Source organism: Acetobacterium tundrae (assembly GCF_008086615.1).
Lineage (GTDB): Bacteria > Bacillota > Clostridia > Eubacteriales > Eubacteriaceae > Acetobacterium > Acetobacterium tundrae.
The window spans coordinates 115,343-173,013 of sequence record NZ_RXYB01000005.1; the positions used below are offsets into that span (position 1 = coordinate 115,343).

Below are 57,671 nucleotides of genomic sequence, written 5' to 3' on the forward strand. Positions count from 1 at the left end.
TGAAAAATTGGGTGAAACTGCAGGAAGACTATCAAAGCATTTTTTGTGTGGTCGATCTTCATGCTATCACCATGCCTCAAAACCCGGCGGATTTACGGAGACGTACCTATGAATCCATGGCCTTGCTTTTAGCGCTTGGCATTGATCCGGAAAAGTCAATATTATATGTTCAGTCGATGGTGCCGGAGCATGCTGAACTGACCTGGATTTTAAACTGCTGTACCTATATGGGTGAACTGAGCCGAATGACGCAGTTTAAAGATAAAGCCCAAAAACAGGGAGAAAACATTCGGGTCGGTCTTTTTGATTACCCGGTGCTGATGGCGGCGGACATTCTGCTTTATCAAACGGATTTAGTGCCGGTTGGTAATGATCAGCGCCAGCATGTTGAATTGGCGCGGGATATCGCAACGCGTTTCAATCAACAATATGGGGATGTTTTTAAAATTCCCGAAGCATATTTTGGAGAATCGGGAGCTAGAATTATGAGTCTTCAGGATCCGACAAAAAAGATGTCCAAATCGGACGAAAATTTAAATGGATTTATTTCTTTATTGGATGATCCAAAAACCATTGTGAAGAAATTCAAACGAGCTATAACGGATTCAGAAATGAACGTTCATCACAATCGTGAAGAAAAACCCGGCGTTTCTAATCTGATGGAAATTTACAGCTGTGCCACCGGAAAAAGCCTCGATGCGATTGCGCAGGAATTTGAAGGCAAAGGCTATGGCGATTTTAAACTGGTAGTGGGAGAAGCGGTGGCGGAAACCATCATTCCGGTACAAACGGAATACCAGCGTTTGCTCAAAGAAAAAGATTATCTCAATACCATTATGCACACCCATGCTGAAAAGGCATCCATGATGGCATGGAAAACTTTGGCAAAAGCAAGAAAAAAAGTCGGCTTTGTGACCGTATAAATTTTATTTTGCCGGGGCGATGAATTTTGTGCCATATTGCCGAAACGCTTTTGTTTAGGCCCCGTAGGGGCGATCCTTGATCGCCCGCGGACGTTTGATTGAAAGATATATGTTTTCAGGCGATTGGGAATCGCCCCTACGATATGCCAAAATGCTTTTGTTTAGGCCCCGTAGGGGCGATCCATGATCACCCGCGGACGTTTGATTGAAAGATATATGTTTTCAGGCGATTGGGAATCGCCCCTACGATATGCCAAAATGCTTTTGATTAGGCCCCGTAGGGGCGATCCATGATCGCCCGCGGACGTTTGATTGAAAGATATACGTTTTCAGGCGATTGGGAATCGCCCCTACGATATGCCAAAATGCTTTTGTTTAGGCCCCGTAGGGGCGATCCATGATCGCCCGCCGACGTTTGATTGAAAGATTCGCGTTGTATAAGCGGCGCATCGAGAATAAAAGACTGACTGACCAGCTTTTCACAAGAAGGCTGGTATTTTTTTAAATCGCGTCAAAAGTTCAGAAAGGAAAAAGAAGTGGGAATTACAATCATTACCGGTCGTCGGTCGCAGACTTTGAGCCAAACGGTTTATCATGAAATTGGCAAGGCCCTGGCAGCCGGAAAAGAGAAGCTTTACCTGATCGTTCCGGAACAGTTTACGCTGGGGGCGGAAGAAGCGCTCATCAAAGCCAATAATCTTAACGGTCTGCTGAATGTGGAAGTATTGAGTCCGAACCGGCTTGGTGACCGGGTTTTAAAAGAAACCGGCGGACTGACTAAAACCTATATGGATGAACATGGAAAAAATATGCTGCTTCAAAAAACCCTGGGCGAAATCCAGGAAGAGTTAACCATTTATCGCAGCAGTGTTAAAAAACCGGGTTTTCTTCAAAGTATTTCGGATTTAATCGGTGAATTAAAACAAAATGAGATTTCACCGGAAAATCTGGAAGAAAGCATCAAAAACTTCAGCCATGGGATGATGCCACAGAAAATCGGGGATATTGTAAAAATTTACGGCCATTTCAGAGATCTGCTGGGCGATGACCGAAAAGACGAGGAGGATTTTAAAAGCCTGGTTAGTGAAAAAATTCCTTTGGCAGAGTTTTTGAAAAATTCCGAGCTTTGGCTGGACGGCTTTCAGAACTTCTCAACCCAGGACTATCACATGATCCGGAATTTAGTGGATACGGTCAACGAGTTCCATATTGCCATTCCCTGGGATCCGAATCAGGAGTCCCGAGATCAGGAAGTTTTTCAGTTGACCCAGAATACCTTGAATGCCATCAAGGACATTGGCGCACGGGCCAACGTCGAATTTAAAATGGTCAAGGTACCCAATCAAGATACAAAAAGCCGGGAACTCAATCATTTGGAAGCCAATCTTTTTGCCTATCCCAAAAAAGAATACCCGACTGAAGTTGGGCAAATCACGCTGACTCAATGTGAAAACACCTGGGAAGAAGTGGAAAAAGGTGCTCAAAAAATTCTGGAGCTCATTCGGGAGGAACAATTCTCTTTTCGGGATATTGTGGTGCTCACCGGGGATATTGATGAATACGGAAGCATCATTAAACGGGTCTTTACCCAATATAAAATTCCCTATTTTATGGACGACTTACGGGCTATCGGGGACAACCACCTGGTGGAAGCCGTGATTTCAGCATTGGAAGCCATCCAGAACAATTATCGCTTTGACGATATTTTTGGTTTTGTAAAAACCGGATTTTCACCCATCACGCTGTCGGAATGTGAAGATCTGGAAAATTACGTACTGGAATTTGGAATCAGAGGCAAACAGTGGGAAAAGGCATTTACGAAAATCAGCCAAAATGAAGCCATAGATCTGGAAACGCTCAATGGCCTCCGGGTCAGGCTCATTGAACCGCTGGCGGGTTTACAGGAAGCAATGCGAACGAAAAAAACGTGCGGTGAATACACTCAGGCTCTTTATGAATTTCTGCTGACCATTCAGACGCCTGAAAAAATTGATGCCCTGGTGGAAAGACTTTCCGAAGAAGGCAATTACGAAGCAGCGGGAATCTACCATCAGATCTGGAATATCCTGATGGCGGTATTCGATCAGATTGCTGAAACAATGGGAGCAGATGACGCTGCCAAGGAAGATTATCTGCGTATTTTAAAAAGCGGTTTTCAGGGGTATCGGCTGGGTATTATTCCACCCTACCGGGATTATGTGAGCATCACCGATTTGCGAAGAAGCCGAAGCAGCGCCTTTGAAGTGTTGATTGTTTTTGGATTAAATGAAGGCAAGATACCCGGCACCGGCACCGAGCCCAATCTTTTTTCTGATGTGGAACGCCAAATATTGGGAAGCGTCCAAATCAAGCTTCAGAACAATCGGGGTTTTCAGATGGATCAGGAACGGTTCCTCGTTTACGATCTGTTGACCAAACCGCAATCACGATTGTGCTTATATTGGGCGCTCACGGATATGGAAGGAAATTCTCAGCAGCCCAGCATCCTGCTGAGTCAAATGCTGGGGATCTTTCCTAAAATAGAAATCGCCTTTACGCTTACATCTGGGCGGGAAAGCTTCTGGGATACATTGAGCACCCCGGAAAGCACCCTTTGGCATCTGGTGAGTTATTCAAGAAATAAAAAAGAGCTGACACAAGTGAAAATTACCAAAGCGGATGCGCTCTGGGAAACCGTGAAGGACTGGTATAAAAACAATCCGGAATACCAAAAAGAATATTGGATATTGGAAGCCGCTTTAAATTACCCCGGAATTTCTCCGGAAATGACCCCCAATGAGGCAACCCAGCTTTACGGCAGGAACCTGCGCACCAGTATCAGCCGTTTGGAAAGCCATCGACAATGCCCGTTTTCCCATTATGTCAAATATGGGTTAAGACCGGAGGGACGGCCCATCTATACCATACAGGCACCGGAAATCGGAAATCTGCTTCATGATCTCATCGATGGCTTTTTCAAAAAGGCCCAGGCGGAAAGCTTGGATTTAAGGACGCTTCCGAAAACCGAAAGAGATTTAATCGTGGAAAATGTGATGGCAACCTGCCTGCCGCAAATTAAAACCAATGTATTCAACAGCACCGGACAGAACCAGTATCTGGGAAAGAAACTGGAGCGGGTTGGGAAAAAATCTATCGACGTGCTGATCGAACAATTAAATGCCGGAGATTTTGAACCCACAGCGACCGAGTTCAGTTTTGAACAGGAAATCATGTTGCCGGACGAAAAAATGGGCAACGCCAAAATTTACGGAAAAATAGACCGTCTCGATTTATACGAAAAAGATGGAAATACCTGGGTCAAAGTCATTGACTATAAAACCGGTAACAAAAAATTAGGCTATGACGATATTTATTACGGTTTGTCACTGCAGCTGCTGGTTTATCTCGACGGCGCCATGACCGTGATCAGTGGTGAAGAGATCCAGCCGGGAGGAACCTTCTATTTTTATGTGGACGATCCGATTCCGCGCGTTGATTTAGAAGCAGAAATCCAGGGGGCCATTAATAAAACCTTTAAACTCAATGGGCTGCTGCTGGACGACGATGCCGTTATCGAGGCAATGGATAACAACCGCGATAAAAATGCTTCCGCTATTCTGCCGATTTACGGCTCGGAATCAAAATTGAGCCGATCCGAGTTTGACGCCATTATCAGCTATGTGAGAAAAACCGTCATTCGTCAAATCAAACGGATCTATCAGGGCGATATAAAAATCAAACCCTACCGGAAAGGTTCATCCTATGCCTGCCAGTATTGCGAGTATAAAGGGATCTGTCAATTCGATGATGATATCATACAGAGCGGCTACGATGTATTAAAAAAGACGATGAAAAAGGACGTATTTTTTCAACTCATTCAGGGGGGAGAAACAAATGAAGTGGACCAGTGATCAAAAAAAAGCCATCGAGAACCGACAGACAAACATGCTGGTTTCAGCCGCGGCTGGATCAGGGAAAACAGCGCTTCTGATTGAGCGGGTCATTCGCATTATATTGGAGGAAAAAGTCGGGGTGGACGAACTCCTGATTCTCACCTTCACCCGCGGCGCCGCAGGCGAAATGAAAAACCGCCTGAGTCAGGCGCTGTCAAAAGAACTGGAAAACCCTGCCAATGACCGAAGCTTTTTAATGAAGCAGATGAATAGTTTAGGCGGAGCATCGATATCAACCCTGCACTCCTTTTGTCTCAGCGTTTTACGGCAATACTTTCACAAAGGCGACATCGATCCGGGCTTCGCCATCGGCAACGAAACCGAGATTGCATTGATGCTGAACGAAACCCTGGAAGAAGTATTTGAGGATGAGTATTTACGGGCAAATGAAAAAGAAGCATCCGGGGATCATCCGGAAATTGACTTTCTGGAACTGGTGGAAAAATACAGCGGCAACAAAAATGACCAGGCCCTGAAGGATACGGTTGAAAGCCTGTACCGCTTTCTGGTGACCCAGCCAAACTCAAAAGACTGGTGCGACAAAGCGCTTTCCCGTTTCGAATGCAATGACAAAACGCTTCCGGATTCCGTTTGGGGGCAGTCGCTCATGACCATTATTCAGACGGAGCTTCGCGGTGCCGGGGATTATGCCCAAAAAGCCGCTGCCGCAAGCGCTGCGGAAGGCTTTGAAAAAACGCATGAACAAATGGAAAACGAGGTTCGGGCCATCAGGGATTTGGAAATCCTGATGACCCAGGATTTGAAAAAAGGTCTGGCAGCCCTAAAAACGATTAAATATGAACGGTTTAAAGGGAATGCCAAACAAGATGCCGAGCTAAATAGGATCATTAAAAAATACCGGGACGAAGCAAAGAAAAGCATGGAAAGCCTTAAAAAAAGTTTTGCCATCAGTCTGGATGAAATGGCCAAAGAACTAAATGAGTTGAAAAAGCCGATGGCAGATTTGGTCAAGCTGACGCAAAAGTTCTGGACTGCCTTTAAAAAGAAAAAAGCGCAAAAAAATCTTGTTGATTACAATGACCTGGAACAATTAACCCTTAAGGTTTTATCAGACCCTGAAGTGGCCCAGGAGGTCAAAGGCCGATACCAATATGTCTTCCTGGATGAATATCAGGACACCAACGAAATGCAGGAAACCATCCTCCTGCGCATTGTCAGAGATAATAATTATTTCATGGTTGGCGACGTCAAACAAAGCATTTACCGTTTCCGGCTGGCAGATCCCACCATCTTCATTAACAAATACGAAACCTTCGGTACTGATAGTGAGGCCGAGAACAGTCTGGTTACCCTTAACAAAAACTTCAGAAGTGCCCAGGGGGTGATTAATGGCATCAATTCTATCTTCAGCCGAATCATGACCCCGGGACTCGGGGAAATCGATTATGATGAACAAGCGATGCTGAACAAAGGCCTGCCTCACGATGGTCCCTATGTAAAAACGGAAATCCATCTGATTGAAGAAAAGCCGCAATCAAAAGAAGCGGATGAGTATGACGAAGAAAATCAGGAAGACCAGACCGCGGTGGAAATCGAAGCACGCTTTGTAGCGAGGAAAATCCAGGCCCTGGTGGGCACCAGCTTTTTTGATACCCGTCATAATCTGAAACGCACCATTAACTACGGTGACTTCGGGGTGCTGATGAGAAGTGTGGCCGGAAGAGGGGATGTCTACCTGAAGATTTTCAGCGAGCTGGGAATTCCTACGTATTTTGACGGCGGAACCAATTACTACGAATCTCTGGAAATCACAATGATTCTCAACCTGCTGAATTTAATGGATAATCAGCATCAGGACCTGCCCCTGTTAAGTGTGATGACCTCACCCATCGGGAGTTTTACCACCACGGAATGCACAAAGCTGCGGATTAAACATCCCCAGGGCTTTTTTTACCAGGCGGTTGAGGCTTACCGGGCGGAAGAATGCGATGAGCTTTCAGAAAAACTTACTGTTTTTTATAATCAGCTGAATGACTGGAGGAACGAGTCGAAGCTGATGCCGGTCGAAGATTTTTTATGGAAAATCTATTTGGAATCCGGCTATTATGCTTTTGTCGGAGCGCTGCCCGGCGGAGAACAGCGGCAGTGCAATTTAAGAATTTTGTTGAAACGGGCGGGAGACTATAAAAAATCAACCCTCAAGGGTCTTTATCAATTTATCCGCTTTGTCGAAAATATGAAAAAACATAAACAGGACATCTCACCGCCGGCAATGGTGAGCAGTAACGAATCTGTCGTGCGGCTCATGACTGTCCATAAAAGCAAAGGCCTGGAATTCCCGATTGTTTTTCTCAGTGGGGTGGGGAAAGGCTTTAATAAGCGGAGCAATAACAACCAAATATTATTCCATAAGGATTTGGGGATTTGTCCGGACTATGTGGATTTGAACAAACGATTCAAGCACAATTCGCTGGCCAAAGAGGTCTGCAAGGCTCAAAGCAACATGGAAATGCTTTCCGAGGAAATGCGGCTGCTTTATGTGGGAATGACCAGAGCCGAAGAAAAACTCTACCTTGTCGGGACGGTCAAAAACCCGGAAAAGGCGCTGGAAAAATGGCGGGAAGAACCAGATGAGTACCATTTACTGAAGGCCTCAAGTCTGCTGGACTGGGCAATGCTGGGGGTGATCGGCGGGAAAAATGTTCCTGAAATTTACGACACCCTGGAGTTGGAAGATTTCATTATTTATCGTCATAATGAGGATACCGAAAACAGCGAAACGGCCGGTGAAGAAACAGCTGAAGAGATTGCGCTGGCTGCGGAAGCGGGCCCAGTCGAGCCGGTAACAAAGGAAATCAGTCAGGAAGAGAAGGATGCGATAGCCAAGCGATTGAATTATCGTTACCCGGAAAAAGCGGATAATGATCTCCCCAGCAAGATGAGTGTCACTGAGATAAAGAACGTCCAGAAAGTTAAATTAGAAGAAAATGCGGTCATCAAGAAAAAGTTGCCCGGGCGAAGTGAAGGACCGAAATTTTTAGAGAAAAAACAGGGCCAATTTACACCCGCTCAACGGGGAACGGCGCTCCATTTACTAATGGAAGTTATTGATCTGGCGCCGCTTCACAAACAGCTCAGCAGCCATGGAAAAAATGAACTGCTAGCTTTTCTGGAAAAACAGCTTCCGGAAGAAGTTGAACGGTTGATTCAAAAAGAATTCCTGCCGGAGAAACTGGCAAAAACCATTGATTTTTCCAAACTCATCGACTTTTATACTTCCCCGCTGGGAATCCGGCTTTTATCAGCAGCAAAAGTAAGACGGGAGATCCCCTTCAACTATGGCTACGATCCGGGAAAAGTCCGAAGCGAATGGAGTGGGATCAAAGAAAAAATAACCGTACAGGGGATCATCGACTGTGCCTTTATAGAGGAAGATCAGTGGGTGATCATTGACTACAAAACTGATTTCTACCAAGACACGGTTCAAAGAGACATACTTTTAAAAGGTTATGAGGTCCAGGTGAATCTCTATGCAGAGGCGATGACAGCACTTTCCGGAATTCCGGTCAAAGAAAAAATAATTGCCTTTATTACCATGAAAGAAAATGTTTTCTTAAACAAATTATGATAGAATAAAATAAATGTTCCAGTTTGATTCGTAGGGGCGGGTATTACCCGTCCGGAAACATAAGGGTAAAAGAATGATATTTGCGGGCGATTGATAATCGCCCCTACGATCTTAAAAAAACATGGATGAGTGAAATAAAATTAGAATCAGGAAATGAAAATGAAAGCATTGCAAAAAGACACCTTTAGAGAAATAAAAAAATCGCGGAATCGATTTTTATCGATTGTGGTCATTATCGCATTGGGGATTTGTTTCTTTGTTGGGATCAAGTCAACCGGACCGAGCATGAAATACACCGTTGACCAATACTATAAAAGTCAGCAGCTGATGGACATTCGCCTCGTCTCCACCTATGGTTTTCAAGATGCCGATGTGGAAGCTATTAAAAACACCCCGGGGGTGGATACGGTGATGCCCAGTTATTCAGCCGATGCCATCATTGAGCGAGGCGAGGAACGACCGGTCATAAAACTCCTGGCCTTACAGGATAACCAAGAGCTGAATCAGCCCCTCCTGATTGAAGGACGGATGCCGGAAAATGCTGGTGAAATTGTATTGGAAGAGCCCCGGGACGAAAAAAATGCGATGGTTTCCAATGAAGTTTATCAATTAGGGGATACCATCAAGCTGTCTGCGGAAGCTGGAAATGACCCGTTGTCAGACTCCCTGAAAAATGACAGCTTCACGATTGTGGGCTTTGTAAGGTCACCTCAGTATGTATCCATTGAACGGGGAAGCACAACCATCGGCAGCGGTAAGATTAGCTATTACGGTTTTGTGCCGGCAGCAGACTTCGCTTTTGAACGATACACCGAGGTCTATGTTTTATCGACGGCCTCAGCCAACGGGATATCCGCATTTTCAAGTGAGTATTCGGATGCCGTGAGTGGTCTGAAGGATGCCTTTGCAGCATTGGGGACTCAGCAGCTGGAAATAAATTATGCCGACATCATGGCTAAAGCCCAGGAAAAACTGGCCGAAGGCCGAAATAAATATAATGATGGCGTGACCCAATTTCAGGAAGGCATCGCTCAAGGGGAAACCAGTTTGGAAGATGCCAGAAATCAATTGCTTTCTGGAGAAGCATCATTAAATGCGGGCTGGAATGAGTATCATACTAAAATTGCCGACACTGAAGCCCAGCTGGCCGACGCTCAGAATCAGATTACCCAGGGAGCAGCCGACCTTGACCAGGGAGCGGTTACGTTGCAGCAACAACTGGCGGCCGGTGAAGCCAAACTGGAAGCCGGCCGACAGGGTATCGCGCAATTAAAGGATGCCATCGCCCAAATGGAAGCCCAGGACCCATCCGGACAATTGCCGGCCTTAGAAGCTCAGCTTGCCGCAGTTCAGACTCAGATAGCCCAGGGTGAAACCGGCCTGGCATCATTAGTAAGCGCCAGGTCCGGGGTGGAAGCCCGGATAGCCAGTCTGGATCCGGTCGCACCGGACTATTCAGCGCAGTTAGCCGCGCTGGAAGCCCAGTTGGCAGATATTGACAACCAAATCAGTGCTGTCAAGGAAGGGCTCACAACAGCCTATGCGGCGGAAGCACAAGTTCAAGCTGCCATCAATTCAATTGATGAATTCCAGGGGACCCTGGCCGGATTAAGAAATCAACTGACCCAGGCAGAAAACGAACTGGCATCCGGCGAAGCGGCGCTGTCACAGGGTGAAAATGACGGCTACAATAAACTGAACGCCGGGAAGGCTGCCCTGGAAGACAGCAAACAACAGCTGGCCGACGGCATCGTGGCTTTTGAAGCAGGTAAAGAAGATGGACTGAATACCCTGGCTTCGTCACGAACCCAATTGGATCAAGGCTGGGCATCATTAAATGAGGGGGAAGCCCAGCTGGAAGCACAAAAAGCAGCTGGCGAGACGGAACTTACCAACTCTGCACAAACGCTGGCAAAAGCGGAAGCCGATGTCGGAAATCTTGAGTTTGGGAAATGGTATGTTTTCAACCGTGACGACAATCCCGGCTATACCAGTTATGGAGAAGATGCCCAGCGAATCGACAATATGTCCGGTGTCTTTCCGCTATTCTTCTTACTCGTAGCGGCATTGGTTTCTTTTACAACCATGACACGAATGGTGGAAGAGCAGCGGACTCAAATCGGAACTTTGAAAGCCCTGGGATATAAACATAGTCAAATTGCCTCGAAATTTATCATTTATGCCCTGCTGGCCGCTGTCATAGGCTCAGCAATCGGTTTGGTAGCCGGAATTAATACCCTGCCGTATCTAATCGCCGGTGCCTATGGACTCCTTTATCAAGTTCCAAGTTTGGTGATATCGCCGCCCTGGATTCCCATTATTATCAGTTGTTTAGTGGCTATTTTATGCACGGTTTCAGCGGCGCTGATAGTTAGCTATATTGAACTGAAAGAACAGCCGTCCGAATTGATGCGGCCGAAAGCACCAAAAATCGGAAAACGCATTTTCCTGGAGAAAATTCCCATTATTTGGAAACGCATGGGCTTTATTGAAAAAGTCACGGCTAGAAATTTAATGCGCTACAAGGGCCGCTTTTTTATGACCGTTATCGGCATTGCGGGATGCACCGCCCTGATTCTTGCCGGCTTTGGGCTTCATGATGCCATTTTTTCCATGATTCCACGGCAGTTTAACAACATCTCGGTCTATGATGGCTATATTGCTTTAAAAAATGAAGAAACACTGGCAGATAAGGCAGCATTCAAAGAACTGCTCAACAATGACAGCCGTTTCAGTGAAAACATGCTGGCGTATCAATCTAAAATGAAAATTGAAAAAGTCGGCGGTGATAACATTGAAAAGGCCGCTTATCTATTTGTGCCTGAAACATCGGAAGCCATTAAAGACTTTATTCATCTTCAGAACCGACAATCAGGAGCAGCGATTGATCTAAATAAGGCCGGAGCCGTTATATCGGAAAAAATCGCCAGTGATCTGGGACTTTCAGTGGGCGATACCATCCGGATTTACAATGATGATCAAAGCCATGAGGTGGTCCTGGGGGCCATCACCGAAAACTATCTGGAAAACTATATCTATCTATCACCGGAAGTCTATCAAGAGGTGTATGGTGAGCCCTTAAAAGTCAACATTGCTTATGTTAATATCCCTAACACATCGACTGATCTTGAAAATGCCATTGCCAAAGATTGGCTGGAAAAAGACGGGGTGGTGAATGTCAATTTCACCGGCAGTATTGTCAAATCAACGAATGACAGCATGAGCAGCCTCAGCATTGTGGTGGTGGTGATGATTCTTTCAGCCGGGGCCTTAGCAACAGTGGTACTCTACAACCTCACCAACATTAACATTTCGGAACGGGTCAGGGAAATTGCCACCATCCGTGTGTTGGGATTTTACGATAGCGAGGTATACACCTACATCTTCCGGGAAAATATCGTGCTTTCATGCATTGGAATTTTTGTTGGATTGTTTCTGGGGGTGCTGCTTAACACCTTTATCATCAATACCGTGGAAACCGACATTGCCATGTTTGGGCGAGGCATCAACTGGACGAGTTATCTGTATTCCATCCTATTTACCCTGGCGTTTACATTTATTGTTAATATTGTCATGACACCGATGATTAAACGCATCAGTATGGTGGAATCCCTGAAATCAATCGAATAAATTGGATAAAAACGATGATGGCTGTTTGACAGCCAGAGGTGGGAAATTAAATTTTCTCGCCTTTTTTTTGTTTGTCTGCCAGGTGTTTGATAAAAAAAGAAAATTTATTGCCGAAAAAGCCGTTAGCAATCGAGAAATATTTAAAAATTCCTTGAATTTAGTCACTTCAGTAGGTATAATAAAAAGAAATAATAAATTTACAAATAATATACAAAAATAATACGATTAATTTAAAATAGATGTCTGTAAAAAATAAAAGCAGGAGGTTGAAATGATAGACTGGTTTTCTAAAAGGTTGGGTTGTTGTATTGTACTGCTCCTAGCGCTGGCAATTTTTCCGGTTGGGGTATTAGCCAATGATAATATTGTGACCCGAGAAATGCTGCCCGGGGATGTAGCTTCAGGAAATGTCAATATAAACGCTTTAGACGAAGAAAACGTGACGACTTCAAATAGTATCGAAGCGTCATCTTCATTTACGCCACGGTTTACCGCACCGACTAGAGATAATGTCGATTATTATGAAAATAATCTTTATTATCAGAATGGTTACGGAATGCCGAACTGCACCGCCTATGCTTGGGGACGAGCCTATGAGCTATTGGGAAGGGTTCCGAATTTAAGCAAATATAATGCGAATCAATGGTGGGATTATAATTTGGATAATAGCATCTATGCCTATGGAAGCACGCCCAAGCTGGGGGCAATCGCCTGCTGGGGTGGCAGTGAGTGTGGACATGTTGCCGTTGTCGAGGCAATTTCAGGAAATAAAGTCACCATTTCAGAATCAAGCTGGAGTGGCTGTTTATTTGATAATGACACCTATACAGTCGGTTCAGAAAACGCCACATCGGTAGGAAATTTCCAGGGATATATCTATCTTGACGACTTCTATACGGATACAACTCCGCCGACCATAGCCAATGCGCAGATTACCGATGTTGATGCTGAAGGCTTTACAGTAACCTGTAATGTTTCGGACAATGAGTCGGGCATTGATTATGTGATGTTTCCGACCTGGACAGATGCGAATGGACAGGATGATATAACTTGGAATAAAGGAACAATTGATGGTGATACCGCTAAATGCCGAATATTATATAGCGATCATCATTATGAAAGTGGTGCCTATACGGTTCATATTTATGCCTATGATAAGGCCGGACTTAGCTCGGCAGTTCCAATTGGAGCAATTGTAAAATCGATAGATAATAGTGCGCTAAAAAGTGTAAGTGCTTCTTATCAGACCCAAATTCAGGATATCGGCTGGCAGGAATTGAAGAAAAACGGCCAGATAAGCGGCACCTCAGGGCAGTCAAAACGTCTTGAAGGCATAAAAATCAATGTCGATAATCAAGGATACAATGTCGGGGTAGCATACAGTACGCATATCGAGAATATTGGCTGGCAGGATTATGTGTCTAATGGAGATTTAAGCGGCACAGTAGGACAATGCCTGCGGCTAGAAGCGATCAAAATGAAGTTAACCGGCGCTGATGCCTCAAAATTTGATATTTATTATCGAGTTCATGCGGAAAACTTCGGCTGGTTGGATTGGGCCAAGAACGGTGAAGAATCAGGAACGGCCGGTTATGGTTACCGGTTGGAAGCCATTGAGATTCAAATAGTGCCTCACGGTGATTCTGTTCCAGCCGATACGACACCAGTTGATGTGACCCAAACATTTGTACAGAATGTTTAAGGCTTAGGCGTCATAACTTGTAACAGTCTTATTTCAAAAATAAATAAAAAAGGCAGTTTTCTTAAAAAGAAAGCTGCTTTTTTATTGCCTAAAATACTGAGAATATTACGAAATTAAACATTGCCAAAACAGCTTTCAGGGTGTAAAATTTATATTAACAAATTGTAAACAACTTTAGTACAAAAAACTTACGATCGTTGCTTGTCAAGAAATCGTAAAATATTAACAGCAGGAGGGGTATATGAAAAAATATTTTTTAAAAAGGACGTGTCTCTGTTTTGTTTTGATGCTATCTTTTGGATTTTTTTCGGTTACAGTATTTGCTGAAGAAGCTTCTGTTATAGAAGACAATCCAGTGACAAGCGATGTTAGCGAAGCATCGGGAAATGTGATTACCCGTGAAATGCTGCCAGGGGATACGGCTACGGATAAAGACAATGCAACAGTTTCGGCAGCGACAACGATTAAAGCGGCATCTTTGTTTCTGCCAAGGTTAACGGCACCGGGCACGGATAATTCATATTTCTATGCAAATAATATTTTTTATCAATCAGGTTACGGAATGCCGAACTGCACCGCCTATGCCTGGGGAAGAGCCTATGAGCTGTTAGGGAGCAAACCCAATTTGAGCACCGGAAACGCCAACCAGTGGTGGGATTACAATTTGAGTAAAGGCATTTATTCTTCCGGGAATACTCCCAAACTGGGCGCCATTGTCTGCTGGAATGGCAGTACCTGTGGTCATGTTGCCGTTGTTGAGGCAATTTCAGGAAACCAGGTTACCATTTCAGAATCAGCATGGAGCGGTTTTCTATTTCGAAATTATTCATACACCATCGGATCTGAAGATTCATCATCCGTAGGAGGATTTCAGGGCTATATTTATCTCGGCGATTTTGACGATACCCCGCCGATTGTTAATCCGCCGACGGATACGACCCCGCCGACGGTATCCAATACCCAGATTACGGATGTCAATGCCGAAGGATTTACGGTAACCTGCAATGTTTCCGATGATTCAGGTATCGATCGGGTCATGTTTCCAGCCTGGACGGAAGCAGGCGGTCAGGATGACCTGGTTTGGCAGAATGGAACCGTTAACGGCAATACTGCCAGCTGCCGGATTCTGTACAGCGACCATGGTAATCAAAGAGGAGCTTACATTGTTCATGTTTATGCCTATGATAAAAACGGGCTTTGCACAACAGTTCCGACCGGAACAACCATTGATTCAACGCCTCCGACTATAACAGATGTGGAGGTTCTGAATGTGTCCTCTTTAGGCTATACGGTGAAATGCAAGGTAAGCGATGATTCAGGTATTGATCGGGTCCAGTTTCCAACCTGGACCAATGCCAACGGTCAGGATGATGTCGGTTTGACATGGTATACGAGCATGACAACAAGCAGCGCAATTGAAGGGGATATCGTTAGTTATACAGTAAGGGATTGGGATCATAATTGTGAAAGAGGAGAATATTCGACCCATATCTATGTCTATGATAAGTTTGGAAATGTTACCTGTTATCCAGTAAGTGTTGATGTCGAAAATGATGGCAGTATTATTAAAAAAGAAGTGCTTAATGGCCATAAATACTTGCTTTTCAATGACGCTCTGACCTGGCCAGAAGCTGAGAAAGAAGCTGAGGCATTAGGTGGAAATCTAGTAACGATCACATCACTGGAAGAGCAAGCATTAGTCAAAAGTATGGTCAGTAATGCAGGACGAGACAATTATTTTATTGGCGGGACCGATCAGGGACAGGAAGGCAATTATCGATGGGTTACCGGCGAGCCTTTCGGCATCACAAAATGGCTGCCAGGGCAGCCTGACAATAATAATGGCAACGAAAACTATCTTGAAATTTCAAAAACTGGTTATTGGAATGACGTGAGCAACACCAGAATTGGTGGATATATTGTCGAAAAAGATTTGGGAGCCATAAATATCGATTCTTTTAGTGCGGATAAAGATTCTGGACAGTATGCAAATACAAGCATCAATTTAACAGCACAAGCTAGTGGAGAAAATCCTCCCTATCAATATAAATTTTACGATCAATTAGGAAATACGACGACGGTTTTACAGGATTATTCGGATTCAAATACTGTAAATTTCAAACCGTCTGAAGCGGGAATTTATACATTGTCAGTTGACGTAAAAGATGCTGAAGGTCAAATCGTAACGAAAAGCATTGCTAATTATAACATTCAAAAAATGATCAGCTGTTCTTATCAAACCCATATCGAGGATTTTGGTTGGCAGAATGTTGTGTCTGATGGAAATTTGAGTGGCACAGTGGGACAAGCACTCCGGTTGGAAGCGATCAAAATTAATTTGGATAATCAGGGTTATAATGTCGGAATAGACTATAGCACCCATATCGAGAATATTGGCTGGCAGGATTATGTATCTAACGGAAATTTAAGTGGCACAGTGGGACAAGCGCTGCGGCTGGAAGCGATTAAAATTAAATTATCTGGCGCTGATGCCGAAAAATTTGATGTTTATTATCGAGTCCATGCCGAGAATGTTGGCTGGATGGGCTGGGCAAAGAATGGTGAGCCCGCTGGAACCGCTGGTTTTTGCTACCGCTTGGAAGCCATTGAAATTCAAATAGTCCCCAAGGGAGAAGATGCCCCGGGAACGACAGCAACACCCTTTATTGCCAATGTCTAAAAACCAGGAAGGCGGAAATCAAAATTTTCCACCTTCTTTTTCTTTTAATTTAATTCTTTTCATGTTAGAATGAATTCAATTAAATGTGATACCGTTTACCTGACAGAAAAGAAATTCTGATTTGGAAGGGATGAGTTCAAAACTAAAAACCTGTGAGAACAGGTGATTTTGCTTACAACCTTCCTATTCTAAAACAGGAAGGTTTTTTACTGGAGACTAACAGTATCAAATAAGAATTTAAGGAAAAGGATGAAAAGAAAATGAAAAATAAGAAATGGATGGTATTACTTGGTTGTTTGCTGGTGCTTTGCTTCGGCTTAACCGCCTGTCAGTCAAAACCGGCAGAACCGCAAACTGTCAAGGTTGCTGCACTTGCCGGACCGACTGGTATGGGCATGGCGGAAATGATTGCCAATGGAGCAGATCTTGGAACAAATGTAACCACTGAATTTACCGTATCCAGCGCACCGGATCAAGTAACGGCGGGCGTCATTAGCGGAGACTTCCAAATTGCTGCCCTGCCAACAAATTCAGCGGCGGTGCTATACAATAAAACCGAAGGCAAAGTTATTCTGGGTGCAGTCAACACCTTAGGCGTGCTTTACGTGGTAGCGGACCAATCGGAAGGAATCGCGTCGATAGCAGATCTTAAAGGAAAAACAATTGTCGCCAGCGGACAGGGTTCAACGCCTGAATATGTACTGAATTATCTTTTAGCAAAGAACGGCCTGACACCAGGGGTGGATGTAACCATTAACTGGGTAGCTGAACATAGTGAAGCAGTCACGCAATTGGCTTCCGGCGCAGCAACGATTGCCATGATACCGGAACCTTTCGTTACCACGATTGAATCAAAAAAAGCGAATATTGTAACAGCAGTCGATGTGACAAAAGCCTGGGCCGATGCCAACAATGGCTCACAATTAGAAATGGGTTGTGTGGTTGTCAATAAAGAATGGGCTGAGGCCAATCCTAAACTGGTCGAAAAATTTATGGCAGCTTACGAAAAATCGGTAAAAGATGTCAATGATAATCCCGCCGATGGTGCTAAGAACATTGTCACAGCTGGCGTTATGGCTGATGCGACGCTGGCGGAAAAAGCAATTCCAAACTGTAATATTGTATATATTTCGGCCGCTGATGCAAAAGCATCGCTGAGTTCATATTATACTATCCTAGCCGGATTTGATCCAAAATCCATTGGAGGGAAAGTTCCTGGCGATGATTTCTACGAAATTGCAAAATAAGCAAATACAATCACTAATAAAAATAGGAAAAAAAATAGGAGTTGCCCTTTTTTGGGTGCTCCTATGGGCAGTAGCAGCCTGGTGGGTTGATAGCTCACTGGTGCTGCCTTCACCCCTTGATACCCTGAAAGGAATCATCACCTTGTCAGGGGATTTTAAGTTTTTTGTCAGTATCGGGGTGACTTTGTTGCGTGTCTTCGGAGGCGTTACTATTTCAGTGGCACTGGGATTGGTACTTGGCCTGATCGGTGGACTCAATAAACCGTTCTATGAGATTATGAACCCTTTTGTAAGCATCATTAAGTCATTACCGGTGGTATCCGTCATCATTCTTATTAATTTATGGATCGCTTCAGGAGTGGTGCCGCTAGTGGTCACTTTTCTTATTTGCTTTCCGGTCACCTGGACCAATGTGGTGCAGGGGGTCCACGCAACAGATGACAATCTCCTGCAAATGGCAAAAGTTTACAATGTCTCACAGCAGCGAATCATCAGGGATATCTACATTCCCGCAGTCAAACCCTATGCCGTTTCAGCCTTAATGAATGCCATCGGATTGGGCTGGAAGGTCACGGTTACCGCCGAGGTTTTAGCCAATGCACTTCCTTCAGTGGGAATGAATCTTTACTATTCAAAAATATATTTAGAAACGGATCTGCTGTTTTCCTGGACCTTCGTCATTGTGATGTGCAGTTATATCATTGAAAAAGTGACGCTGTATATTATTGAACGTAATAAAAGAAAGGGCGCCGATCAATGTCAATTGTCATAAAGAATTTAAAAAAATCCTACGGCGATCAAATCATTTTCGATGATTTCAATCTTGTTCTCCAGGAAAAAAAAATAACCGGAATTTTAGGACCGTCAGGAGCCGGAAAAACAACTTTACTAAATCTCTGCTGCGGTTTAGAAAAGCCGGATAGCGGTACCATTGAAGGTATTAATCCAACGTCCATCTCCTATATTTTTCAGGAACCCCGTCTTTTGCCATGGCGAACCATCCGGGAAAACCTGCGGTTTGTTTTCAAAGGACAATCCATAAAAAAGAGCGGCTTCCATGATAAAGAAATTGACGAAATGCTGAGAATGGTAGGACTGGACACCGTCGGAGACTACTATCCCCAGGAGCTCAGCGGGGGAATGCGACAGCGGGTTGCTATTGCCCGGGCCTTTCTTTATCCATCGGAACTGTTGTTAATGGATGAGCCATTCAGCAGTTTGGATTTGACGTTAAAAAACAAGCTGATGGGAGATTTCCTGAAAATTTGGGAACAGGACAAACGAACCGTTATTTTTGTAAGTCACAATCAAGAGGAAATCAAACAGTTGTCCCATGAAGTTCTGACATTCTCAGATAAACCGGTGAGAGTTCTTAAAAAAGAAACAATTTATTAATTTTGTAAAGGCTTACCTTGTGAAAAGCCTTTTTTTTATGTTAGAATTAAAAATGGAAGACTAAATAAAAAATATAAGAAACAAGATGGGAACAAACAATGGATATAAAGTTAATTGCCCTCGATATGGATGGAACCACTTTACAAAAGGATTATATGTCAATTTCACAAAGAACTGAAAACGTCTTAAAAGATGCCATCGCCAAAGGAATTCACGTGGTTCCTTCAACCGGAAGAATTCTGGGACAGCTGCCTGAATCGGTTATTTGTATCCCCGGTATTAATTATGCCGTGACATCAAATGGCGCCGCCGTCATGAATTTAAATACCGGCGAAGCGATCAGTAACAATTTTATCGGAGCAGGAAGCGTAAAAAAGATCATTCGGACCCTGACTCGTCGAGGTCTATTTTGCGAAATATATTATAAAGGATACTCCTACAGCAATAATCGTTATCTGAAAAATGTTGAAAGAATTGAAGACTTTTCAGCGGATCAGGTTAAATTTATTCAGTATAAATCGAAACAGGTGGAGGATATGCTGGACTTTACGTTTGAGCATGCTGCCGAAATCGAAAAAATTAATATTCCTTTACTGAGTGATCAAATTCACCGGAATCTATGGCAAAAATTTTCGCAAATTCATGGAGTGATGTTAACCCAGGCGGTGGCAGGCAACATTGAAGTGAATCATCGTTCAGCGAATAAGGGTGATGGGTTAAAACAGCTTTGCAAAATATTAAAGCTTGATCCCAAAAATGTAATGGCCATTGGAGACAGTGACAACGACTTGCAAATGATCAAATTTGCCGGTCTTGGTGTAGCTATGGGTAATGCACCTGATGAGGTTAAGGCCGCGGCAAATCAGGTCACCCTGCCTTTTGATCAGGATGGGGTTGCCCACGCAATCGAAAAGTATGCGTTATCTTAAAATAAATTTAAAGGAGAAAATTAAAATGAACAAAAAAGCAGTTAATTCAGACCAGGCACCCGCAGCAGTGGGCCCATATTCCCACGCTTATTTAGCGGGAGAAACCATATATGTATCCGGGCAACTGGGCTTAAACCCGGAAACCGGTATATTGGAAGAAGGCATCGAAGCACAGGCGAAAAGAGGCTTGAATAATCTTGCCGGTATCCTGGAGAGTGCGAGCCTTAGCCGAAAGAATATTGTGAAAACAGTTATTTTCTTAACAGACATGGATGATTTTGCATCAATTAACGCCATTTATGCAGATTTTTTCAAGGATCAAAACGACTATCCGGCCCGTTCCTGTGTTCAGGTGGCAGCACTCCCCAAAGGCGCGCTTTTTGAAATTGAAGCGATCGCAGTTAAGTAATAATTGTTTGATGTAAACTGGCAGCGAAGCTAACGGCAATTTTGCAAGGACTAAATTAGTAAAAAGAGAGGGCAAAAAGTGAATAAAAAACTGGAGACCTACGTTTCCCTGGTTGATTTTATTGCCGAGTTCATGGGAGCGAATACCGAAGTAGTTCTTCACGATCTGACTGACTGGCAGCATTCCGTGGTAGCCATCCGCAATGGACATATCAGTGGACGGGAAGTTGGGGCGCCCATTACCGAAGTGTCGTTAAAAATACTGCGAAGCGAAGTACATAAAAAAGTACCCTTTATGAATAACGACCCCATGAAATTCAATAAAAGTAAAACCATTAAGTCTGCTACCTGGTTTATTAAAGACGAAAATGAAAGCTTGATTGGCATGATTTGTCTAAATTCGGATTGCCGTGATTTGATGGCCGCCCGAAATATCTTAGATAAAATGATTAATCCTCCGATATTGGATAAAGACAAAGCTGAAAAAGGTCCTGAAAAAATTAATATTGATGTAAAAGTTTTGGTCGATAATAATCTGGATCATGTTTCAAAAGATCTGTCAAAAAAAATGAAGCTATTATCAAAAGCAGAAAAGATTGACGTCGTTGGAAAATTAAATGAAATGGGAACTTTTACGGTTAAAGGGACCATCTGGTATTTAGCCAATATCATGGGAATATCCGTTCCCACCCTGTATCGATATATCGCAGCGGCAAAAAGAACTGAAATTTAGACTGCCGATTAATCATCATACCGATCAATTGTTAATCTGCTGTATACGCACAGTTCGGACAGGCTATCGTCTGTTCGCCCTGAGGCATAGGGTCTGACCCCTAGGTCACAACATGATATAACAATTGTCGGTATGATGCTTTGCAGACAATCAGCTAAATTTCAAGTCTTAAATGAATCTTGTTTCCCGGGATTGGTTTGTCATGTAATTTACAAATCGCTGAAAATAGCATATAATAACTAAAGGTAAAAATTAGTAAGTAAAGAATAAGATAAATTGATAAACTGCAAATATGAGAGAAATAGAGGTGCAATATGACAAGTCAGCTGGATAAAGATAATCTGCCTGAGCATATAGCCATAATCATGGATGGTAACGGCCGTTGGGCGAAAGCAAAAAACCGTCCCCGTTTATTTGGGCACAACGCCGGGATGAAAACATTAAAGAAAATTGTCCGGGCATCTTCAGATGCCGAAATAAAAATACTCACCGTATATGCTTTTTCGACAGAAAATTGGAAACGCAGTAAAGAAGAAGTTGACGGTTTAATGAACATTGCAGTCGAATATTTCAGAAAAGAAATTGGCGAATTAAACCAGAATAATGTCAAAATTAATGTCATCGGCAATTTAACCGGGTTGGGCCAAAAAGTAAGAGAAGCATCCGAAAATGCAATGAAAACGACCGCCGCAAATACCGGTCTGCTTTTTAATGTGGCTCTGAATTATGGTGGACGGGATGATATCACTCATGCGGTTAAAGAAATAATCAGAGCAGGCATTTCCCCAGAAGAAGTGACTGAACAAGACATCAGTGATCGCCTTTATACCAAAGGTCAGCCGGATCCGGACGTACTCATTCGAACCGGAGGAGAAGGTCGGTTTAGCAATTTTATGCTCTGGCAGTTTGCGTATACAGAGTTCTTTTTCACCGATATCTATTGGCCTGATTTTGATGAAAAAAGCTATTACGAGATAATTGAGAGTTACCAAAAAAGGGATCGGCGCTATGGATCGGTCAAATAGAAGACAAGCAATTAGAAGACAGGCAATCAGAAAACAGGAAAATAACTCGATGAAGGCGCGTATCTGGACAGCCGTCATTGGTGTTCCGCTCCTTGTATTTTTCTTGTATTCAGGTGGCATTTTATTGGTTATTGCGGTTTCTTTCCTGACCCTTGCCGGGATCCTGGAATATTCAGGAGCAGTGAACCGATTGATTCGGCCGAAGATAAATATCGTTTTCATTGTTGTATTAGCGGCGGTATTAATTATCACTATTAAGCTGGATTATTATTCGGTGATATCGGTTTTGTTAATCGAATTTATTGCCGTAGCCTGTTATGAAATCTTATCCGGGAGTGTTGGTATTCAGCGGGTAAGTGCGACATTGATGGGACTCGTCTACGTTCCGGTGATGTTTGGTCATTTGTTTATGTTTGAAACCATCAACAAGGGGATTTTCTATTTATGGATGGTATTTGTGATTGCCTTTTCAACCGATACGGCCGCTTATTTTGTTGGTAAAGCCATTGGCAACAGAAAAATAGCGCCCAAAATTAGCCCTAAAAAAACGATCGCCGGCTGTGTCGGGGGAATTGTTGCTGCGGCCCTCTGCATGGTTCTATATGGATCGATTCTGGGCAGTTATTTCAAATTTGTTTTACCATGGTATTTGTACTTTGCGGTGGGATTATTGGGAAGCATTGCCGGACAATGCGGAGACTTTACCGCCTCGATGATTAAAAGAAAAGCTAAAATAAAAGACTTCAGTCATATTTTACCTGGCCATGGGGGGATACTGGACCGTTTTGACAGTACCCTGTTTATCTTACCCCTGATTTATATTTTTGCTAAATTTACAATTGGAATTGCATAGGTGAAATTTTGAATTTAATATCAATACTGATTACAATAGTCATGATCTGTATTTTAGTGATCGCACATGAATTTGGACATTTTTTTGTAGCTAAAAAAACCGGCGTTTTCGTAGAAGAATTTGCCATCGGCATGGGACCAAAATTATTTGGACATCAGGGCAAAGAAACGTTGTTTTCCATTCGGGCACTGCCCTTTGGAGGATTCTGCAAAATGCGGGGCGAAGAACCAGAGTTTGACGAAGAAGGAAATATCATTCCTAAGGATCCGAGCATCCTGCCTGATCCCCGAAGCTTTGAGGAAAAAAACAAGGGACAGAAGTTGTTGATATTAGTGGCGGGTTCGGCGATGAATATTATTTTTGCGATCGTCTGTCTATTTATCGTCGCGCTGTTTACCGGTCATACTAATGTCTTTGACGCCGTTGGTACCGCTTTTTACAATACCTGGCGGTTTGCCGGTTTAATTTTTCAATCATTTGCCATGATGTTCGCCGGTCAGGTTGCCCTTAACGATATCGCCGGTCCGATTGGGATGGTTTCCATGGTGGGAACTTATTTAAACAGCGGCTTTATTATGCTGCTGGCATTTACCGCAATGCTCAGCGTCAATCTGGGAATCATCAATCTTTTCCCGATTCCGGCGCTGGACGGCGGCCGGATTTTTATTATTTTAATCGAGTTGGTGTCCCGTCGGAAATTCAACCCGAAAACAGAAAACATGATCAATTTTATCGGATTCATGGCATTAATCGCATTGATGCTGCTCATTGCCGTGAATGATATCATGCGGTTGGCAGCTTAGGAGAAAACAGTTTGGAAAAACGAAGAAAAACAAAAGTTGTACAGATTGGTTCAGTGGCCATCGGCGGAGATAATCCGATTGCGATTCAGTCCATGACCAATACCGACACCCGAAATATCGAAAGTACCGTTAGTCAGATTATCGGCCTGGAGATTGCCGGATGCGATATTGTCCGGGTGGCCGTTCCGGATCAGGAAGCAGCCAATGCCATTGCCGGGATAAAAAAAGGGATTCATATTCCGCTGGTTGCGGATATTCATTTTGATTATCAGCTGGCGCTGACCGCCATGGAAAATGGCGTCGATAAGCTGCGGATCAATCCCGGAAACATCGGTTCGACAAAAGGCATTAGAGAAATTGTGGCCATGGCAACCGAAAGAAAGATCCCTATTCGCATCGGTGTCAATGCCGGTTCCCTGGAAAAAGAAATACTGGCTAAAAATAACGGCGTCGCCACCCCGGCAGGAATGGTGGCGTCAGCCCAAAAACACATTCAGCTGTTGGAAGAAGCAGGCTTTGACAATATTGTGGTGTCGATGAAGGCCTCCGATGTACGTTTTACCATTGCCTCATACGAAAGCTTTGCCAAAGAATATGATTATCCCCTTCATTTAGGTATTACCGAAGCCGGCATTCTCAGAAGCTCAGCGGTAAAATCCGCCATGGGCATCGGCTACCTGCTCCTTAACGGCTTGGGCGACACCCTCCGGGTATCCATTACCGGAGATCCGTTGGAAGAAATTGAAGTGGCCCGGGATATTCTCAGCGCCATTGGCCGGTATGAAGGTAAAAGAAAAAAGGTCGAGGTAATTTCCTGTCCCACCTGCGGGCGGACGGAAATTGATCTGATCGGCATTGCCACCGAGATCAATGAGCGCTTGCGCGGCGTTGATAAAAACATCAAAGTCGCGGTGATGGGATGCATCGTCAACGGTCCGGGAGAAGGCCGGGCGGCGGATATTGGTATAGCCGGCGGAAAAAATAAAGCCGTGTTATTTAAAAAAGGCGAGATAATAAGAAGTTTAAAAGAAGATGAAATCATCTCGGTGCTGATGGAAGAAATAAATAAAATGTGAGGCGAATTCATTGAGTATGTTAACCCAACGTCAGGAACGATATCAAAAAATAATAGCAGACTATCACTTGGTGACCGATAGTATCAAAATCAATTCCAGTCAAGGGGAATTGATTTTTAAGTTTATCAGTTCCAAAAAGGAAACCGATACCGAGAACATTCAAACCGCGTTTGAAGAGATTTTCGATTATGCCAAAGCCCTAAAAATAGAAGTTTCACCCCGACAATATCAGGATGGGGAACAGCTGCTTTCAACAGATGCTCAGGGCGTCACCCAGCTGATGATGGGGATCAACTCCAAAATATCAGCGATTCTGTTGGTGAATACCCTGATGGCAGAGGGAAAAACCTTTTATGTTCGCGGCCGGTCCACCGGTGAAATCGACGGGGAAGCTTTGGTCATTTTCCGGAGCCGCTTTAAACGTCTGATTGCGGAAAACTATGGACTGGAGGATGCCGACCTGGTCGTTCGTTTTAGCGACGAGGAATCGGTAACCGAAAAAAGTCAGCAGGATCTGCAGAAGCGTTTGGCGACCATTAAACCGGTGGCACCCAAAAGCAGCACCGGCACCGCAAAATTGTCAAAGGCGGAAAAGCCTGGCGATGTGGTGATGGGAAGGAGAATCATCAATCAGATCGACCAGCTCCGAGAAGTTGACTTCAGTATCAATAGTGAATTTGAAGGAAAAACGATTGTCGTCAAAGGCTGGGCTTTTGGGGTCAACACCCGGCCATTAAAAAGTAATAAAACCCTGCTGACCTTTAACATAACCGATGATACCAGCAGCATAACCTGTAAAATATTCACCGATAAAGAAGAAGTTGTCGAGGCAATCAGAGAAGGCGGCTGGTATCTGATTGAAGGGAAAATCAATTATGATGACTATTCCCAGGAAATGATGTTTTATCCGAAGAATATCAATCTTTCAAAAGAAACCATCCGAACCGATGATGCGCCGGTAAAAAGAGTCGAACTGCATCTGCACAGCCAGTTCTCCGCCATGGATGCCGTAAGCAAGGTTGAAAAAATAATGAAGCAAGCTGCTGATTTCGGCCATGATACCATTGGCATAACGGACCACGGGGTTCTGCAGGCCTATCCGGAAATGATGGAGCTGGGAAGAAAGAAAAAGATCAAGGTTCTTTACGGCGTGGAAGGCTATTTGGTCGAAGACCAGCTCAATGTGGTTTTCGGTGATCAGGATCAGGACTTCTGCGGCGAGTTTATTTTCTTTGATTTAGAAACAACTGGCTTGATTCCGGGAAACCATAAAATCATTGAAATGGCCGCTGTTAAAATAAAAAACAAACAGATCATCGACAGTTTTACAGCTTTGGTCAACCCTCACTGCGAAATTCCGCCTTTTATTACCGAGCTCACCGGGATCACCAATCAAATGGTCGAAAACGGGATCGAACAAGAAGAAGCGCTAAAACAGTTTCTGGAATTTGCCGATGGAACCATTTTAGTGGCCCATAACGCCTCATTCGATATGAGCTTTTTAAACACAGCATTAGCGGAATACGGCATTGAGCGGGACAGCACCTCTGTGGATACCCTGGCAATGTCTCGATGTCTGCTGACCGGCATCACGAAACACACCCTGAAAAAACTCTGCAGTCATTTTAAAATAGACATGCAGAACCATCACCGGGCCCTGGATGACGCCGCCGCTTCGGCAAAAGTATTTGTCAAACTCATGGGTTTGGCAGAAAAGAAAGACTGCACCTCAATTCAGACATTAAACAGCCTTTCCAGCCAGGAACGAAGCATCCGCATCAATCCTACCAATCATATCATTATTTACGCCAAAAACCAGGCGGGAATTAAGGATTTGTATCGGCTGGTATCCGAGACCCACCTCAATTATTTTTATAAAAAGCCGCGAATCCCAAAATCGTTGCTGGCGGAAAACAGAGAAAACTTTCTAGTTGGTTCAGCCTGCGAGGCGGGGGAATTATTCACGGCGATGCTGCACAACAAATCAAAAACAGAAATTATGCAGATCGCAAATTTCTATGATTATCTCGAAATTCAGCCATTGGGAAATAATCAGTTCCTGATTGACAACAATAGCGTTCCCGATCAGGAAGCCCTTAAAGATTTGAATAAGCAGATTATTGATTTGGGAAAAAGTCTGAATAAACTGGTGGTTGCCACCGGGGATGTTCATTTTGTCAACAAAGAAGATTCGCTTTACCGGGAAATCCTCTTTACCGGGCAGGGCTATAAAGATGCTCACAAACAGCCGCCTCTGTATTACCGAAATACTCAGGAGATGCTGGATGAATTCGACTATCTGGATGAGGAAACCGCCCGGGCTGTGGTCATCGATAATCCCCGAAAAATAGCCGCTTTAATGGACGAAGTGCTGCCGATCCCGGACGACACCTTTCCACCGGTGATCGAAGGATCAGATGACGAAATCAGAGCAATGGTGGAAAACAAAACTCAGGAACTTTATGGGAATCCGCTACCGGAAATCGTGGAAAAACGGATGAACCGCGAACTGGATTCCATTATCGGAAACGGCTACTCCGTGCTTTATCTGATTGCCCAGAAACTGGTGCATCATTCCATGGAGGACGGCTATCTGGTTGGCTCCCGGGGGTCGGTTGGTTCTTCCTTCGTGGCAACAATGTGCGGGATTACCGAGGTCAACCCCCTGGCCCCTCACTACCGCTGCCCCAACTGTCAGCATTCCGAGTTTTTCAATGCGGCTGACGTTGGCGTCGGACCTGACTTGAAAGACGCCGACTGCCCTCACTGCGGAACAAAGATGGAAAAAGACGGGTTCGAAATTCCGTTTGAAACCTTCCTGGGGTTTGAAGGCGATAAAGAGCCGGATATCGACCTTAATTTCTCCGGCGATAATCAGGCCGAAGCCCACCACTACACCGAGGTGCTTTTCGGCAAAGGAAAAGTCTTTCGCGCCGGCACCATTTCAACCATTGCGGAAAAGACGGCTTTTGGTTTTGTAAAAAATTATTATGATGAAAAAGAGATAAAAGTGCCAAGAGCAGAGCTGGAACGGGTCATCAAGTGCTGTGCCGGAATCAAAAAAACCACCGGCCAGCATCCCGGCGGCATCATGGTCGTTCCGACCTATAAAGACATTTATGATTTCTGTCCGGTGCAGCATCCCGCAGATGACACCGAAAGCGACACCATCACCACCCATTTTGCTTATGAGTCCATCAGTGGACGGCTTTTGAAGCTCGATATTCTGGGCCATGATGATCCCACGATGCTCCGCATGCTGCAGGATTTAACCGGCATCGACCCGGTAAAGATACCGCTGGATGATGCGAAAGTGATGAGCCTTTTTGTATCCACCAAAGCCCTGGATTTAAAAGACGATGATTATGATTCGCCGCTTGGCGTTTGCGGTGTTCCAGAGTTCGGTACCAGTTTTGTCCGGGAAATGTTGCTGGACACCAAACCAACCGCTTTTTCGGATTTAATCCGGATATCCGGTTTATCCCATGGCACTGACGTGTGGCTGAACAATGCCCAGGAGCTGATCAAGCAGAGAACGGTAACGATTAAAGAAGCCATCTGTACCCGAGATGATATCATGCTCTATTTACTCGACAAAGGCCTGGAGGCTAAAACCGCCTTTACGATTATGGAGAAGGTTCGAAAAGGGAAGGGACTGACACCGGAATTTGAAAAAGCGATGCGCGACTGCAAGGTGCCGGAATGGTATATTGATTCCTGTAAAAAGATCAAGTACATGTTCCCGAAAGCCCATGCGGCAGCCTATGTAACCAGCGCTTTTAGAATCGCCTGGTACAAAGTATATTATCCCCTGGCTTATTACGCCACTTATTTTTCAGTCCGGGCCAGCGAATTTGATGCTCAGCTGGTCACCCAGGGAAAAGGCGCCGTGGTTGCCAAAATGAACCAGATTAAAGAATTGGGAATAAAGGCTTCCAACAAGGAAAAGGGTCTGCTGACCGTGCTGGAGATCGTCTATGAAATGCTGTGCCGAGGTTACTGCTTTAAAAATGTGGATGTGTATGAATCCCACTACAGCAAATTTCGAATTGTGGAAGATAGCTTGTTGCCGCCTCTCAGTGCCTTGGATGGGATTGGCGAAAAAGCCGCCCAGCGAATCTTCGAAGAGGCCCAGGTCCGGGCCTATATGTCAAGGGAGGATCTGCAGAACCGCACCAAAGTTGGCAAAGCGGTTATCGAGACCCTTGAGAAACAGGGCTGCCTCAACCAGCTGCCAGCTTCAAACCAGATTGCCTTTTTTTAGGACAACGAAAATAAATGTAAGTTTAGGTTCGTCGGAGCGCTTATCAATCGCTCCGACGATATACTGCATTAGGTTTGTTTGCTGAAACAAAAAGAGGGATGCTTCTTAATCGGTTTGGTTAAGAAGCATCCCTCTTTTTATACCTCAACAGCATCAGCCGATTCTTTAGCATTGATCCCCAACAAAGGCAATAAATAGACATAATAAAAATGGTTGAAATTCTCATCAAATTTATACCGGCCGGATTGGCCCACCCATTGGACTAGGATACCGAATAAATTAGTGAAAATAAAGTTGGAAATTTCAACCGGATTCAAACTTTTTCGAAAAACTTTCTCGACAATGCCACGACGGATGATATTTGTCATAATTCCTTTCTGGAAGGTGTTGGTAATAGCAAAATTCTTCCATTTCTTTTCCAGACTAAATTGAATAATGATCCCTGTTTCATTGATGTTCTTTTCCGAAAAACAGGCAACATACCAGTCAAACATGGCCCGCAACTGCTCAGTTGCCGGTAGATTAATACGCTGGGTGTAATAGTCTGAAATCTGTCCTTCCAGAAGTTTGTATTGTTGGAAAATCAAATCGGATTTTGATTTGAAATGATGGTAAAAGGAGCCTTTTGTGACCCCCAGCTCTTCACAGATCTGGTCCACCGTTACGTTGTCGTAACCGGTTTCATTGATGATGATCATAGCGTGTTCCAACATTATTTCTTTGGTATAGCGCATGCGTTTATTATTCGTTGTTTCCATAGTTATCCTTTTAAATATATTGAAATTCCCATTAAGCATAGCTTAAAATCGGTAAAAAATCAAGAATAGAAAATAACTTGACAACCATACTGAGAGTATGTTACCATCAAACCATACTTAGAGTATGGTTTGTGAATTAATAATGCAGATTCAATGAAAACGTTTGTAGGAAAACAAAAATAGGAGGAAAAAATGGGCGATACCTATCAAGAAAGAATTAATCGTATTAAAACAACGGTAAATCATCAGGAACCGGACAAAGTGCCAATCCTGTCAATGATCGGAACCTATGCGGTACATTACGCCGGCGGTACGATCCAGGAAATGACGGATCATCCGGAAAAAGAAATTGAATACTATTGCGAGCCGCATAAAAAACTGTATTCAGATGCAACCTATACGGCTGGGCTGGTGTTTGATGCAAAAAGCGCACAATGCATCGGAAGTGACAGCCATTTTGTTTCAAGTGATGGGGCTACCGTTCAGCACAAGGAAATAACTCCGATGGAAGACACTGAATATCCGGAATTAATTGCCGACCCGGAAGGTTACATTTTTAATAAGATGCTGCCAAGAAAAGCAAAAAAACTGGCAGGCACCACAGCGGAAAAATATGCAGCGATTAAAGAACTGGTCGATCACTGGAAAGTCAAAGGAATGATCCAGACTCAGCTAATCGATAAACTGAAAAACGATTATCAGCTGCCTGTCATTACCGGCAGTTTTGCCTATCCGCCATTGGATTATATATTTGACTATTTACGCGGGTTCAAGGGACTTTCATTAGATATGCGCCGACATAAAGAAGAACTGGTTGCCGCTTGCAATGCGATACAAGGGATGGCCGATGAATTTCTGGGAATCACAGAAGAGATGACAGACCTTCCGGATTTCCCCTTTTATGCCACCATGATGCACGTTCCAACTTTTATCAGCCCGAAACAATTTGAAAAATTTTTTGTGCCAACCTATGAAAAGTTGATTTATCGCATCCACAAACGCGGCGGAAAACTGATTATATTTTTAGAAGGCTCATGGGAAGCTAAATATGACTGGCTCAACAGCCTGCCAAAGAATTTTGCTATCGGCATTGTAGAAGGCGACAATATTTTTGAAGCTAAAAAACGCGTCGGGGACAATATTACCCTTGCCGGTGGAATGCCTCTTGAGATGTTGAAACTTGGCAAAAAGGAAGCATGCATTGATTACGCCAAGAAATTGGTCGATGAATTAGCACCAGGCGGTGGATATATCTTTGCTTCCAGCCGCGAATTGTTATCAAAAGGAGATGTCAATCCGGAAAACATGATTGAAACCTATAATTTTGTCCATGAATATGGCATCTATAAATAAGGAGAAATGAAATGGATGATGAGAAAACCGTATTAGAAGTTTTGGAAGAGATCAAGAAAAATGAACTGGCAGAGATGCCCGAAGAAGCAGCCAACGGCTTTATGGTATTGATCAAGTTCCTGATGCTGGCATCCTAAAAAAAGAACACTAGGGAAGCATGTCAATACAGGCAGGTCGGGGCGATTCTCAAAAGTTAGAATTGTAGGGGCGATTCTCAATCGCCCGGGAACGTAGGTTAGAAAGACCAACGTTTTCGGGCGGTCATGGACCGCCCCTACAGTAGATTCCCAAACAAATGTAAATTTAGGCATTGTAGGCGTGAAGCTGGTTGCTGAATCAAGAACGGCTGATTGTTATCTCCATGGCGATGCGCCTGGCCCAGGCATCCGAAGAAAGGACATCATCCAAAGTTGGGTTGGCAATCGCCGTGTGCTTTTCCATGACCGCGGCGTTAATCCGAGGAATATCCGAAAAACAAATTTCCTGATGCAAGAATTTCGCCACCGCTACTTCATTGGCGGCATTCAGCACACAGGTCATAGATCCCCCAATATCCAGAGCATCGTAGGCCAGCTGCAGGCAGGGAAAGGAGTGCAGATCCGGTTCCTCGAAAGTAAGCTCCCGAACCAGATGAAAATCAAGAGCCTGGCGATCATTGGCAATCCGATCGGGATAGAAAAAAGCAATCTGAATCGGGAGCGCCATATCCGGCAATCCCAATTGCGCCATCGTGGAGTGATCAATGAATTCGACCATGGAGTGGATGATGCTCTGAGGATGAACCACCACATCAATTTGGTCTCGGGGTAAATCAAAAAGCCATTTGGCTTCAATCACTTCCAAACCTTTGTTCATTAAAGTAGCCGAATCGATGGTGATCTTTTGTCCCATCGACCAGTTGGGATGTTTAAGCGCCTGGTCAAGGGTAACCAATTGAAGCTGTTCGGCCGTTTTGCCCCGAAAGGGACCACCGGAAGCGGTAATGATGATTCGTTTTATTTCCTCATGTTTATTCCCCATCAGACACTGAAAAATCGCACAATGTTCACTGTCTACCGGCAGGATTGAAACCCCCATTTTGGCAGCGGCATCCATGATTAGTTTCCCCCCGGCAACCAGGGTTTCCTTATTTGCCAGGGCGATATCGACGCCCTGATTGATCGCCGCCAAAGTGGGCTGCAGGCCGATCATTCCGGAGACCGCCGTCAGCAGCATCTCAATTTCCGACGCAGTTGAAACGGCGATCAGTCCGTCAACACCGGTAACCACCTCAACCGAACGGCCTTTCGCTTTCAACCGTTGCTCCAGAATAAGAGCAGCGTCATTGTTCATGACGCACACAATCCGAGGAGCAAATTTTTCGATCTGCTGTTCCAGGAGATCGATGCTGGTATTGGTCGATAAGCCCACCACATTCAAAGTGTCGCTGTTGGCTGAAACAACTTCCAGGGCCTGGGTTCCGATCGAACCGGTTGAGCCGATAATACTAATATTTTTCATAAATTACCTCGTTTTTAATTACAATTAGGTTATTGCCAAACCATACCGACAATTGTCATATCGTGTTGTATGCCTCAAGGCGAACAGGTGATAGCCTGTCCGAATTGTGTGCATACAACTGATTAACAATTGATCGGTATGGTTTGTAAGTGAATATGCTTTATTTGAATTCTCAATTATCCAAAGAAGACAATTCTATTTGATAGTATAACACAATTCTTAAAGAGAAGAAAAGAATGGTGAAAGCAACCGTTTATTATTCATAGTCGATGAGAAATTATAAGAAGGTATTCAACCGTCTCAATATTGTATCTCAAACCAATAAAATATTCCATTTCTCGAAAGCCTCCTTTGGCATATAATCATGTAAACGAATAAAATTTGGAGGTGCTCTTATGGCAAAAACCTATTATTTTCCACCAATCGTAATTATGGGACCAGGTGCAATTGAACTTATTGTGCCTGAGATTCAAAAAATGAATGTGAAAAAAGCTCTAGTTGTCACAGATAAAGTTTTGATTGAAACGGGTGTGGTACAGGATGTGCTGGATGTATTGAAAAGTGCAAAAATACCTTATGCCATATTCTCAGATGTTAAACCAAATCCGACCGTTGCCAATGTCAATGCCGGCTATCAGGCATTGCTGGATAACGAATGTGATTTTCTTATTAGTATCGGGGGCGGTTCGCCTCAGGATACCGCCAAAGGTGTCGCTATTCTGGGAACAAATCCCGGTGATATCTGCGATTATAATGGGGTTGGCAAAACGGCCAACAAATCACTGCCAATCGTGGCCATTAATACCACTGCCGGAACAGCCAGTGAAGCCACCATCAACTATGTCATAACCGATGAAAAACGTAAACTGAAAATGGTTATCGTTGATCCGAACAGCATTGCGACCGTAGCCGTTAATGATCCGGTATTGATGATGAAAATGCCGAAATCACTAACCGCGGCTACCGGTATGGATGCCCTGACTCATGCAATCGAAGGTTACACCACCGCCGGAGCAACACCATTTACAGATATGTTTAATATAGAAGCCATTAAAGTGATCTCAAAAAGCTTGCGAACAGCCGTTGCCGATGGCGATGATTTGGACGCTCGTGACGCGATGGCTTATGGTCAGTTCGTTACCGGCATGGGCTTCTCAAACGGCGGATTGGGAATCGTCCACTCCATGGCGCATCAGCTGGGGGGCTTCTATGATCTTCCTCATGGGGTCTGCAATGCCATCCTGCTTCCTTATGTTGTCGCTTATAACGCAGATGCCGTTGGGAGCCGTTTAAAAGATGTGGCCGTTGCAATGGGTGTTGATATTAGCCGTCTTGAACCGAAAGAAATTAATATTGCCGCTATTGATGCGATAAAAAAACTTTCAAAAGACGTCGGAATTCCTTCCGGATTAAAAGAAATCGGCGTAAAAGAAGAAGATTTTGCCGTACTGGCAGATATGGCACTAGTTGATGCCTGTACCCCAGGCAATCCAAAATGTCCGACCAAAGAAGATGTGATTGCCATATACAAAGCTGCTTTCTAAAATATTAACTAAAAAAGTCAAATCAGGTTAAGATATCAAAATTATATAATCGTTTCAACAGGCTCTCTGAATGCTCAGAGAGCCTGTTGCGGTTGTTTTAGTTACCCCGTAAAAACAGGTTTATTCAAATATAAAAAAATTAAATGTAACCTAGGTAAAATAATGATATAATATATAACTTGATAGACAAGCGTTAAAATTTATAGATGAGGAGGCAAAGAGGATGATTACAAGATTTATTCATTCAGGTGATTTCCACTTAGGTCGCCCCTTTACCTTTCAGCAGCAAGGTAACTACTTTGGCAAAAACAAGAGAAAAGAGCTTTGGAAAGCCTTTGACGATATGATTGCCTATGCCGGGAAAGAAGAAATACAACTGGTTCTCATAGCCGGGGATTTGTTTGACAGCGTCAATGTCCTGACCATGGACATAAAAAGGGTAGCAGAAGCTTTTGCTGGTTTGGAAAAAACTTGGGTGGTTCTCATTACCGGAAATCATGACTATCACGGCGACAATTCACCGTACAAAAAAGTGGATTGGTCAAACAATGTGTATATTTTTAGAGAAGATGTGTTTAGATCCATTTATATAAAAGAATTGAATACCGAAATTTATGGAATGTCATGGGTAAAAAATGAGTACCGGGCCTTCCCGGAAAGATCCTTTAACTCATTAAAATTAGACGATGCCCGCTACAATATTTTAATGGTACACGGAGAAGTGGCGAGTCAAACCCATTATCTTCCCATTGATTTGCATTATATCGAAAATAAAGGATTTGATTATATTGCGTTGGGACACATTCATAAGCCGGGCATGACCCCGGGAGGGGCAGCCTATTGCGGATCACCGGTACCCCTTAACTTTGGAGAAACCGGCGAGCGGGGATATTTAATAGCCAAGGTTGAGGCGGACTATGACAACAATGAGTACACGACGTCCAGCGGCTTTTATGCCATCCCATCGCGGCGGTACGAGACTTTTGAAATACAAATTACAGCAGAAGATTCATACAATGATATCATTGAAAAAGCGACCAGCTGCGATACCATTGAAAATCGTCTCCAGAATTATTATCGCCTGCGGTTTCTGGGGTATATCAATCCTGAGATACAACTGGATTGGATAAACGATGATTTGGAAGAGTCTTTTTATTATATCGAAACGGATGCCTCGCTATTGGAACCGGATATTGATCTTGAAAAACTGATTCAGGAGAACCGCGACAATCCGATTGGCCAATTTCTAGAAGCGTTAGGAAATATTGAAGATACCCAAGTGAAAAAGAAAGCGATCATTTACAGCATTGAAGCCATGATGAGTGAGGGGGTTTTAAAATGAAAATAAAAACCTTGAACCTGAAGGCTTTTGGAAAATTCAAAAATAAAACCATTGACTTCAAACCGGGACTCAATTTGATTTACGGAAACAACGAAGCTGGCAAAACAACGGTGCAGACCTTTGTCCAGGGCATGTTTTTTGGCTTTTTCAAGCCCTATCGAAAAAAGAAAACCTACAGTACGGAATATGAAAAATACCTGCCATGGAAACAGTTTGACTACAGCGGCTCATTAATCTATGAGGTGGATGACCGTGAAATCCGTTTGGAACGGAATTTTTTAAGAGGAAAAGACAGTTTGAAGATATTTGACAACATCACCGGTGAAGACATTAGCGATGAATTTAAATACGATGGGGTGATTCGTCAGCATTTGCCTCTGGGCAAGCTGGGAATGACATCGGGGATCTACAACAACACCATTAACATGCGGCAACTTTCTTCTGATACCGAATCTGGCGCGCAGGATGAAATGAGAGATTCTTATTTAGAAATGCAAAACACCAGCGGCATTGAGATGAATTTCAAAGGAATTGCCCAATGGCTGGAAGAAAAAAAGAAAAATATTGGCCGGTCAGGCCAGAGCAAGTCCCGAGTTGGCGCCGCAATACGTGAACGTGACGAGCTTTTGCAGGTCCTCAAAGAGGCGGAAGAAGCCTATGCGAAGGTAGCGGAAAATCAGGAAAAAATAACCCTCTATCAGAAACAAATGAAACGCATTGAAGCGGAAAATGATTATCTTACCCAGGAATCCGTCGTCAACCGTAAAAAAGAACTCCTGGAGTCCTACGAGAAAATTACCGAGATCGAAAAAGAAAATAGTCTGCTGGCAGAAAAAATCGAAGTGGGCGAAGGGTACAAAGATTTTAATTATAAAAACTTAGAAGGTTTGAAAGCGATTCGCGGACAGAGTGAGCGATTCAGCGATCAAATGGATTACATCGAAAAACAGGTCAGTGATTCACGTGAAAACCTTAAAAATATCCGCAAAAAAGAAGAAGCAAAACGCCTAACCATGGGGGGACATACCTGGGAGCGAATCAATGAGGACTATGATGCCTTTAAAAAACAAAAACATTCTGCGGAAGAGGTTAAAAACAAATCCAATATTGTTATCAGCGTTGTTTCAGTTATCCTGACACTTTTAGGAATTGGACTGACGGAAATATCGTTTTTGGGTCTTTTGCCGATAAAACAGAGTTTGGAAAATAGTTTGCTGATCTTTGGATTGCTACTGATTGTCGGGGGTGTGATTGGCTCCGTGTTTGGCGTCGCCGAGACCATCAAAAAGCGGAAAATAAAACAGGCGCGAATATTGAAACCGGGTCAACACGAAATACTGAAAAAGTATGGCGTCGAAGATCTGGAAAGCTTTGAAACCTTTTATAAAAAGGCCGCCCGAACACAAAATGAACTCGAACAAATGAAAAACGAAGGCGAACTGATAACCGTTCAGTTATCCCGACATCAGGCCGGGTATGAAGTTCTTTTTGAACAGCGCCGCAGTATTATGAAAGAACTGGACAACAAGTTAGCCCTGTACGATGTCGACACCGTTGAAGATTATGCCGACGGCTGTGAAAAAGCTCAGCGCCTGGAAGAAATGAAAATTCAGTTTAATGGGAATCTGCGATTATTAAAAAATCTGCTCGAAACAGTCAACGGCGGGAAAACAGCCGGCGGAAATGTGGTTTGGAAAAAGGCTTCGCCAAAATCCGATGAACTGCTTAGCCTGGGAAAAGAAATAGCCCGTTTAGAGGGCGAAAACAGCGCCTTAACGGATGGCGTTGGTTTACCGGTGGAAATCAGAGAAACCATTAAATCGTTGGATGCTCAAATTGATATCTGTGATATTGAAATTAAGGCCTGCAATGCGGTGCTTGAAATTCTGGGGAAAATCCAAAAAGGATGTCATCTGGAATCAGCACCAGAGCTTAATGATCACATCGGCGGCATTTTAGAAGATATTACCCAGCGTTATAAAGGGGTGAAAATCGATGAAGCCATGAAGGTCAGGGTGGTGAATCCCAGCGACGGCGATTTCAAAAATGCCGAACAATTAAGCGCCGGTACCATGGATCAGGTTCATTTTGCTTTTCGTTATGGAATGGGCGACGTCATTAATCATGAAATGCCCTTTATTCTAGATGAACCCTTTGTCAGATACGATAAACTTCGCAAAACTCAGGCCCTCAAATTATTAGCAGGGCTTAGCAAAAAACGTCAGGTTATTCTTTTTACCTGTGACGATGACGAAGAAAATCGCTTAAAAGCTTTGGGGGCAACCTATCACAAAATTCGACTGTAAGTTTTGAATGGTTTTAATCGTGAAAAAAATTACCCTAAATTTATTCCAATAACAGAGAAAAATCCGGTACAATTAAAAAAGAGTTCGAATGAAGGAGTAATGTTTTATGAAATTAAGTCGCGTACAAGAACTTCTCGAAGCGGTTGTATTGTCAGGAGAGAGCCATCTGGATGACGAGGTCCTCACAGGTTTTGGCTGTGATCTCATGAGTGATGTATTATGTTTTGCCCGGGAAGATGCTATTTTACTCACAGGGCTTATCAATAAACAAGTTCTGAATACGGTTGACATGGCAAATATGAACAGTATTGTTTTTGTCAGAAACAAGATGCCCAGTGAAGACGTGATAAAAATGGCACAGGAAATGAACTTATTGGTGATGTCAACAAAGTACATCCTCTTTGAGGCCTGTGGCATGTTATATGCAAATGGATTAAAGGGGGCACATCTTCGATGAGCTATGAACTCGTTTTTGAGGTTGAACGAGGAGATTTTGAAACAGCTGGAGGGGCCTCGAGAAAAATAAAAAAAACCTTGCAGCAATTAGGAATTTCCAGTAAAATCATTCGCAAGGTCTCCATTGCCGGATATGAAGGAGAAATGAACTTAGCCATTCATTCTTGGGGGGGAACGATTTTATTGCAGGTTGAAGAAAAAGAAATCATTTTGACCATTCAGGATAGCGGCCCGGGGATCCCGGATCTTCATCTGGCCATGACAGAGGGCTGGTCCACGGCCGGAGTTGAAGCGCAAAGAATGGGATTTGGCGCCGGGATGGGCCTTCCCAATATGGACAGAAATGCCGATCATTTTGAAATCGAATCAAAAGTTGGCAATGGCACAAAAATTTTAATGAAATTCTTTCTGTAAAAACATCAGAATAAGGAGAGAAAATGGATAAATTACTTCATTCCGTATATCTTGATGAGGCAAAATGTTTAGGCTGTACGACTTGCCTGAAAAACTGCCCGACCGGTGCGATTCGGGTTCGGGGTGGAAAAGCAAGGATCAACGAGTCCAAATGCATCGATTGCGGAGAATGCATCCGTATTTGCCCCCATCAGGCCAAGCTGGCAAAAACAGATCCATTGTCAAAAATAAACGACTATAAATATAAAGTGGCGATACCAGCGCCGGCGATTCTGGGGCAGTTTAAAACAAGCTATTCGATTGACCGGATTTTATCGGCCATTAAGGCCCTGGGTTTTGATGAAGTGGTAGAAGTTGCTTATGGCGCCGAAATCGTTGGAAGGGCGCTTAAATACGAATATCATGCCAAACGTTATCCAAAACCGCTTATTTCATCCGCATGCCCGGCCGTCGTTAAGCTGATTCAGGTTCGCTTCCCGGAACTGACGGATAATATCTGTCGCTTAAAATCACCGATGGCCTTGACAGCCCGATTGGTCAGGAAGCGTTTGCGAGAACAAACCAATTATCAGAATAAAGAGATCGGCATTTTCTTTATCACTCCCTGTGCGGCCAAGGCGACGATGGTGAATAATCCCTTAATTTCGGAATATGATCAATATGACCACATTGACGGGGCCATTGCCATCAAAGATATTTTCAGCGATGTCTCGGGGCTTTTAAATGATTGTAACCTTCAGGAAAGTATCCATAATTCAACACCGGATGCTTTTAGCTGGGCTGTTTCAGGTGGCGAAAGCGAATATTTGAAAAACAAAAATGTGCTGCATGTGGACGGTATTCAAAATGTCATCAGTGTGCTGGAAGAAATCGAATGCGGAAAACTCGATGGCATTGAGTTCTTTGAAGGCCTGGCCTGCATTGGCGGCTGCGTCGGAGGATGCTTAACCGTAGAAAATAATTATGTCGCCAAGATGTACATTCAGGAACGGGCAAAACAAATAAAACAGGAATCGATTATCCATTTGTCGGAAGAGTATGTGAAAAATATTTACAACACTGGGATGATGCATATTAAAGAAAGAATCCTACCGAGAAATCCGGAGCCTTTAGATGCCGATATCAATAAAGCCATCGAAAAAATGAAACAAATTGAAATGCTGGAAAGTAAGCTGCCGGGTTTGGATTGCGGCTCCTGCGGTGCTCCGGGGTGCCGGGCATTGGCAGAAGACATTGTCACCGGAAAAGCAAAAGAAATTGATTGCATCTTTGTTTTAAAAGACCGAATTCTCGAACTTTCCCAATTAACCAATGAACTTTTGCAGGTCGAACATCCAACCGGAAAAACCAGTGAATAAAAGATACACAAACCGTACCGACAATTGTTAGTGTTAGGGCGATTATTAATCGCCAGATATAAAGATGTATGTCCGGTAGATTATAAACGTATCACCGTAAGGGCGATCCATGATCGCTCGATATACGGATATAGATGTCCGTTCTGATGCAACCAACACGATGTAACAATTGTCAGTATTGCAGTCGCAAATGTATCACCGTAGGGGCGATCCATGATCGCCCGTCAACGTGGCTTCTAATATACATAAAGTATATTGATATATAAATTATATAAATATAATAAAGGAGTTATAAATGAAGGTTAGCGATTTATTAAAAAACAGCGAGTTTAAATGTCTCAATCCTCAGATTGGGGTTGAGGGGGAAATCAAAAGCGGCTATGTTGGAGATCTATTAAGTTGGGTCATGGCAAACGCCGGCAATGAATGCGCGTGGGTAACCATTCAAACGCATGTCAATATCATTGCCGTGGCAACGCTGCTGGAAATGGCCTGTGTGATCATACCAGAAGGCGCAGAGGTTGAAGAGAGCACCCTGGAAAGAGCGATCATAGAAGATATTCCCGTGATCACAACGGGTTTAAACGCCTACGAAGTCTGCAAAATTTTAGGAAACGCCGGCGTTTAAAATGGATAAGGTAGCCATCGATCTACATATTCATTCCGCCTTATCCCCCTGTGGAGAAGCGGAAATGACACCGAACAATATTGTAAACATGGCACTTTTAAAAGAAATCGACTTCATTGCGGTAACGGATCATAATTCCGGCAAGAATTTGCCGGCGATTTTAGCGGTCGCCAAAGAAGCTGGCGAAGGAATCTGTATGCTTCCCGGAATTGAGGTTACCACCAAGGAAGAAGCCCATATTTTGGCATATTTTCCGACCTTGGAAGGCGCCATGGAACTGGATGAAATTCTATACCAACATCTCCCCGAAGTAATGAATAGAAAAGCGCTGTTTGGCCCTCAATATATCATGAATGAAAATGATGTTATCATTGGTGAAGTGGATAAGCTACTTATTTCAGCCACCGATATTGGGATTGACAAACTCTGGGATATGGTTACAAGTATTGGCGGGGTGCTTGTGCCAGCCCATATTGATCGAAAATCTTATAGTATTATTGCATCGCTGGGATTCATTCCGCCAGAATTAGATATAAAAACCTGTGAGATTTCAAAAAATGAAACCGTCGAAAATGTTCTGAAAAATTATCAGTTCTTCAGAACTTATCAGTTCATTCATGGTTCCGATGCTCATCAGCTGGAAGACATGGCGGAGCGGATTTATTTTTTAGAGCTGGAAGATATGCAGCGGCAGACATTAATTCGTTATCTTGGATAAAATGAACATCTGATAAAGAAAAAGAGAATATGATAAAAAACAGGTTCAAATTAAGTGAATCTGTTTTTTTATGAAGAATAATTACACTTTTTCTGCAAAAACGGTAAAAGAGGTAGAATATTTATCCAAAAAAGACCATTAATTAACGTTTATTTTTAAAATATTGGGCAAAATGTTATCCGCTATAAATATAACGCTAACGGATTATTATGTGTTATAATGACTTCGTTAGAATATATGCAATCAAAGCGTAAAGGTTTGCATGATTTAATTAGGAGGTTTGAAAATTGGCTGAATTAATACCAGTTGAAAATTTGGATGTAGTAAAGGCAATCGTAGCCGAACACAAAGAAGTACCGGGTTGTTTAATGCAGATTCTGCAGGACACACAAACCAAGTACGGCTATTTGCCAATTGAACTACAAAGTACCATTGCAGATGAATTGGATATTCCCTTGACAGAAGTTTATGGTGTGGCAACATTTTATTCTCAGTTTACCCTTAAACCAAAAGGTAAATATAAAATTAGTGTCTGCTTAGGAACGGCCTGTTATGTACGTGGATCACAAGGAGTTATGGACAAAGTCAATAATATTCTTGGCACAATTGTTGGCGAAACAACTGAAGATGGAAAATACTCGGTTGATGCTACACGTTGTGTAGGCGCTTGCGGTTTAGCCCCAGTAATGATGGTTAATGAAGAAGTATTCGGTCGTATGACTATTAATGAAGTTCCTGCTGTTTTAGAGAAATTTAATTAATAAAAATGAAAGAGTTATCTCTTCACATTTTAGATGTTACACAAAATTCCATCAGAGCGAATGCCAAACTTGTCAATCTGACGATTTTTGAATCGATAGCAAAAAATGAATTTACCATTACCATTGAAGATGATGGATGTGGTATTTCGGCTGAAAAACTTCAATACGTCACCGATCCTTTTGTTACAACCAGAACCACCAGAAAAGTTGGACTCGGTTTATCTCTATTTAAAGCGGCAGCGGAAACGTGCGGCGGTTATTTTGAGATAAGCTCAGAGCTTGGGGTTGGGACAAAGGTGGTTGCTAGTTTTATGAGAGATCATATTGATCGTGTTCCGCTTGGAAACATGCCGGATACGGTGGTTACGATGGTAATGTCCTTCGAAGAGACGGACCTCATTTATGAACACAACTACAATAACCGTTCATTTGTTTTTAATACACGTGAAATTAAAGAGACCTTAGAAGTTACATCGTTAAATGAACCGGATATCCTTCAGTGGATAAGAGAGTTTATACGAGATGGTCTTGAAGAAATTATGGAGGAAGAATAATATGGCAAAGTCCCTAGCTGAATTAAAAGCGATTCGAGAAAAAAAATTAAACGAAATAAACTTAAGACATGGCAAAAACGGCTATCGCGTCGTTGTTGGAATGGCAACCTGCGGAATTGCTGCCGGAGCACGTCCTGTTATGGTTAAGCTGATGGAAGAAGTACAAGCTAAAAACCTGGTTGATGTAACCGTTGCACAAACTGGATGTATCGGAATGTGTAAACTTGAACCAATCGTTGAAGTTTATGATTCAAATGATGAAAAAGTAACCTATGTTCATATGACACCGGAAAAGGTTACAAAAGTCATTGAAGAGCATTTGGTAAAAGGTAATGTTGTAACTGAATATACCATGACTGTTGTTGATGGCAAAGTCATTGATACAACGGTTAAGGCTTAATTGAGGAGGAGAAGAGCAGATGGCATATAAACGTTCGCAGATACTAATTTGTGGTGGCACAGGATGTACTTCCTCTGGTTCCGTTACATTGGTACAAGAATTAAAAAAAGAATGCGTAAAGCATGATATACTCGATGAAATCGAAGTCATTCAAACAGGCTGTTTTGGTCTGTGTGAATTGGGACCGGTTGTAATAGTTTACCCAGAAGGTACATTCTACAGTCGTGTTACAATAGAAGATATTCCCGAAATGGTTGAAGAACATCTTGTCAAAGGTCGTGTCCTGGACCGACTTGTTTACACTGAAAAAGGCGATGGACATCATCCATTATCGATCAGCGAATTAGGATTCTTCAAAAAACAAAGACGTATCGCTTTGGCAAACTGCGGTGTTATTAACCCAGAAGACATTGATGAATACATTGGCTTCGATGGTTATTTAGCCCTTGAAAAAGTATTGACATCCATGACAGCACAGGAAGTTATTGATGAAGTAAAAGCTTCAGGACTTCGTGGTCGTGGGGGCGGAGGATTCCCAACCGGTCTTAAATGGCAATTTGCACATAATGCCGTATCACCAGATGGTGTTAAATATGTTGCCTGTAATGCTGATGAAGGAGATCCCGGCGCATTCATGGACCGTTCTGTTTTAGAGGGCGATCCCCATGCAATCGTTGAAGCGATGTCGATTGCCGGTTATGCAGTAGGAGCACAAAAAGGTTACGTATATGTTCGGGCTGAATATCCAATTGCTGTTCATCGTCTGCAAATTGCAATCGATGAAGCAAAAGAATACGGTATTCTTGGAGACAATGTTTTCGGAACAGATTTCTGCTTTGATTTAGAAATTCGTTTAGGCGCCGGTGCTTTTGTATGCGGTGAAGAAACAGCGTTAATGAATTCTGTCGAAGGTAAACGTGGCGAACCTCGTCCTCGTCCGCCATTCCCAGCAAACAAAGGTTTATTTGAAAGACCAACTGTTCTTAATAACGTTGAAACCTATGCAAATATTCCAAAGATTATTTTAAACGGGGCAGCATGGTTTGCTTCAGTTGGAACTGAAAAATCAAAAGGAACAAAAGTATTCGCATTAGGCGGAAAAATCAACAATACCGGTTTATTGGAAATTCCAATGGGAACAACACTTCGCGAGATCATTTATGAAATCGGTGGCGGTATTCCAAACGGTAAAGAATTTAAAGCAGCACAAACTGGTGGTCCATCAGGCGGCTGTTTACCAGCATCATTACTGGATACAAAAATTGACTATGATAACCTCATCGCAGCCGGCTCTATGATGGGTTCCGGTGGATTGATTGTCATGGATGAAGACAACTGTATGGTTGATATCGCCCATTTCTTCCTTGAATTTACACAGGATGAATCCTGCGGAAAATGCCCACCTTGTCGTATCGGTACCAAGAGAATGCTTGAAATTCTTGAAGATATCTGCGGTGGTAAGGGTAAAGAAGGCGATATTGAGAAATTACAGGAATTAGCAGAAGGAATCAAATCTTCAGCTCTTTGTGGATTGGGACAAACTGCTCCAAACCCTGTTCTTTCAACCATTCACTTCTTTAGAGATGAATATGAAGCTCATATCAGAGATAAAAAATGTCCTGCCGGCGTTTGTAAAGCTCTTCTTGATTTCAAAATTGAAGAAGAAACATGTAAAGGGTGTGGCATCTGTGCTAAGAAGTGTCCAGTGGATGCTATTTCTGGCGAAAAGAAGAAACCACATGTTATTGATACCGAAAAATGTATAAAATGTGGTACTTGTATTGAAGCCTGTCCATTTGGCTCAATATCAAAGGCTTGATGAGGGGGTTATTGAGGAAATGAATGATATTACTTTTAAAATAAACGGTCAGGAAATAACTGTTCCAGAAGGAACAACCATATTAGAAGCAGCTCGATTGAAAGACATTGACATCCCAACACTTTGCTATTTAAAAGGCATAAATGAAATTGGTGCGTGTCGTATGTGTCTGGTTGAAATTGCCGGAGCAAAAGCATTGCAGGCAGCATGTGTTTATCCAGTTGCCAATGGGATTGAAGTTTTAACGAACTCACCAAAAGTGCAAAAAGCAAGAAAAGTTAACCTGTCATTAATTCTGTCGGATCATAACAGAGAATGTACGACTTGTGTACGTAGTGAAAACTGCGAACTTCAAGCATTGGCTAATGAACTTGATGTCCATGATATTCCTTTCCAGGGAGAAAAATCAGGTCATACAATTGATGATTTATCAACATCGATCATCAGAGATGAAACAAAATGTATTCTTTGCAAGCGTTGTGCTGCAGTGTGTACAAAAGTTCAGGCTGTTGGCGTACTTGGCGCCGTTGGTCGTGGATTTACTTCTCAAGTTCAACCAGTATTCGGAAGATCTTTAGCAGAAGTTGGCTGTATCAATTGTGGTCAATGTATCATCAATTGCCCAGTTGGCGCATTAAAAGAAAAATCAAACATCCAGGATGTTTGGGATGCCATCAATGATCCAACTAAAACGGTTATTGTTGAAACAGCACCAGCTGTTCGTGCCGCTTTAGGCGAAGAATTTGGATATCCAATGGGAACACCTGTTACCGGTAAAATGGCAGCAGCGTTAAGAAGACTGGGCTTTGATAAAGTATTCGATACCGATTTCGGCGCTGATGTTACCATCATGGAAGAAGGAACAGAACTCATTGGTCGTTTGACTAATGGCGGTGTTCTGCCAATGATCACATCCTGCTCACCAGGTTGGATTAAATACATTGAAACCTACTATCCAGAAGCAATTCCAAATCTGTCAAGCTGTAAATCACCACAGAACATGACCGGTGCATTATTAAAGAGTCATTATGCCGAAGCAAACAAGATTGATCCTAAAGACATGGTTGTTGTTTCCGTAATGCCTTGTACCGCTAAAAAATATGAAGTTCAACGTGAAGAATTAAATGTTGATGGAAATCAAGATGTTGATATTTCCATTACCACACGAGAATTAGCACGTATGATTAAATCATCTCGAATTATGTTCAACAGACTTCCTGATGAAGATTTTGACAGTTACTATGGTGATTCCACAGGTGCCGCTGTTATCTTCGGGGCTACCGGTGGTGTTATGGAAGCGGCAGTTAGAACTGTTGCCGATGTCCTGAACAAAAAAGACATCCAGGAAATCGATTATGTCGCAGTACGTGGCGTAGAAGGCATTAAAAAAGCAAGTGTTCAAGTAACACCAGACTTGACTGTTAATGTAATGATGGCACATGGCGGAAGCAATTTAAAAATAGTCATGGATCAATTAAAAGCCGGCGAATTAAAAGATGTTCATTTCATCGAATTAATGGCATGTCCAGGCGGTTGCGTAAACGGTGGCGGTCAGCCAATCGTTGCTGCAAAAGACAAAATGGATATTGATATTCGGGTCGAAAGAGCAAAAGCTCTGTACACCGAAGATGCTAACAAAACGATTCGTAAATCACATCAGAATCCATCCGTTATTCGTCTATACGAAGAATATTTAGAAGAACCAAACAGTCACAAAGCGCATCATATTCTTCATACCACCTATTCACAAAAGCCAAAATTGTACTAAGAACAGTTATAATATAAACTGTTTAATCGCTTAAACAAAAAAGGCCCAATAATGGGCCTTTTTTGCGTCGCAAAAATGATCCCAAAAACGATCCCATATATGACTAGTATCGTGAATTCTAATGCATTATCCCCGTAGGGGCGATCCTTGATCGCCCGCCAACCTCAGGCGCGCATTAAAAACTTTAAACTGAATGATGCCCCGCATTATCTTATATATGACTTGTATCTTGAATTTTAATGCATTATCTTGTAGGGGCGATCCGTGATCGCCCGCCAACCACAGGCGCGCATCAAAAACTTTAAACTGAATGATGCCCCGAATTATCTTATATATGACTAGTATCTTGAATTCTAATGCATTATCTTGTAGGGGCGATCCGTGATCGCCCGTTGGCGTTTGGCTTGGCACTGTCGTTCGATTTAACATTGACGTTGCGGGCGATTAGGAATCGCCCCTACAAAGCAAAATTGATTACTACCAAAAATAAGCATAATGACGGTATTTATGATATAATTAAAATATTAATTATCAACTAACAGGAGCGAACAATGGAAACCATTAAGGGAACGGTGGAGCACATCGTCTTTAGAAACAGCAGTAACGGCTACACCGTGGCCCATTTTGACATTGACGGAGATCTGGTTACTGTGGTCGGGAACTTCGACGAATTAAATCACGGCGAGTATCTAAAACTAACCGGCTACTGGACCGAACATAAAAATTATGGGGATCAATTTACCATGGAAACCTATGCCATGGAAATACCCACTTCCGCAGAAGGGATCACCCGGTATCTGGCATCGGGGATCCTGCCGGGCATTGGCGAAAAGACCGCCAAAGCCATTGTCGAACGCTTCGGCGAAGAAACCCTGGACATTCTGGACAACCATCCGGAGCGTCTCTCAGAAATAAAAGGGATCGGGAAGAAAACCCTGGAAGGCATCAAAGAAGGCTATTATGAGCAACGGGAAGTCAGGCAGATCATGATCCAAATCCAGGATTACGGAATATCGGCATCCTGGGCCATGAAGCTGTATAAGACCTATAAATCCGATACCATTTCGGTGCTGCTGAATAATCCCTATCAGATGATCGAGGACATCCGCGGAATTGGCTTTAAAATTGCCGACCAGATTGCCAGCCAGTTGGGATTTGAACGAAGCAGTCCGGGGCGGATCCTGGCCGGGATCAATTATTCACTAGGTGAATGCTATAACCGCGGGAATACCTTTATGACCGAAAACGAACTGATCAAAATCAGCTGCAAGATATTAGGAGTGGATGAAGACGAGGTTGTGAATCAACTGGGTGAACTTGTTCTGCTTGGTAGAATCATTCAGGAAGAAGTCAATGACCAGCGTGTTTATTATCCACGAAACCTCTATGAAGCTGAAGATAACGTGGCGCTGATTATGGCAAGAATCAGCCAGAGCAAGTATAAGATCCCCGATGTTAACATCGATAAAAAAATAGCAGAGTATGAAAAAGACATGTCAATCATACTGGACAATAAACAGCGCGAGGCGATTGCCGCGGCGGTAGAACATGGCGTCATCGTAATAACCGGCGGACCGGGTACCGGTAAGACCACGATAATTAACGGAATCGTCCGCATCTTCAAAGATCTGGGTCTGAAAACCGTTTTATCCGCGCCAACCGGCCGCGCCGCCAAACGCATCACGGAAACCACCGGTCATGAGGCAAAAACCATTCACCGCCTGCTGGAATATGAATACAGTGAAAATGACGACTTCCCAAGTTTCAGCAAAGACGAAAGCGATCCCCTCGAAGCGGATGCGATTATCGTGGATGAATCCTCAATGATTGATATCGTCCTGATGAACAGTTTGCTGATGGCCATTCAACCGGGAACCCGGTTAATCATGGTCGGCGATGCCGATCAGCTGCCGTCCGTTGGACCGGGCAATGTGCTGAAAGATATCATCGAAAGCGGCGCCATCAAAGTGTTAAGTCTGGAACGAATTTATCGCCAGTCCGAAGAAAGTATGATATCCGTCAATGCCTTTGAGATTAACCAGGGAAACATGCCGGATATCAACAATGATAGTGACTTCTTATTTTTAAATAAAAATGATGGCGATAAACTGCTGCGCGATATATTGAAAATTGTCACCGAAAACCTCCCCATCGCCAAAGGGTTTGACAGTATTCAGGATATTCAAGTCATCTCGCCCATGAAAAACGGTAAGGTCGGGGTGATCAATCTCAACAAAGAACTTCAGGCTGTACTGAACCCGGCCCGAGATAACTGTGCCCAGCGCGAATTTGGGACGGTTATTTATCGGGAAGGGGATAAGGTCATGCAGATTAAAAATAATTATCGTTTGAAATGGGAAGATACCATTGGTTTTGAACAGGGCGAAGGCATTTACAACGGCGATATCGGAACCCTGGAAGAAATCAGCGATCGGAATAAATCCTTCACGATCCTATTCAACGACGGGAAGCGGATCGTTTATGATTTTGATCAAATGGACGAGATTACTCATGCCTACGCTATGACCGTTCACAAAAGCCAGGGCAGTGAATTCCCGGTTGTCGTCATGCCCATTGTCGGCGGACCACCCTTGTTTCTCAATCGCAAACTGCTCTACACCGCCGTCACCCGGGCGAAAAAAATGCTTATTCTCATGGGTAACCAGTATGTTTTCCGACAAATGATCAAATCAGCCGAATCCCAGGACCGCCAGACCGCCCTCCGGGAACGCATTGTCAACTACCTCAACAACCCGATGCTGTAATACCGGCCACGTTGCAGGCGGATACTATCCGCCCCTACGGTATTATGCATAGCATATTTTCACCACCCCGTAGGGGCGATTCTCAATCGCCCGCAACGTCAATGCCAAACCGATCCTAAAACATTCACATCCACGCCAAGCATCATCTTGGACGCGCGATTAGTGATCGCCCAATCAACGCATGTGAAACATTAACGTCAACGGGCGGATACTATCCGCCCCTACAGGATAATGCATCGTATATTTTCACCACCCCGTAGGGGCGATTCTCAATCGCCCGCAACGTCAATCACCAATCCCATCCCAATAACTCCCAACGCTTATGATGGAATATAATTCGTCAAGAAATGAGAGAGATGAGAGATAATGGAACTTCAAAAAAGAAAACGGATTAGGCTGGAAAAATACAACTACACACAAAATGGTTACTATTTCATCACGATCTGCACAAAGGATCGAAAACAAGTGTTATGCGATAAAAATTGTATTTTAAAAGAAGAAGACAATTCATTTGTATTATCGGAAATAGGAGACGTAGTATTGATGTCTATTGGCAATATTGAAAAATCTTATAGTGGGGTTAATATTGAAAACTATGTCATTATGCCAAACCATATACACTTATTGATAAGTATCAATAAAAATGCCGAGACATCCATTTCAAAGATTATTCAACAGACAAAAGGATTGGTGACAAGAAAAGTGGGCTTTCCGGTCTGGCAGAAATCATTCTATGATCATGTAATTAGAAATGAAAACGATTATTACGAGATAGTCCGTTATATTCAGATGAATCCATTGAAATGGCAGAATGATCGATATTACCTTGTGGGAACAGAATAACTCACAAACAGCCGCTTGCTGGCGATCATGGATCGCCCCTACAGGTTAACGGGGATCGCCGTTACCGACAAATATGCAAAATACATAATATCCAATCAAATTGAACATCATTTTGTAGGGGCGATTCTCAATCGCCCGAACCGTTAGAAATTGAAGCGAACGCTTGCTGGCGATCATGGATCGCCCCTACAGGTTAACGGAGATCGCCGCTACCGACAAATATACAAAATACATAATATCCAATCAAATTGAACATCATCTCGTAGGGGCGATTCCCAATCGCCCGAACCGTTAGGAATTGAAGCGAACGCTTGCTGGCGATCATGGATCGCCCCTACAGGTTAGCGGGGATCGCCGCTACGGACAAATATACAAAATACATAATATCCAATCAAATTGAACATCATCTCGTAGGGGCGATTCCCAATCGCCCGAACCGTTAGGAATTGAAGCGAACGCTTGCTGGCGATCATGGATCGCCCCTACAGGTTAACGGAGATCGTCGCTACGGACAAATATACAAAATATTTAATTTTCAGGAGGTGACCATGGGAATCAAAGAATGGCTGATAACTTTTCTGGAAAACAACCTATTTCTAAAAAACGGAACCTGCCCCATCTGTGGCAAGGTTCTTTTTGTGACGGACAATTTTCTCTGCCGCCAATGCGATGAGGAACTTCCGAAAATAAACAATCCCACCTGCCAGCGGTGCGGACGGCCGATATTTAGATCCAACCGAAAATTATGTTCAATTTGTTCAAAACAAAACCTCCCTTTTGGTGGAGGGTATGCCTTCCTGCGTTATGAAGATTCAGGAAAAACCCTGGTCCATGCCATAAAATTCAAAGACCGGCCAAATCTCGGAATCTGGGTTGGCATCCGGATGGGAAAAGCCATCGCCCAGTGTGAATGGGGAAAAGAAATAGACATCATCATCCCGGTTCCGCTGCACCCTAATCGCCTGGAGGAAAGAGGCTACAATCAGAGCGAAAAAATAACCCAGGGCATTCGGACAGGATTGCTGCCGCTGTCTCCGGTCCTCGGTCCGCAATATTTAAGACGAATCCGGGACACCCCCCACCAGATGGGTCAGGGACGAGAACAGCGGCTTGTGAATCTAACCGGAGCATTCAGTGCTGAAAATATTGAAGAAATTCAGGGAAAAACAATTTTACTCGTGGATGATGTGCTCACCACCGGTGCCACTTTATCCGAAGCCGCCGCAACACTGCTGGAAGCCGGCGCAAAAAAAGTAGTGGTTGCCACTGTCTGTGCCGTGGCGGAGTAAAAAGATGCGGAAAATTAGATAAAAGATTCTTAAAAAGCCCATTTATGGGCCTTTTTTTATGGCGAATCTTAATAAATAATGTTATGATAAAACAGTATTAATTAAGACGAAGTAAGGATAAAAATAGAAATATGAAAATAATTTTGAATAAACTCAAAGCCGTGATGGCATCAGAATATATAAAACAAAATGAACCCATGAAAAATCACACCTCTTTTAAAGTAGGCGGACCGGCGGACCTGCTCTTGATACCTCAAACAAAAGAAGAACTGCAAAAAGTCCTGGCCATTTGCCGAGAATGCGGTAAGCCGTTTTACATTATGGGAAATGGCAGTAATCTGATTGTCCGAGACGGAGGCTTTCGGGGGATCATCATCAAGACTAAAGCACTTAACAAGGTGAGTGCAGAAGGCGAAATCATTCGTGCCGAAGCGGGAATCAGCCTCAAAGATTTAGCGGAGTTCGCCCTGGAAGAAAAAATGACCGGGTTGGAGTTTGCATCCGGGATTCCGGGAAGCCTGGGAGGAGCCGTCACGATGAATGCTGGTGCCTACGACGGCGAGATGAAAAACATCGTTCAGAGCATTGAAGTCCTGACCGAAGACGGCGTTTTTAAAACCCTGCCTGGCGAAGCATGCGAGTTTGGCTATCGCAGTTCGGTGCTCCAAAAACATCCATGGGTTTTAGTGAGTGTCAGTCTGCAATTAAAAAAAGGCGATTACCAGGCGATCAAAGATAAAATGCTGGATCTCAATACCAGAAGACAAACCAAACAGCCCCTGGAATACCCCAGTGCCGGCAGTACCTTCCGACGGCCCGAAGGCTATTTTGCCGGGAAACTGGTTCAGGATGCCGGCTTCAGAGGCCGATCGTTTGGTGGGGCCCAGGTGTCGGAAAAACACAGCGGTTTTGTCATCAATAAGGGCGATGCCACCGCCGATGACATACTGGCGCTCATCACCCTTATTCAGACAGGGGTGCATCAGAAATTCGGGGTTGATTTAAAAACCGAAGTCATCGTCATCGGCGAACCCTAATTATAGTGTATCAACTGTAGGGGCTGGCCTTGCCGGCCCGCAAACGTTAGAATAGAATACAAACGTCAACGGGCGATCATGGATCGCCCCTACAAGCCCTAAAAAGGCGTATGCAAATATAGGCCGCATGAACCCCCTAAAAAGGCGTATGCAAATATAGGCCGCATGAACCCCCTAAAAAGGCGTATGCAAATATAGGCCACACGAACCCCCAAAAAGCATATGCAAATAAAGGCAAATGAACCGAAAAAAAGATGTTTATAATAATGACATATTAAGCAATAACAGAATAAGGAAAAACATGAAAATAACACACGATATGCATACCCATACAACCTGGAGCCACGGAAAAAACACCATTGCAGAAATGGTGAAGCAGGGTCGGAAGATTGGTTTAAAAGCCATCACCATTTCCGACCATGGCCGAAGTCATCCGTTTTTTGGGGTGCGAAAAAAGAACTTTGCCAAAATGCGGGCTGAAATCGACGCGCTTAATAAAAAATACGACGATATTGAAATCTACCTGTCCGTGGAATCCAACATCATTGGTGCCAACGGGGATATTGATATTGGCGAAGAAGAGCGAATTTACTGCGACTGGATTTTAGCCGGATATCATTACGGTTACATTCCGGCCACGATCAAAGATATATTTCGCTTTTCGATTCCCAATTACGCCGCCCGGGTGCTGCCGTTTCTAAGAAAATATGTGATCGAGATGAATACCCGATCCTATATAAAAATGATCGAGCGTCGGGAAATTAAACTGATCACCCATCCTGGGGACAAAATGCCCATCGATATCGATGCCGTGGCGAAAGCCGCAGCGGCGAATGGCGTCATTTTAGAGATCAATCCCCGGCATGATCATTTAAGCGCCGAAGAAATTAAAATTGCCATGAAATATGAGGTCGATTTTGCTGTCAACAGCGACGCCCACACTATCCATGCCTTAGGCGATATGCGAGCCATCCCGGAAATGCTGGAAAAAGCCAACATTCCCCTAGACCGGATCATCAACATTGAAGCTTAGCAAGTCGCTGTAGAAGTAAGTCTGGAGACAATCGTAACATCAGTTGTCCGATCATGCAGCAGGCAACGATTTACCATTGTCTCCAGACGGGTTTCACAAAAAACGCAGATTAACAATTGTCTTGACCAGAAACGAACGGTTATCATCGATATAAGATTAGAAAAGAGGAGAAAGTCATGAAAATAATTATCATTACAGGTATGTCTGGAGCAGGAAAGTCCCAGGCGATTGAAATACTCGAGGATCTTGGATTCTTCTGTATCGACAACCTGCCTCCCCAGCTCATCGTGACTTTTATCAACCTCTGCCAGCAATCCGCCACCGGTATTGAAAATATTGCTCTGGTAACCGACATTCGGGGCGATGTGTTTTCATCGCGAGAAGACTCGCCCCTTTCCGCTTACAAAGAGCTGAAAAACGAAGCGGAGCTTTTCTTTTTGGATGCCCGAAACGAGGTGCTGGTATCCCGGTATCAGGAAACCCGACGAAATCATCCGTTAGCGGGCCGTTCCGGCAATTTGCTGGAAGCCATTCAAAAGGAAAGAAAAACGTTGGAATCGTTGCGGGAAATTGCCGACGAAGTGATTGACACCTCCGATATAAAAGTTGGTGAACTCAAAGGGAAACTCCGCGCACTCATAAAAAAGGGCGAAGAAAACACCATGCCAAGAGTCAATATTTATTCCTTTGGATATAAGTATGCCAGCCCTATGGGGGCAGATTATGTTTTTGATGTCCGCTTCCTGCCCAATCCCTTTTATAAACTAGAGCTGAGAGAGTTATCAGGCGAAGATCAGGATGTCAGAGACTATGTCATGTCTTTTCCGGAAGCAAAAATATTTTATGACAAATTATTAGATTTGCTGGAGTTTGTCATTCCCCAATTTACAAAAGTTTCGAAAAATACTGTCGAAATTGCTATTGGCTGCACCGGCGGCCAGCATCGATCGGTAACTTATGCGTATCTGTTGGATGCCGCCCTTAAAGAAAAAGGTTACGAAACCAGTCTCAACCATCGGGACATCAAAAGAAATAAACAGGAAAATTTATAATGAATAATATAAAGGAAGTGATTCAATGGATATGAAAGAATATATCAGAGAGTTTACCCTGAAAGATATAGTAAAAGTGAGAAATCCGAGAGTTGTCGCCATTGGCGGCGGGACCGGCTTATCCGTGATCCTCAGGGGATTGAAAAAATATACCGACAAGCTGACGGCCATCGTTACTGTTGGGGATGATGGCGGCGGTTCAGGCATGCTCAGGGAAAATCTGGGGATTCTGCCCCCCGGCGATATCCGCAGCTGTATTCTAGCCCTGGCCGATGATGAAAATGTCATGCAGGAACTGTTTAACTACCGCTTTGAAGGCGGAAGCATGGAGGGGCAGAGCTTTGGCAACCTGTTCCTGGCGGCGATGAATGGTATCAGCAACGATTTTTACGATGCCGTGCGACGAACATCAGATGTGCTTCAAATAAAAGGCGAAGTACTGCCGGTCACCCTATCGGAAATGGTTTTGATGGCATCGCTGGAAAACGGTGAGATCATTGAAGGGGAGTCCGCTATTCCAGCGGCCGTGTTGGAGCAAAATAGCGGCGTTGTGCAGCTTTTTTTAAAGAATCAGGAAACGCGCCCCCTGCCGGAAACCATTGAAGCCATCCGCAATGCGGATTTGATCATCATCGGACCCGGAAGTCTTTACACCAGCATCATTCCCAACCTGCTGATTAAAGATGTGGCGCGAACGATTTTTGACAGCCGGGCCAAGCGTTTTTATATCGGCAACATCATGACCCAGCCGGGGGAAACCAGCGGTTACACCCAGGAAGACCATATCCGGGCCATCGAAGCCCACATGGATCAGAATGAAGGACATCTTTTCGATTATGTGGTGGCCAATAAAGGCACACTGCCCAGAAGTATCGAAGAAAAATACAATAAATACGATGCCAATGTTGTCCAAATGGGAAACCCCATAAATGGCTATGAATATATTCTCGATGACTATGTGACGATGGAAAATGGCTATGTCCGTCATGATGCCGATTTACTGGCAAAACGAATTTTTGAAACCTATATAAGATAACGTTAGGCACGATGCTTTTCGGGCGATTGGGAATCGCCCCTACGGTATTATGCCAGACGTTGTCTCAAGAATTCCGTAGGGGCGATCCATGATCGCCCGAAAAGTCGATGATTCAAACAAATGTCCACAGACGATTGGAAACAGTTTTTACGAAAGAAATGGTGAACCAGTGACATTTTCAGCGATTTTAAAAAAAGATATTTCCAAGCTCCCATTCGGTTCCAAAGCCTCCCGGCAAGCTGAATTGTCGGGGATCATCGGAGCCGTCGCAACCATTATCGTGGATGCGGCGGGTGACATGAGCATCAGCATAAAAACCGAAAACCCCTCGGTTGCCGCCCGCACGTACCAGCTCATCAAAGGGTTGTTTCAAACAAAACCGAAAATCAAGATCGAGAAAACAAAAAAATTTAAAGAACATCGTGCTTACAATGTCCTCATTGAAGATCCGAAGATGGCGAAAAGAATACTTGGCGACTGTGAAATTTTGAGCTTCAACAATCTGGGTCAGGCTTTTTTTGCCAATCAGATACCGGAAAAGTTCAAAAAACAGGCCACGCAGACAAAAGCATATATCCGCGGGGCTTTTTTAGGATGCGGTTCCGTGTCCAACCCGGAAAAAACTTATCATCTTGAACTGGTGGGAAAGAAAACCGCGATTCAAAGTAAAACGAACGACCGCAGTCTAACCGGAAATATCGAGCAGTGCGCCTTGTTGGAAAGCATTAAAGAAATATTGAATGATTTTGGAATTAAATCCAATCTTATTCACCGAAAAGCGCACTGGGTGCTGTACCTAAAAGAAGGGGGCAGCGTTGCCGATTTTCTCAATGTGATCGGCGCTCACCGCGGGCTGCTGGAAATGGAGAATATCCGGATCATCAAAGAAATGCGGAATGATGTGAATCGCCAGGTTAACTGTGAAACCGCCAACCTGAATAAAACCGTCATCGCCGCCTACGATCAGGTGGCCGCCATTTTAGTCATCAAAGAGAAGATTGGGTTGAGAAATCTGCCCCAAAACCTCTATGATATCGCCGAATTGCGATTAAACTATCCGGATGCCAGCATCAAAGAACTAGGAGAACGATTAGACCCTCCCGTCGGCAAATCCGGCGTTTATCATCGGCTCAAAAAACTGAGCCAAATTGCCGAAGATTTAAAATAGTAATAAGGCAAAAATCCCATAACGCATAAACCGATTGGATTCATCCCCCGTAATGCATTATCTCGTAGGGGCAATCCATGATCGCCCGAAACGTCGATGATAGGCACCGACGTCCCCGGGCGATCTACATTTTTGGACGCTATACCGCATCGCCCGAAACGTTAGTTCACCAGATCCATCCCAAAGTAGGTGCGCAGATCCTGAATTGCGCGCCGATGGAGTTTTACCAGGCTGTTGGAGCTCACCCCGATGCTCTGGGCAATATCTTTGATACTCCGATTTTTAAAATAATGTTCCTCGATAATCCAACGCTGCCTTTCCCTAAGCTGAGGCAGATAAAGCAGCAGCGCCGATAAATCTTCATGATGAAGGTAGTCCCCTTCAATATCCGCATTCTTATCCATTAAAGTATCCAATAAAGATGATGTCTCATTTTTACAGGGGGCATCCAAAGAAGTTGAGTTTTTGTGAGACTTGGCGACATCAACAAAATAATAAAACAATTCCTTTTTTAGATAACCGGAAAAAGGCACCCCCAGAGCTTCATCGTAGGTATCAACCGAGTTGAGTATCACAATCG

43 protein-coding genes (2 of these 43 running past the window's edge) are annotated in these 57,671 nt (G+C 43.6%); 40 read left to right on the plus strand and 3 right to left on the minus strand.

The genetic code is table 11. From position 1 onward, the window contains the following. The 17 genes from trpS to FZC40_RS06145 all read left to right on the plus strand — a co-directional run. Positions 1-923: the 3' portion of a tryptophan--tRNA ligase gene (gene trpS, locus FZC40_RS06060; protein WP_148603018.1), read on the plus strand. Its footprint begins 82 nt before the window's first position; 923 of the gene's 1,005 nt are visible here — the last part of the coding sequence; the start codon falls outside the window, past its left edge; the stop codon is at positions 921-923. A gap of 536 nt (positions 924-1,459) precedes the next feature. Then, complete coding sequence (locus FZC40_RS06065) at positions 1,460-4,813, plus strand: PD-(D/E)XK nuclease family protein (RefSeq protein WP_148603019.1); 3,354 nt, start codon at positions 1,460-1,462, stop codon at positions 4,811-4,813. Beyond that, positions 4,797-8,444, plus strand: a complete 3,648-nt coding sequence (addA, locus tag FZC40_RS06070) for a helicase-exonuclease AddAB subunit AddA (RefSeq protein ID WP_148603020.1) — start codon at positions 4,797-4,799, stop codon at positions 8,442-8,444. The genes FZC40_RS06065 and addA overlap by 17 nt, the downstream gene beginning before the upstream one ends. A gap of 159 nt (positions 8,445-8,603) precedes the next feature. Next, positions 8,604-12,074 (plus strand): FtsX-like permease family protein, encoded by a 3,471-nt coding sequence (locus tag FZC40_RS06075; RefSeq protein WP_186843738.1) that lies wholly within the window; start codon positions 8,604-8,606, stop codon positions 12,072-12,074. Positions 12,075-12,345: 271 nt separating this feature from the next. After that, complete coding sequence (locus tag FZC40_RS06085) at positions 12,346-13,776, plus strand: GBS Bsp-like repeat-containing protein (protein WP_148603023.1); 1,431 nt, start codon at positions 12,346-12,348, stop codon at positions 13,774-13,776. Positions 13,777-14,017: 241 nt separating this feature from the next. After that, on the plus strand, positions 14,018-16,456 hold the full coding sequence (locus FZC40_RS06090) for a GBS Bsp-like repeat-containing protein (RefSeq protein WP_148603024.1): 2,439 nt from the start codon (positions 14,018-14,020) through the stop codon (positions 16,454-16,456). Between the two features lie 260 nt (positions 16,457-16,716). Further along, the gene (locus tag FZC40_RS06095) at positions 16,717-17,703 is read left to right on the plus strand and encodes an ABC transporter substrate-binding protein (RefSeq protein ID WP_148603025.1); all 987 of its coding nucleotides are present in this window, start codon (positions 16,717-16,719) and stop codon (positions 17,701-17,703) included. Beyond that, positions 17,678-18,475 (plus strand): ABC transporter permease, encoded by a 798-nt coding sequence (locus tag FZC40_RS06100; RefSeq protein ID WP_148603026.1) that lies wholly within the window; start codon positions 17,678-17,680, stop codon positions 18,473-18,475. Before FZC40_RS06095 ends, FZC40_RS06100 begins: the two co-directional genes overlap by 26 nt. After that, on the plus strand, positions 18,460-19,098 hold the full coding sequence (locus tag FZC40_RS06105) for an ABC transporter ATP-binding protein (protein WP_148603027.1): 639 nt from the start codon (positions 18,460-18,462) through the stop codon (positions 19,096-19,098). The genes FZC40_RS06100 and FZC40_RS06105 overlap by 16 nt, the downstream gene beginning before the upstream one ends. A gap of 98 nt (positions 19,099-19,196) precedes the next feature. Next, a complete protein-coding gene (locus FZC40_RS06110) occupies positions 19,197-20,027 on the plus strand; it encodes a Cof-type HAD-IIB family hydrolase (protein WP_148603028.1) in 831 nt (276 codons plus the stop codon). A gap of 25 nt (positions 20,028-20,052) precedes the next feature. Then, positions 20,053-20,436 carry a RidA family protein gene (locus FZC40_RS06115; RefSeq protein ID WP_148603029.1) on the plus strand — a complete coding sequence of 128 codons (384 nt, stop codon included), beginning with the start codon at positions 20,053-20,055 and terminating at the stop codon, positions 20,434-20,436. Positions 20,437-20,514: 78 nt separating this feature from the next. Continuing rightward, positions 20,515-21,168 carry a helix-turn-helix transcriptional regulator gene (locus tag FZC40_RS06120; RefSeq protein ID WP_148603030.1) on the plus strand — a complete coding sequence of 218 codons (654 nt, stop codon included), beginning with the start codon at positions 20,515-20,517 and terminating at the stop codon, positions 21,166-21,168. A 314-nt stretch (positions 21,169-21,482) separates the two neighbouring features. Next, a complete protein-coding gene (locus FZC40_RS06125; RefSeq protein WP_148603031.1) occupies positions 21,483-22,193 on the plus strand; it encodes an isoprenyl transferase in 711 nt (236 codons plus the stop codon). Then, positions 22,177-23,046 (plus strand): phosphatidate cytidylyltransferase, encoded by an 870-nt coding sequence (locus FZC40_RS06130; protein WP_148603032.1) that lies wholly within the window; start codon positions 22,177-22,179, stop codon positions 23,044-23,046. Before FZC40_RS06125 ends, FZC40_RS06130 begins: the two co-directional genes overlap by 17 nt. A gap of 8 nt (positions 23,047-23,054) precedes the next feature. Continuing rightward, positions 23,055-23,849, plus strand: coding sequence for a M50 family metallopeptidase (locus FZC40_RS06135; RefSeq protein ID WP_148603033.1), 795 nt, complete (start codon positions 23,055-23,057; stop codon positions 23,847-23,849). Between the two features lie 11 nt (positions 23,850-23,860). Further along, positions 23,861-24,925, plus strand: a complete 1,065-nt coding sequence (ispG, locus tag FZC40_RS06140; protein ID WP_148603034.1) for a flavodoxin-dependent (E)-4-hydroxy-3-methylbut-2-enyl-diphosphate synthase — start codon at positions 23,861-23,863, stop codon at positions 24,923-24,925. A 16-nt stretch (positions 24,926-24,941) separates the two neighbouring features. Further along, positions 24,942-29,189 carry a PolC-type DNA polymerase III gene (locus tag FZC40_RS06145; RefSeq protein ID WP_243135766.1) on the plus strand — a complete coding sequence of 1,416 codons (4,248 nt, stop codon included), beginning with the start codon at positions 24,942-24,944 and terminating at the stop codon, positions 29,187-29,189. A gap of 137 nt (positions 29,190-29,326) precedes the next feature. Here the strand turns inward: FZC40_RS06145 and FZC40_RS06150 are convergent, their stop codons facing one another. After that, complete coding sequence (locus tag FZC40_RS06150; RefSeq protein WP_186843739.1) at positions 29,327-29,947, minus strand: TetR/AcrR family transcriptional regulator; 621 nt, start codon at positions 29,945-29,947, stop codon at positions 29,327-29,329. Positions 29,948-30,139: 192 nt separating this feature from the next. Between FZC40_RS06150 and FZC40_RS06155 the strand changes: the two genes are divergently transcribed. Together FZC40_RS06155 and FZC40_RS17550 are read left to right on the plus strand one after the other, a co-directional pair. Further along, positions 30,140-31,300, plus strand: coding sequence for a uroporphyrinogen decarboxylase family protein (locus FZC40_RS06155; protein ID WP_148603037.1), 1,161 nt, complete (start codon positions 30,140-30,142; stop codon positions 31,298-31,300). Between the two features lie 11 nt (positions 31,301-31,311). Next, positions 31,312-31,437 (plus strand): hypothetical protein, encoded by a 126-nt coding sequence (locus tag FZC40_RS17550; RefSeq protein WP_279233311.1) that lies wholly within the window; start codon positions 31,312-31,314, stop codon positions 31,435-31,437. A 199-nt stretch (positions 31,438-31,636) separates the two neighbouring features. On the opposite strand, the gene FZC40_RS06160 is transcribed toward FZC40_RS17550, so the two are convergent. Beyond that, a complete protein-coding gene (locus FZC40_RS06160; protein ID WP_148603038.1) occupies positions 31,637-32,800 on the minus strand; it encodes a 1-deoxy-D-xylulose-5-phosphate reductoisomerase in 1,164 nt (387 codons plus the stop codon). 395 nt (positions 32,801-33,195) lie between these two features. On the opposite strand from FZC40_RS06160, the gene FZC40_RS06165 reads away from it, so the two are divergent. The 21 genes from FZC40_RS06165 (at position 33,196) to whiA (ending at position 57,091) form a co-directional block, all read left to right on the plus strand. Continuing rightward, positions 33,196-34,344, plus strand: a complete 1,149-nt coding sequence (locus FZC40_RS06165) for an iron-containing alcohol dehydrogenase (protein WP_148603039.1) — start codon at positions 33,196-33,198, stop codon at positions 34,342-34,344. A 223-nt stretch (positions 34,345-34,567) separates the two neighbouring features. Then, positions 34,568-35,686 (plus strand): metallophosphoesterase family protein, encoded by a 1,119-nt coding sequence (locus tag FZC40_RS06170; RefSeq protein WP_148603040.1) that lies wholly within the window; start codon positions 34,568-34,570, stop codon positions 35,684-35,686. Further along, positions 35,683-37,992: an ATP-binding protein gene (locus FZC40_RS06175; protein ID WP_148603041.1), complete on the plus strand. Its 2,310-nt coding sequence runs from the start codon at positions 35,683-35,685 to the stop codon at positions 37,990-37,992. Before FZC40_RS06170 ends, FZC40_RS06175 begins: the two co-directional genes overlap by 4 nt. Positions 37,993-38,098: 106 nt before the next feature. Continuing rightward, the gene (locus FZC40_RS06180; protein ID WP_148603042.1) at positions 38,099-38,449 is read left to right on the plus strand and encodes a hypothetical protein; all 351 of its coding nucleotides are present in this window, start codon (positions 38,099-38,101) and stop codon (positions 38,447-38,449) included. After that, positions 38,446-38,862: an ATP-binding protein gene (locus tag FZC40_RS06185; protein WP_148603043.1), complete on the plus strand. Its 417-nt coding sequence runs from the start codon at positions 38,446-38,448 to the stop codon at positions 38,860-38,862. Before FZC40_RS06180 ends, FZC40_RS06185 begins: the two co-directional genes overlap by 4 nt. Before the next feature lie 23 nt (positions 38,863-38,885). Then, positions 38,886-40,220 carry a [Fe-Fe] hydrogenase large subunit C-terminal domain-containing protein gene (locus FZC40_RS06190; protein WP_148603044.1) on the plus strand — a complete coding sequence of 445 codons (1,335 nt, stop codon included), beginning with the start codon at positions 38,886-38,888 and terminating at the stop codon, positions 40,218-40,220. Positions 40,221-40,515: 295 nt separating this feature from the next. After that, complete coding sequence (locus FZC40_RS06195) at positions 40,516-40,848, plus strand: AraC family transcriptional regulator (protein ID WP_148566341.1); 333 nt, start codon at positions 40,516-40,518, stop codon at positions 40,846-40,848. Between the two features lies 1 nt (position 40,849). Further along, positions 40,850-41,566 (plus strand): PHP domain-containing protein, encoded by a 717-nt coding sequence (locus FZC40_RS06200; protein ID WP_148603045.1) that lies wholly within the window; start codon positions 40,850-40,852, stop codon positions 41,564-41,566. A 287-nt stretch (positions 41,567-41,853) separates the two neighbouring features. Beyond that, complete coding sequence (locus FZC40_RS06205; RefSeq protein ID WP_148566339.1) at positions 41,854-42,327, plus strand: NADH-quinone oxidoreductase subunit NuoE family protein; 474 nt, start codon at positions 41,854-41,856, stop codon at positions 42,325-42,327. A gap of 5 nt (positions 42,328-42,332) precedes the next feature. Continuing rightward, a complete protein-coding gene (locus tag FZC40_RS06210) occupies positions 42,333-42,881 on the plus strand; it encodes an ATP-binding protein (protein ID WP_148603046.1) in 549 nt (182 codons plus the stop codon). 1 nt (position 42,882) lies between these two features. Continuing rightward, positions 42,883-43,281: a (2Fe-2S) ferredoxin domain-containing protein gene (locus tag FZC40_RS06215; protein WP_148603047.1), complete on the plus strand. Its 399-nt coding sequence runs from the start codon at positions 42,883-42,885 to the stop codon at positions 43,279-43,281. 19 nt (positions 43,282-43,300) lie between these two features. Continuing rightward, the gene (locus tag FZC40_RS06220) at positions 43,301-45,100 is read left to right on the plus strand and encodes an NADH-ubiquinone oxidoreductase-F iron-sulfur binding region domain-containing protein (protein ID WP_148603048.1); all 1,800 of its coding nucleotides are present in this window, start codon (positions 43,301-43,303) and stop codon (positions 45,098-45,100) included. A gap of 19 nt (positions 45,101-45,119) precedes the next feature. Next, entirely contained in the window at positions 45,120-46,868 is a 1,749-nt protein-coding gene (locus FZC40_RS06225) for an NADH-dependent [FeFe] hydrogenase, group A6 (RefSeq protein WP_148603049.1), read from the plus strand. 551 nt (positions 46,869-47,419) lie between these two features. Continuing rightward, positions 47,420-49,633, plus strand: a complete 2,214-nt coding sequence (gene recD2 / locus FZC40_RS06230) for an SF1B family DNA helicase RecD2 (protein WP_148603050.1) — start codon at positions 47,420-47,422, stop codon at positions 49,631-49,633. A 366-nt stretch (positions 49,634-49,999) separates the two neighbouring features. Further along, complete coding sequence (locus FZC40_RS06235) at positions 50,000-50,476, plus strand: transposase (protein WP_148603051.1); 477 nt, start codon at positions 50,000-50,002, stop codon at positions 50,474-50,476. A gap of 548 nt (positions 50,477-51,024) precedes the next feature. Continuing rightward, entirely contained in the window at positions 51,025-51,765 is a 741-nt protein-coding gene (locus tag FZC40_RS06240; RefSeq protein ID WP_148603052.1) for a ComF family protein, read from the plus strand. 131 nt (positions 51,766-51,896) lie between these two features. Continuing rightward, positions 51,897-52,802 (plus strand): UDP-N-acetylmuramate dehydrogenase, encoded by a 906-nt coding sequence (gene murB, locus FZC40_RS06245; protein WP_148603053.1) that lies wholly within the window; start codon positions 51,897-51,899, stop codon positions 52,800-52,802. Between the two features lie 301 nt (positions 52,803-53,103). Then, positions 53,104-53,835 carry a PHP domain-containing protein gene (locus tag FZC40_RS06250; RefSeq protein ID WP_148603054.1) on the plus strand — a complete coding sequence of 244 codons (732 nt, stop codon included), beginning with the start codon at positions 53,104-53,106 and terminating at the stop codon, positions 53,833-53,835. A 176-nt stretch (positions 53,836-54,011) separates the two neighbouring features. Next, a complete protein-coding gene (gene rapZ / locus FZC40_RS06255) occupies positions 54,012-54,887 on the plus strand; it encodes an RNase adapter RapZ (RefSeq protein ID WP_148603055.1) in 876 nt (291 codons plus the stop codon). A 25-nt stretch (positions 54,888-54,912) separates the two neighbouring features. Beyond that, on the plus strand, positions 54,913-55,923 hold the full coding sequence (locus FZC40_RS06260; protein WP_148603056.1) for a gluconeogenesis factor YvcK family protein: 1,011 nt from the start codon (positions 54,913-54,915) through the stop codon (positions 55,921-55,923). 88 nt (positions 55,924-56,011) lie between these two features. After that, complete coding sequence (gene whiA, locus FZC40_RS06265) at positions 56,012-57,091, plus strand: DNA-binding protein WhiA (RefSeq protein WP_186843740.1); 1,080 nt, start codon at positions 56,012-56,014, stop codon at positions 57,089-57,091. A 161-nt stretch (positions 57,092-57,252) separates the two neighbouring features. On the opposite strand, the gene FZC40_RS06270 is transcribed toward whiA, so the two are convergent. Continuing rightward, positions 57,253-57,671: the 3' portion of a sigma-70 family RNA polymerase sigma factor gene (locus tag FZC40_RS06270; protein WP_148603057.1), read on the minus strand. Its footprint extends 160 nt past the window's final position; 419 of the gene's 579 nt are visible here — the last part of the coding sequence; its start codon lies off the right edge, out of view — the gene reads right to left on this strand; it ends in the stop codon at positions 57,253-57,255.

What these genes read in the sequence shown, in the direction of transcription:
- FZC40_RS06130 (WP_148603032.1), top strand. Translation starts at nt 22,177, where the DNA reads ATGGATCGGTCAAATAGAAGACAAGCAATTAGAAGACAGGCAATCAGA.
- rapZ (WP_148603055.1), top strand. Translation starts at nt 54,012, where the DNA reads ATGAAAATAATTATCATTACAGGTATGTCTGGAGCAGGAAAGTCCCAG.
- FZC40_RS06215 (WP_148603047.1), top strand. Translation starts at nt 42,883, where the DNA reads ATGGCAAAGTCCCTAGCTGAATTAAAAGCGATTCGAGAAAAAAAATTA.
- FZC40_RS06190 (WP_148603044.1), top strand. Translation starts at nt 38,886, where the DNA reads ATGGATAAATTACTTCATTCCGTATATCTTGATGAGGCAAAATGTTTA.
- recD2 (WP_148603050.1), top strand. Translation starts at nt 47,420, where the DNA reads ATGGAAACCATTAAGGGAACGGTGGAGCACATCGTCTTTAGAAACAGC.
- FZC40_RS06250 (WP_148603054.1), top strand. Translation starts at nt 53,104, where the DNA reads ATGAAAATAACACACGATATGCATACCCATACAACCTGGAGCCACGGA.
- FZC40_RS06075 (WP_186843738.1), top strand. Translation starts at nt 8,604, where the DNA reads ATGAAAGCATTGCAAAAAGACACCTTTAGAGAAATAAAAAAATCGCGG.
- FZC40_RS06220 (WP_148603048.1), top strand. Translation starts at nt 43,301, where the DNA reads ATGGCATATAAACGTTCGCAGATACTAATTTGTGGTGGCACAGGATGT.
- FZC40_RS06090 (WP_148603024.1), top strand. Translation starts at nt 14,018, where the DNA reads ATGAAAAAATATTTTTTAAAAAGGACGTGTCTCTGTTTTGTTTTGATG.
- FZC40_RS17550 (WP_279233311.1), top strand. Translation starts at nt 31,312, where the DNA reads ATGGATGATGAGAAAACCGTATTAGAAGTTTTGGAAGAGATCAAGAAA.
- FZC40_RS06260 (WP_148603056.1), top strand. Translation starts at nt 54,913, where the DNA reads ATGGATATGAAAGAATATATCAGAGAGTTTACCCTGAAAGATATAGTA.
- FZC40_RS06155 (WP_148603037.1), top strand. Translation starts at nt 30,140, where the DNA reads ATGGGCGATACCTATCAAGAAAGAATTAATCGTATTAAAACAACGGTA.
- FZC40_RS06175 (WP_148603041.1), top strand. Translation starts at nt 35,683, where the DNA reads ATGAAAATAAAAACCTTGAACCTGAAGGCTTTTGGAAAATTCAAAAAT.
- FZC40_RS06160 (WP_148603038.1), bottom strand. Translation starts at nt 32,800, where the DNA reads ATGAAAAATATTAGTATTATCGGCTCAACCGGTTCGATCGGAACCCAG.
- FZC40_RS06165 (WP_148603039.1), top strand. Translation starts at nt 33,196, where the DNA reads ATGGCAAAAACCTATTATTTTCCACCAATCGTAATTATGGGACCAGGT.
- FZC40_RS06225 (WP_148603049.1), top strand. Translation starts at nt 45,120, where the DNA reads ATGAATGATATTACTTTTAAAATAAACGGTCAGGAAATAACTGTTCCA.
- FZC40_RS06085 (WP_148603023.1), top strand. Translation starts at nt 12,346, where the DNA reads ATGATAGACTGGTTTTCTAAAAGGTTGGGTTGTTGTATTGTACTGCTC.
- FZC40_RS06180 (WP_148603042.1), top strand. Translation starts at nt 38,099, where the DNA reads ATGAAATTAAGTCGCGTACAAGAACTTCTCGAAGCGGTTGTATTGTCA.
- FZC40_RS06150 (WP_186843739.1), bottom strand. Translation starts at nt 29,947, where the DNA reads ATGGAAACAACGAATAATAAACGCATGCGCTATACCAAAGAAATAATG.
- FZC40_RS06170 (WP_148603040.1), top strand. Translation starts at nt 34,568, where the DNA reads ATGATTACAAGATTTATTCATTCAGGTGATTTCCACTTAGGTCGCCCC.
- whiA (WP_186843740.1), top strand. Translation starts at nt 56,012, where the DNA reads ATGATCGCCCGAAAAGTCGATGATTCAAACAAATGTCCACAGACGATT.
- FZC40_RS06115 (WP_148603029.1), top strand. Translation starts at nt 20,053, where the DNA reads ATGAACAAAAAAGCAGTTAATTCAGACCAGGCACCCGCAGCAGTGGGC.
- murB (WP_148603053.1), top strand. Translation starts at nt 51,897, where the DNA reads ATGAAAATAATTTTGAATAAACTCAAAGCCGTGATGGCATCAGAATAT.
- FZC40_RS06110 (WP_148603028.1), top strand. Translation starts at nt 19,197, where the DNA reads ATGGATATAAAGTTAATTGCCCTCGATATGGATGGAACCACTTTACAA.
- FZC40_RS06235 (WP_148603051.1), top strand. Translation starts at nt 50,000, where the DNA reads ATGGAACTTCAAAAAAGAAAACGGATTAGGCTGGAAAAATACAACTAC.
- FZC40_RS06145 (WP_243135766.1), top strand. Translation starts at nt 24,942, where the DNA reads ATGTTAACCCAACGTCAGGAACGATATCAAAAAATAATAGCAGACTAT.
- addA (WP_148603020.1), top strand. Translation starts at nt 4,797, where the DNA reads ATGAAGTGGACCAGTGATCAAAAAAAAGCCATCGAGAACCGACAGACA.
- FZC40_RS06105 (WP_148603027.1), top strand. Translation starts at nt 18,460, where the DNA reads ATGTCAATTGTCATAAAGAATTTAAAAAAATCCTACGGCGATCAAATC.
- FZC40_RS06125 (WP_148603031.1), top strand. Translation starts at nt 21,483, where the DNA reads ATGACAAGTCAGCTGGATAAAGATAATCTGCCTGAGCATATAGCCATA.
- FZC40_RS06210 (WP_148603046.1), top strand. Translation starts at nt 42,333, where the DNA reads ATGAAAGAGTTATCTCTTCACATTTTAGATGTTACACAAAATTCCATC.
- FZC40_RS06195 (WP_148566341.1), top strand. Translation starts at nt 40,516, where the DNA reads ATGAAGGTTAGCGATTTATTAAAAAACAGCGAGTTTAAATGTCTCAAT.
- FZC40_RS06100 (WP_148603026.1), top strand. Translation starts at nt 17,678, where the DNA reads ATGATTTCTACGAAATTGCAAAATAAGCAAATACAATCACTAATAAAA.
- FZC40_RS06095 (WP_148603025.1), top strand. Translation starts at nt 16,717, where the DNA reads ATGAAAAATAAGAAATGGATGGTATTACTTGGTTGTTTGCTGGTGCTT.
- FZC40_RS06240 (WP_148603052.1), top strand. Translation starts at nt 51,025, where the DNA reads ATGGGAATCAAAGAATGGCTGATAACTTTTCTGGAAAACAACCTATTT.
- FZC40_RS06185 (WP_148603043.1), top strand. Translation starts at nt 38,446, where the DNA reads ATGAGCTATGAACTCGTTTTTGAGGTTGAACGAGGAGATTTTGAAACA.
- FZC40_RS06200 (WP_148603045.1), top strand. Translation starts at nt 40,850, where the DNA reads ATGGATAAGGTAGCCATCGATCTACATATTCATTCCGCCTTATCCCCC.